Raw genomic sequence first — 57671 nt, forward strand, 5'->3', positions numbered from 1 at the left:
AAGAGCATACAAGGCCTTTGTGCTAATTTTTTTAAGAGGGAGGGATTATAGCAAAGCTTTGAATCTCACTGTATAGAGCATTTGTTAGTAAGGAAGCATTGGTATTTGATTCTTTGGAATCACATCTTAATGTATGTTCTTTTCTTTTTATTTTTTCTCATACACTACAACAAATCTCTTGCTTTATTGAAAGAGTAGTTCTTTGTAGACTCACTATTCCCAACTCCCTGAAAGATTCTCAAAAATCTTTTGCAGACTGACAAATACATAATCTATCTGCTCGTTATTGATAATAAAAGGTGGCATGAAGTAGATGGTATTGCCTAAAGGACGCAGGATGAGCCCGAGTTCCAATGCTTTGTTATAGATCTCTATGCCTTTGCGTGTGTTTATAGAATCAAGCTCAAAAGCACATACCATGCCCATCTGTCTGAGATTCTTGATAAAGGCGAATTTTTGCAGGCTTTGTGCGTTTTGCCAGATATAGCGGCTTTTGTGTTTGTTTGTCTCTAAGATATTTTGCGTCTCAAAAATATCGAGTACAGCGTTAGCACACGCGCATGCAAGGGCATTACCTGTGTAAGAATGTGAGTGTAAGAATGCCTTGTTTTCTTGGTAAGGCGCGTAGAAGAGTTCATAGATTTGATCATTTGTAAGCACGACTGAGAGCGGCAAGTAGCCACCTGTAATCCCCTTGCTTAGTGCTAAAAAATCAGGTGTGACGCTGCATTGCTCTAGTGCAAACATACTTCCACTACGACCAAAGCCTACTGCTATCTCATCAAAGATCACATATACATTATATTCATGGCAAAGCCTCAAAGCCTCTTTCACAAAATAAGGCGCATGTATTTGCATACCACCAGCACATTGGATGAGTGGCTCTAGGATAAGGGCTACAATCTGTGTACTGTGCTTGAGCGTGGATTCTAAGAAACTAAGGCTTTGTTCATAGTGTGCGATGAGTTTAGAATCTGGGGCAGTAGTACAAACTTCTTGGTAGTCACTAAGTGTATGTGGCATGGGAATTGTGAGATTTCGTAATAAAAGCGGCTCATAGGTTCTTTTATATAACCCCACATCACTTACACTTAGTGCGCCTAGACTCTCGCCATGGTAGGAATTTTGCAAAGACAAAAAAAATGTGCCGGATTCTTGGTTATGCTCAAGTGACTTGCTAAATGCAGAATCTCTGAGGAGTTTTGCATGGAATGCCATCTTTAGCGCAACTTCTATGGCGCTTGAGCCATTATCAGCATAAAAGCATTTATTCAGACTTTTTGGGAGCTTGGCACATAGCCTTTGACTTAAGGTTATAGCTTGCTTGTGGCTAAACCCAGCAAAAATGCAATGTTCAAGACTGCTTAGCTGCTCTTGGAGTTTTTGGTTTATGTATTCGTTGCAATGCCCAAAGAGGTTGACCCACCAGCTAGAAATGCAATCGATATATTGCTTTTCGTCAAAATCATACAGATACACACCCTTTGCTCGCTTAATAGGGATAAGGGGGAAGGTGGATTGGTGATCGTGCATTTGCGTGCAGGGATGCCATATATGCGCTAAATCCTGCTCAAGCAGTTGTTGTTTGGTCATTATGCTCTAGCAGAAAGTTTAGTAATGGCTTCGGTATTGAGATCATCCATATGCGAGCGCATTACCTTTTGGTACATATCTACAAGGCGATTTGTCTCTATAAGTGCGGTCATCTCACGCACTGCATTGACATTGCTTTTTTCTAAGAATCCCTGCAATACAATTGCGCGTGAGAGATTTTCTTTTTCATTTAACCTATCTTGCGGATATTCATAGAGATTATCGCCGACTTTTTTCAAATATCTGGGATTCTCAAATCCAACCACATCAAGCGTACCTATTGGCACAATCTCATCGGCGTTATTGCGCATATACAAATTGCCATTTTTGTCAGACTCTATATTCTGTCCTTGTGGGATTCTGATGATGCCTTCAGAAGTAATACCACCGCGACTAAGCACGCTAAAGCCGCTTTTATTCACAAGCACGCCATCACTATTGAGGCTAAAATTGCCATCTCGTGTGTAGCGCACGCCTTCAGGCGTGAGGATACTAAAGTATGCATTGCTTTCTTGTAGGGCGAAATCTAGCGTATTCTCGGTCTGCACTATATTGCCTATGCTCTTGTCTGTGTAATGCTCGCTAATAATTGGTACGCGATCAAGTGAGCGGTTGAGGAACTTTGCTGCTTCGCGTGTATGACCTTCGATTGGAAGCTCATGCTTATGTGTCTGGTAAAGCCGCAAATAATCGCCAATAACTACATCATCGCGTTTGAAGCCATTTGTATTGAGGTTAGCAAGATTGTTTGAGATCATCTCAAGACGGCTAAACTGCGTAACCATGCCACCTGTTGCATTATAGAATCCACTTTGCATACTCTATCCTTATGCGGAAAATCTTTTGGACAATGCAGGTAATGAAACAAAAAACATTCCTTCTAGACAATACCGAGCGCTTATAACCAAAGAAGTTATAGCGGTTTCTTAAAATCAATTATTTTGGTTGTTTTTCTTATGCCTCCTAATGGATGCTTTGGTAAGCCATTTTTTGTGGTTCCAAGACATTTTATTTTATGTCCATCAAATTTATGTTCATCAAAAAGCTTTAAAATATCTTTTAAGCAAGGTTCTTTCAAATATTTACGCATATTTAAAAGACCACCATAGCAAAGCAAAATATCACTTTTAAACTCAGCCAAAACTGCCTCGATTTTGGCTAAATTTTTTGCGTGTATTTTCTCATCAAAGTCCGGAGGAAGCTCATCTGGATTTGTAGCTATTAGTGGATAGAGATTTAGCATTACAAAACCATCATAGCCGTTATTTTGTAGAATTGAGCATAGACGATTCATTGTAGGATCGCATTTGTCATCACTTGCTACGCTAGGATTTGCGCCGATACAAATTAGCGTATTTTTACCCTTTTTACCAAGCACATATCTACATTGCTCGTCTTTATCGCAAATATCAGGCTTAAAGCCATCGTTCCATTTATACATTTTCTTGCCTTTTAATTTTAATTATCTTAGGAATTCTAGAATTCCACGCCTATAATGCCAATTGGTTTTAATCTCTGTCCAAAAAAATAGTATCCACTAAATACTGAGCCTAAAATTCCAATAACGCCCCAAATGGTATATGCTATAGGTAACTCGATACCAAGTGTATATGCGGAAAATCTTTTGGACAATGCAGGTAATGAAACAAAAAACATTCCTTCTAGACAATACCGAGCGCTTATTTGTAAAACCAAAGAAGTTATAGCAGTTTCTCTTTAGCGAGATACTTAGAGATTCAGTAAAATTAGGGCAATAGGCATAAGTACCACGCCTATAATGCCAATTGGTTTTAATCTCTGTCCAAAAAAATAGTATCCACTAAATACTGAGCCTAAAATTCCAATAACGCCCCAAATGGTATATGCTATAGGTAACTCGATACCAAGTGTAATTGCATAAGCTAAAAGTAAAAATGCTATATCTACAAGACCAAGTGCCAATAATCCCCAACTAAGCTTTTTAAAGCCACAAGATTTTTGCAAACAGATATTTGCCAATACATCTAAAATCCCAGAGCAAACAATCACCAAAAATCCCATCTTAATGCTCCTCTCCAGCTACAATACAAATAACACCAACAAACCCTATCAATATTCCAAGATATTGCTGCGTGCTTAAATGTGGTGTGAAAAACAAGAAGCTAATACCAAGCACACCCAAAAGTCCTACAATTTCCCATACCGAATACGCCACTCCAAGAGCTATATCTCTTAGAGCTAATGCCATAAAGATATAGGAAAGATTCACGAAAAAAATCATACTAAGTTTGGCATAGAGGGGATTGCTGATAATCTTTAGTATGCTCACTCCGCTTACTTCAAAGCAAATTGCTACCAAGAGAGAGATCCATGCAAGCAATCGACTTTTATCCAAGTTATAGTCCAAGACAGAGAATATCCCACAGACAGTCTATCTGGCTATCCTCGAATTCAAAAGTATTGGCATTTTGTAGAAACTCTAATATTGTGGTTTTCGCATAGGTCTTGCTATGTACGCATTTTGGATGTGCAAGTAAAAATGCGCGTCCAAGAGAAATCTGAGAATCTAGCTCTTCTTCGCATACAAAACATTTACTATCAAGTCTTAAGCGTCCTTCATGGGCTAAAAGTAAAGCATAGGATTCTAAAAGTACTCTTTTGGGGTTTTGTAATACAAGCTTTAAGGCACTTGATTCTAAAAGTTTGTAATAAAACTCCTCTATCTCATAGATTTCATTTAAGTGTCTTTCTAAAAGCTGGATAAATCTCTGCCAAATATACATGCGCTCATATTTTTTCTCCCAAATATGCGATAAATGCAAGATATTACGTGGCTGTGGGAGGAAGTGGGGATTTATCTTGTATTCAAAATCAATCTTATATCCAAGACCTATTGTGCTGTGGCGTGCACCATAGAATCTATAAAATGTGTCCAAACTCTGTGGAGTGAGAATCTTTAAGATGAGATCTTCGTTTTTTGTAGGTGTGATTTTGAGAATGTATCCTTGCATCCTGCCTTATCCGCTTGCAAATGTTTGAGAAATTTTACAATGCGTTTGGGGCTTACACAACCATTATAAGAGCGATTATATTTTTGGGTTTGATTCTTATTAGGAGGTTCTGGAAGCCTTGAGGACTTCCAAATCAATGTGCTTTGTAAGTGGTGAGATGGGAAGTTGTTTTATCAACTTCTTTGTAATTGTAGGGTTTTGTGTTTTTGTCAAGTTCTAGTAGTTCTTTTGGAGGCGCGCCGTTGACATTATGATGTTTGTAGTAGCGCTCGCCTGCTTTGTGGCCATTCATATCGACTTTGTAGGTGATCTCACCGGGATTGAGTTTCTGAATCTCTTTGAAGCCAACATTTGAGGTTTTGAAATTTTTGATTCCATTGGCATTAGCGATTTCCACAAGTTTGGTTTGCCCCATTCTAGCCATCTCTACTGCCTGTAAGAGCATTCTGCTGGCTTCTCTTGGATTATGGAATCCAGTGGAGTTTTCTGCTCCTACAAAGTCTCCTCTCATCTGTCCTTTGCGATGTAGCTCTAGTGGCTCTGCTAAGGTGTTGGAGATTTTTGCATCATCTGGCTTGCCATTGGTTTGGAATGTCGCAAGCTTGCCTAGCTCATTTCTTAATTTCGCAATATCTTGAATAAGGCTCACTGTGGCATATTCTGCACTCCTTAAATCATATGCGATTGAGCGCTGTATATCAGCAACTTGCGCCTTGAGATAGTCTTCACTTTGTGTGTGGCAAGTTTTGCAGGCTGCATTAATGTCTTGGAGTGGTGAGGTGATGTTATGCTGGGTAACTTTCTTGCCACCTGTACCTTTTGTATAAGGCATATGGCAGTCCGCGCAACTTACGCCATTTGCCGCATGCACCCCACCGCTAAAGAACTCTGTCTCTGGATGCTGAATCTTAATCATAGGCGCTTTTGTTATCTTATGTTCCCAGTCTTTGTCAAAAATACCTTTTGCGCGCGCTGTGTCATAGTGCTCATCAAACATCTCGATCCTAAAAGTCTCACCCTTTTTCCACGCGCTCCAAGGAAACACTAGCTCTATACCATCTACTTGTATCTCTGTAGGCTCATTGCCATTTCTCCAGAGATCGTACTCATCATAGGTTTTCTGCTCGCCATTCCACCATCTTTGGCTTGGGTCTTTGGCGATACTTTCTCCTGTGACAGTTACCTTAGAGCCTGTAGGGCGGAAGTAATACTCGACATGGCATTGCGCGCACACCAGAGTTCGCATCTCTTTTCTATCAGCCTTCACTCCTTGATATTCATCTATCTCATAGCCTCTAAAATTCACAAGTGCATTGATAAGTGCTTGGCGCGTGATTCTAAGACCCATACCATCAGGATTGTGACAATCTGCGCAAGTCACACCCATTCTAGTACCACCGTGAGGGCTTCTATGGGCTTCCGAGTTTGGTGTGATTCCATTGACTGCTGGAATGTTTTTAACCATAGTCCAGTATTTCGTGGAATTGAATCGCACAAAGTCACCTTTGGCTATGTTTTTGTAAAGCCAGGGAGTCCAGCCACTATGGCAGTTCATACAAGCAGCAGGCTGGCCGTCAAACTTTGGGAATCCATGTGCATTAAGAAAGTCTTTGTTATTCCTTGCGGTATCCATTTGATCGACTTGAATCCAAAAATGCCCCCTCTCTTCATTTGCATCAAGGCTAAATGGATAGCCAGCCCAAAGTATTGTAAGCTGTGGATAGCGGATGAGCTTAGAGTAGGCGAGATTCCCGCCAAAATTCGTGTATTGAGGCGATTGTGTCTCTACCTTCAGATACATATCGCGGTATTCTGGAAAATTTTTCCCCCAGTAGTCAAAAGTCGGGTTGTTGTCTGTGAGCTCGACCATATCGAGTGATTTTGTCGTTGTGGTGGCGGATTTTTTACTTATGTCATTATTGAGCCAAAAAATACCAGCGATGATGATAATGGCCAATATGACAAGAACAGGCATAACACTACTTTTGTTTTGCATTTTTTCTCCTTAGTTTGTGGTTTATTAGAATCCGCGTTTATGTCCTACATCCGCATGGCAGGATACACAGCTTAGACTTTGTATTTTTGCATCTGCATGTGTTGTAGGATTGACTGCATTGCTTGCATAATCTATATGGCAGTTTATGCAATTTTCTTGCACTATTGCTTTGCTCTTGTGGTTTGCTTCAAGATTCATGGGCAACTCATCTAGTTTGAAAGTGAAAGCATATGCGTGTCCTACACCACTTTGGGCTTTTGCAATCCATTTTGAGACAAAGCTATGTGGCAGGTGGCAATCACCACAGGTCGCCCTTTCTTTCCCAGCAATTTTTTGGGAATGAGGACCTGCAAGATAGTCGTTATATACATCATTCATTATGTGGCAATTATTACAAGCTGCTGGATCATTGCTAAGATATGAGAATCCTTTGGCGTTATAGAAAGTATATGCGCCACTGACGAGTATAATAACAACCAAGAGGCTAAAAATCTTGGACAGGCTTGATGAAGATCGATTGTTGTGTGAAACCAAAGTCCTTCCTTATATGTTGTCGTGCTTGAGAATTAGCTGCTGTGGTAACGTGGGATTGTAGTGTCAGTATTCTTAAAAATACATGAGTTTGTTTAGAATCTATTTACTTTTTTCTTACTAAAACATTATTCCAATGATGCAAACACAAGTTTTTCAAATTGTTGGGAATCCACAAAAGTGCTTTTGGTATTGATATATGTTTTAAAAATATGTGTGCATTTCCCACATAAAGGCAGTGGATAATCGCAAAAACTTCCAGTGAGCGTATGTCCTTGATAGACATTAAAAGCAAAGTTATTGCGGTTGGTGCGTATCAGAATAAGATGAGGATTTTTGGATTTCACAGCCATATCCAAATCATCGCAATAACAAAAATGCAATCTTGGTGCACCATAATCTTGGAAATATTGGTGTGAAATTTCTTGTATATATGCAAAGCATCGCAAAAGCTCGCCATTTGGCAGATGCAAAAAACTCAGCTTATTTTTGCTTTGTAACCCCGCAAGCTTTATGCTGATTCCATCATTTTTCACCAATGTTTTCAGTTCATCTGAAATATTAGTAAAGCTTTGAAGAGAACTGATAGTTTGTTCAAACAACTATTTGCTAGCCTCGCGCTCAAGAATATCGCATAGGATATGGATTACTAGTATGTGTATCTCTTGGATTCTGGCGGTATCATGGCTTGGAACAATCATATTTGTATCGCACAGACTTTTCATACTTCCCCCATCACGTCCGCTTAAAGCGATGGTTTTACAACCCTTAGTTTTAGCAGCATGAAATGCATTGATAACATTTTCAGAATTTCCACTCGTTGAGATTCCAAAAACAATGTCATTTTTTTGTGCTAGGGCTTCTACTTGTCTTGAGAAAATGAGCCCAAATCCATAATCATTGCCTATTGCTGTAAGAGCAGAAGTATCTACGCTAAGTGCGATTGCAGGGAGTGCTTGACGCTCTTTTTTGTACCTACCTGTAAGCTCTGCTGCGAAATGCTGTGAATCTGCCGCACTTCCACCATTCCCACAGATAAGTATTTTGCCCCCGTTTGCAAGGCAGTTTTTGAGCATATCTGCACTTGTTTGGATTCCATCTAGCATGAGCTTGAGTGAGTTTGAGGTAATATCAAGGTGGTTTAAAAATTCTGCTTGGATAAAGTCTTTCATCATTTCCCTTTAGGTATGGCTCTTTGCGATTTTTTCGATGGTTATACTGCTGGATCTGCCTTCGACAAAATCAAGCAATCGCACTTCTTTGGCATACAAACTGCCTGCAATCTGTTTGCCTTCGTAATCCTTGGCTTTGACCAAAATATCTGGGCTAAGGTATTTGATAAGCTCCTCTGGAGTATCCTCTGTAAAGATGATGACATAATCCACACATTCAAGACTTGCTAGCAAAAATGCCCTATCCTCTTGTGTGTTGATTGGGCGATTCTCTCCTTTTAATCTTGTAACTGAGTTATCAGAATTTAACCCTACTATAAGAATGTCCCCAAGCTCGCGAGCTTGGGCTAGGTATTGTGCATGCCCACGATGCAGAATATCAAAGCAACCATTAGTAAAGACAATTTTTGCATTCTCATTAGCAAGCTTTAAAGAATCTATAGCGTGTTTTACTTGCTGTTTGGTAGAAATTTTATGCGATTGGGCATGAGAGAGATGGGATATATTTGTATGCAGATGTCTGTCTATCTCAAGATGTGTAGCCACTGTGCTTCCTATTTTACCTACGACTATGGCCGCTGCGGCATTTGCAAATTTGCTTGCTTTATAAATATCAAGTCCACAGCTTAGTGCAAATCCAAGCGCAGCAATCACTGTATCACCTGCTCCTGTGACATCATAAACCTCTTTTGCAAAGGTCGGAATCTTCGTGAGAGATTTATCAATGACACCTATACCATCTTCACTGAGTGTGATAAGCGATATTTGGAGATTGCACATTTTTTTTAGTCGCAAACCTGCTACAAGCAGACTTGAATCATCCGTGATTGGTATGCCTGTAGCCTCTGCAGCTTCTTTTTTATTAGGTGTGAGAAGTGTGGCTTTGTTGTATTTTGTGTAATCATTTCCCTTCGGGTCGCATAGCACAAGCTTATTTTCGCTACGCGCAAGAGTTATGATGTACTGGGTGAATTCTGTATCCAACAAACCTTTGTTGTAGTCTGAGATAATCACACAATCAACTTCGGGCACCAAAAGCTCTAAATCTTGACGTACTTTTTGTAAAAATGTGTCTTTGACTTTTGTCTTACTTTCTCTATCTACGCGTAAAACCTGCTGGTGTGAGACAATCACGCGGCTTTTTTTGGTCGTGGGTCGAGAATCATCAACGAATATATGATCGACTTTTACATTCAAAGATTCTAAAGTGCTTACAAGCCACTTGCCATCTTTGTCATCGCCTATCACGCCACATACACTCACTTGTGCACCAAGTGCTATAAGGTTATTGACGACATTACAAGAACCACCGAGCCGATTGCTCTCACTTCTGACATTCACTACTTGCACAGGTGCCTCAGGCGAGATTCTATCGCAATCACCCCATATATAATGATCAATCATCAAATCGCCTACTACAAGTATCTTAGGGATTTTGTTCTCTAAACCAAACATTACAGTTCCTTACATACCATCTAGCAAAAGAGCTTTTGTTCAAAAATTCTGCGTATTTCTGGGATATAGGCTTTGATACCATCTCTTAGACTAAAGCGTGGCGTATAGGAGAGAAACTCCTGGCTTAAACTAATATCTGCTTGGGTGTGTGTCTGGAAAAAACTATAAGGATTCTTGATGTATTCCACTTCAAATCCACCAAGCTCATCTTTGAGTGCAGCAATCACATCATTAAAGCTAGAGCTTACGCCACTACCGACATTATATATACCACTTTTTTGTGCTTCTATGGCTTTGATATTTGCTTGTATCACATCTTTGATATAGACGAAATCTCGCCTTTGTTCGCCAAACTCAAACAAGCGAACTTTTTTATATTCTAGTGCTTGTAAGCCAAGCTGCAAAATCATTGAAGCAGTTTTGCCTTTGAAGGTTTCATGAGGTCCAAAGACATTGAAATAGCGCAAGCCAATAATTGGAATCTTGGAATCTTTTGCTAATTCTTTCTGCGTGAAAATATCCATATTGAGTTTTGAATACCCATAAACATTTTCAGGTACTTCGGCAATACCTATGCGATTTGGCGCTGGGGTATTGCCATAAGTGCCAGCAGAGCTTGCATAAATAAGCATTGCATTTTGTTCTTTGGCAAGTTCATAGAGTTGTAAAAAAGCTTCGAAATTTGTCTGCATTACAAGATTTTGGTCTGTAGTGGTTGTATCAGAAATGGCTGCTTGGTGGAATATGTAGTCAAAATTATGATTTTTGAGTTTGTGTAAATCCTTTGTGATGTCTCCTATGATAATCTCACCCCTAAAATCAAGTAGATTCTTAAAATGCCCTAAACTAGTAGGATTCCCACTTGGGAAAAGTGTGTTGTCTCGGAATTTATCAAACACATAAATATTGGCTAATGGATGGTGTTTTTGGAAATAAAGTGCGAGATTGCTACCAATAAAGCCTGCTCCACCTGTAATAAGAATATTTCTGTCTGCCAAATCATCATAGATATATTTCAAGGCTTGCTCCTTTAAAGTTGTAGGTTTCTAATTATAGCCCCGATTTGTCCTAAGTTTTGGACTTGGTGGAGATTGGTGATGTTTGGTAGTTGCAAAGAGCAATCTTGCTTTGTGATAAAAAATTTTTGCGCGACATTGCCCTCTTGTGCGCATTGTATATCTGTGGGTTTATCGCCAATAAGCAGTGAGCGTGAGAGATCGATACGAAAATCATGTAGCGCAGATTCAATCATCCCACTTTGTGGTTTTCTGCATCTGCAGTTTTCCTCTGGTACATGGGGACAAAAGTAGATCCTATCAAAGCAAAAACCAAGCTTGAGATATATCTGCTCTTGCATGAATTTATGCAGGAGCTCAACTTGCTCTTGTGTGTAATATCCTCTATTGATACCAGATTGGTTTGTAACCACAATAAGAAGGAATCCACGCTCTTTTAATAGCTCTAAGAGTGTGAAGATTCCCTCACAAAATAGAAAATCCTTTTTTTGATATACATAGCCTTTGTCAATGTTTATGACACCATCTCTGTCAAAAAATGCGCATTTTTGCATGGCTTAAGCTTGTTGAGGATTCTCAGATTCTAAGGGAGCAGTTTTTGTGATTTTGAGCTTATTTATTCGCGTATTATCCATTTCTAATATCTTGAATTCATACTCTTGCACTTGACAAGTATCATCGACTTCAGGCAAGCGTCCAAGTAGTCCAAGCACATAGCCACCGATTGTTATATGATCATTTGTGTCTGTAAACTCAATGCCTAAGAGATCTTGTACGCTTTCAATACCAAGCTTTCCATTCACTTCATAGCTGTTTTCAGAGAGTTGTTTGTATTCGGCGATTTTGAGATCGTGTTCATCGGAAATATCGCCCATAATCTCTTCGATAATATCCTCCATTGTGAGCAAGCCCGAAGTCCCGCCATACTCATCAATGACTAATGCCGTGTGGATTTGTTGGCGCTTCATAGTCGTGAGGATTTCAGAGATATGCGCAGATTCTGGGACGATAATCATCTTGCGTACAAGAGAGAGAAGATCGCATTCTTGATTCTTTGTAAAACTTCCAAGCAAGTCACGGATATGCAACATACCTAGAATATTGTCCTTAGAATCTTTGTAGTAGGGATAGCGGGTGTGGTTTGTCTCTAGGATAATCTTGAGATTCTCCTCATAGCTATTTTCGGCACACAGACAAATCATATCTTTTCGTGGGGTCATGATCTCTTTGGCAAGAATGTCTGAGAAATCCACAGCATTTTTGATAATTTCACCCTCAATCAAATCTATATATCCACCCTTGAGGCTCTCGCCTACAATGATTTTTAGCTCTTCATCAGAGTGCGCTAGTTCGCTTTCTTTTGTCTCCTTGATTTTAAGAAGTCGTAGGAAAAATGCCGCGAGCAAATCAAAAAAATGGATGAATGGATAGAAAGTAAGCCAAAAATAATACAGTGGCTTTGCGACAAAAAGCACCATAGATTCTGTCTTGGCAATCGCAATGGACTTTGGCACAAGCTCACCTAGCACAACATGCAAGAGTGTGACAAAGACAAAAGATATTGTGATAGAGATAATCTGTATAAGTGCATTATGCTCATCAAATAAGAATCCAAGCGAGTACGAAATAACGCGTCCCACGCCATCTTGACTGATCCAACCAAGTGCAAGTGAGGCCAGAGTGATGCCAAGCTGTGTAGCGCTAAGATAAGTATCAAGAGAGTTTGTGATTTTGAGGGCTAAAGTGGCGTTTTTCACACCATTTTTTGAAAGTTCTTCAAGTCTGGATTTTCTGACTTTGACAATTGCAAATTCACTGACGACAAAAAAAGCATTTACAAAAACCAAAAACAATGCTAGAAGGAATAAAAATCCCGAATGGTAGGGGTCCAAATACGCTCCTTAAGAATTTTATAAAACGCGCAATTGTAGCGAATCTTTTGGTGAGCGCTAAATTGACAGCTCAAAACTCATAGCGATGAAACAAGCGACTGCACCAAGAAGTGCTGATACAGGAACAGTAATAAGCCAAGAGGCGATGATTTTATTGATTGTGCTGCGTTTGACAAGCTCGTTTTTATAGACTTTTTTGAGATTCTTTTTTTCTTTTTTGCTGAACTGGAGAGTTTGGCTTGCCTTGTTGTGTTTGAGTGTTTTGAGAATCTCGCCTTTTTGTCTGATATCTGCCTTGTTAAAACGCGCTAGGAATTGTTCCACTTCTAGAGAATCTTTGCCTCTGTGAGCATCGATTATGGCTTGCTCCATCTCGTAGTACTTTTTCTTGAGATATTCTCGAAAGAAGCCAATGCCAAAAATTGCACCAATTGTAATATGCGTAGAGCTTACAGGCAAGCCGAGTTGCGAAGCGATAAGCACAGTGATTGCTGCGCTCATTGCTACACAAAATGCTCTTATCTTATCAAGCTCTGTGATCTCATTGCCTACCGTTTTGATTAACCTAGGTCCATAGAGCGCAAGCCCTATTGCAATCCCAAGTCCGCCAATAAGCAGTACCCAAAATGGAACCTCAGCTTTGTTCTGGAAAACAACCGCGCCTGCTGTGCTTAATTCTTGATTGATTGCAGCTAGTGGTCCTATAGCGTTTGAGACATCATTGGCACCATGCGCAAAGCTTAGCATTGCTGCGGCAAAAATGAGTGGCAAAGTAAAGAGTGTACCAATATCCTCTTTTGTGTTTGAGAGGGTCTGTATCTTTTTAGCAACCAATGGACGCGCGATAAGATAGACCAGCACACCTGTAAGAAGTGCGACAAAAAATGCTATTTCAAAGCTTATTGGCAATACGCGTTTCAATCCTTTCATACTCATATACAATACAAATGCCCATGACATAGTTGCTATAAGTATAGGGATCATAGTCTTTGCAGCCTTTTGTTTGTTGTCTTTGTAAGTAATTGTGTATTTGATAAGTACCAAAAAGCATACAGCTATAATCCCTCCTAGCACAGGCGATATTATCCAGCTTGATGCAATCTTGCCAAGCTCTATCCAGTTTATCACTTCAATCCCTCCAGCCACAATTCCTGCGCCCAAGATTCCGCCCACAAGCGAATGTGTCGTAGAAACAGGTGCACCAAGTAAAGTGGCCAAATGCAGCCAAAGTGCAGAAGCTAGAAGCGCGCCTAACATCACGCAGATAAATGTTTTGGAATCTTGTACGCTCTCAGGCGCGATGATTCCAGACTTGATAGTATCTACCACATCAGCTCCTGCGATGATTGCTCCAAGTGCTTCAAAAATCGCGGCAATTGCTATTGCACCAAGTAGCGTAATGGCTTTTGAGCCAACAGCTGGTCCTACATTGTTTGCTACATCATTTGCACCGACATTCATTGCCATATACGCACCAATGACTGCAGAAAATACCAGTACCAGTACATTTTCCCGCGCGCCAAATGCCACTGCTATGATTGAGACGACAATAAAAAACATCAAGACGATGCTAATTTTTGTGCTATCGCTAAGATTATTTTGGTTTGCTTTTTCTATGCGTTTGATAATTTTAATATCCATGTGGGCTGCCTCAGTAGAATGCTTTTATCATACCCTAACTTTCTAATGCCAATAAATCCTAGAAAAGAATTCTATCCCACGATACAGGCTCTTTAAGCCTTATGATATAAAGTCTTTGAGTACTCGTAGAAAGCCTGCAATATCATTTGGAGTAATAGCACCAATATTTGCTATGCGAAACATATGGAGTCCTGCAATTTTTCCCGGATATATCGTATAGCCGTATTTTTTACAGTGTGCGTGCAGGCAGTGAAAATCTATGGAATCAGGTAGTGCAATAGCAGTGATAATCACACCAAAAGAATCTTTGGGATAAATCTCAAAGCCAAGATCTTGCAAGCCTTGACGTAAAAGTGTATTGTTTGCCTTGTAGCGTTCAAATCGTCTCTTTAATCCCTCGTTTTTTAGCTCAATAATTGCTTGATTGAGTGCATAGAGTGTTTGCACAGGAGGGGTAAATCGCATTTGGAGGGTTGATTTGAAATACTCATATTCTGCTTTGAGATTGAGATAGAGGCTTTTTGCATTACCTGCTTCCAAGATATTTGCTTCATTGGCAATCACGAAGCTCACTCCCGGCATACCTTGGATGTTTTTGTTGCTCGAAGCGATGATGAAATCCACTTCATCTAGGCTTATTTCATAGCAGGCATAGCTACTCATACAATCAGCAATCACTTTTGCGCCTATTTCTTTGGCGATGCGACTGATAGCGCTTATATCATTCAAAAGCCCGCTGGTTGTCTCGCTATGGATGAGCGCTATAAAATCTGGCCTCTCTCTTAGAAGAAATTCTCTTATAGAGTTTATATCAAGTGGCTGCAAAAAGTCGGATTTGAAGCTTACAAAATTCAGCCCATGAACAGAGGCTATTTCCTCCATACGCTGACCATATGCACCATTGACTATAATGGCTAGCTTGTGGGTTTCTCTGAGCGCTGAGCTTATCGCGCATTCTACTGCCAAAGTCCCGCTTCCGCTCAAAAGCACGGCTTTTGGGTTTTCCCCTCCTTGCACAAACTCTAGCAGACCATTTGCTATAGATTCCATAACCTCGCCAAATTCTTTTTCTCTAGGGCAGATATCCTCTACTACTTGGGCAAGCTTCACGCTTAGAGTGGTGTTGGCAGGTCCGGGATTAAGCAGTGTCATTGTGATTCCTTATCTTGGGATGTGGGAGTGTTAAATCCTTGTCATCTAGCTTTGGGATAATGCTTTTCTGGGCGCGGATTTTATGCTCTAAGCAGTCTATTTCACACCACAGAAGATCTTTGGCTATAAGTACATAGAATCCTTTGAGTAGATATTCATAATCCAGAGCATTTTCAAACTCTAGGTTCTGGAAGCTTGTAAGTGATATTTTGCTTATACCTACAAGCTCAGCATCTAGAGAATCCAGCTGCTTTGGATTCTTAGAGAGGTTATAAAGTCTTGAGTTTCTTATCTCTAAAAACACTTCATCGCCGCTTTGGGTGAAAGTGCTTGCAAGAATCACATCAGATTCTTTGGAATTTAGCAGAAGTTCTAATGCCCTACTTTCATACAGCAAGTCAGATTCTAAAAGCAAGAAATCATCATCAATCATATTTTTGAGGCAAGAGAGTGTGTGGGAGCTTCCTGTTGATTGGAACTGCTCATTTTTGCAAGTGATGATGTGGTAGCCTTTTTTATTGAGCTTGGAAGCGAGATCTTGGTATGCCTTACTTTCAAAACCTGTGCCTATGATTATCTTTTGTATGCCAGCTTTTTGTAGTAGTGCAATACTTCGCTCTATAAGACTTGTCTTTAGTCCTTCAGGTTGTAAGAATCCCTTGGGCAGATTTCCATTTAGTCCTTTCAGTCTGCTTCCAAGTCCGGCAGCTAGAATCACGGCTATCATTTATCTTTCCACATCACGCAGTTAAATCGAAAATGGGAGTTGTGATAGCCTGCAATGTTTTGGTCTTGTATCTCGCACTTAAGATTGTGCATTTTTGCAATCTCTTGGAAAAAGGATTTCTCATAATACAAATGCGCCAGTTGGCCATAGAGCCTTTTGTATTCAGATTCTCCGTAAGCTTCAATCTTATAGGCTATATCTTGCTCTTGTTTCTTTGAATCTAAAATGTCCAAAAACAGCACTTTCTTTCTTGCTTTCTCTATCATCTTCGTAATGACCCTTCTTGCATACGCAAGATTCTCAAAATAGTGGAACACCGAAAAAGAAGCCACACAATCATATTGTGGTGCCGTGGGTAAGTCTTGGGCTTGGAGCTTAGTAATATCTGCATTTGGCAAAAGGCTTTGCGCAATAGCGCAGAGATTTTTTGCATAGTCGATTCCACCAATGTGTAATATCCCCCCCCATTTTTTGTGTTTTTCTCCAAACTCATCGCATACAAAAACGCCCCAGCACCACATCCCACCTCATATAAGCTCTCACAATCCTCCAGTTTGGCCCACTCAAATACTCTGCGGATAAAGTCGCGATAGTTTTGCACATTTAAGCCACTAGAATCAAAGCCTGCGAGCACAAAGAGCTGCTTTAAGATTCCATCTGGTGCTAAGTGTGTGTCAAGCTGCGAGCTTTTGTTCTCCCAAATCTGCTTCCAAGTGCAAATCTGCTTTGAAATCTTTGTAGTGTCTTGCATTTTTACTCCTTATTAATCTTTGCTAAGAAAGTTTTGTAGCCTCAGTGCCACTTCTTGTGGCGTGATTTTTGGCCTGCCAAGATTTGGCTTGCTACCTTTTGCAATGCGCAAATACACGAAACTTGCCCCGCCGCTTTTGCGCGTTAAAAATTCTTTGAGTGCTGCTTCAAACGCCTCTAGATTCTGCGCATAGCTTACAAACTCATAGCCACAAGACTTGGCGATATGATAAAACTCCACAAATGGCGAAAGATTGAACTGTCCGCCTGTGCTATCGTGGCTTTGGTTGTCTAAGAGTATGTGGCAGAAATTTCCTAGATTGCGCTCTTTTGCATAGTAGGCATTCGTGCTTAAAGTGCCAAGCCGCATAAGCAGTGCAGAATCTCCATCGACACAAAGGACTTTCTTTTGGCTTTTTAAAGCGATACCAAGACCTAGCGCACTTACACAGCCCATAGACCCTACCATATAAAGTTGGTTTGCTGTATCGCCTATCTCATACAGCTCACGTCCGCATTTGCCCGTAGTAGCAAGCAAAAGAGCAGAGTGGCTGAATGCAAGAGAATGGAGAATCTCTAGCGCATTTATTCTTGTGGGCAGGCCTGATTCTATCTTGTGCGCTTGAGTTAGCTCTACTTTTGAGAAAGTCTGGGATTTGACGACAAAGAAGAAGCTTTTCCCACTTTGGAGAATCTTTTTTGCCTTTAATATCTGCTCTTTTGCGCCTTGCATTTGGGAATCTAATACTTCACAAGCAATCTCACATACAGTAAGGAGCTTGTTTGTGATCACGCCTAGCAATTCATGCTGTGGCTCATCAGTATTTTTCCCATTTTCATCTCTTTGCCCTCTGAGTGAGACAAAGCCAAGAATAGGAATCTTAAAGGTGTGGTTGAGCGAAGTGAGTGGAGAGAGGGCATTGCTTAGTCCGGAGTTTTGCATAAGCACGACGCCAAAGCGAGAATCTACCTTAGAGGCATTGACAAGAGTTATTCCAGATGCTATGGCTACTGCTTCACCTTCATTGTTTGCCATGATAAAGCGCTTGGCATTTATTGCGTAGTTGATAAGTGGTGCGAGATAAGAGCAAGGTACGCCACTAAAGTCTTTAAAGCCAGATTCTGCTAAAAGTACTCCAAAGGTATTAGTATCAAGCATAGGATTCCTTAGTTAGATAGTCCCGGGGATAAGAGAGAGTATCTCTTTGACACTCATACATTCTTTTTCTATCTCTAGGCTTCTGTCATGCTCTAGTATCCCGTTTGCGACTTTTTGCATGGATATGAAACTTGCTCTTAGGGCATGGTTTGCATAGATGATGATGTTTGCTCCCGCTCTTGCAAGCTCGCTAGCCGTGATGGCATTAAAGCTTGTAGGCACAAGCACAATGGGCGTGGTTTTATCTTGGCTTCGGAAGGCTTGAAGGAAGCTAAGAATCTCGCTAGGCTCTTTTTGTCGAGAATGTATCATGATTCCATCAGCACCTGATTCTACATAGGCAAAGGCTCTAGTGAGCGCGTCTTGCTCACCTTTATCCAAAATAAGAGATTCAATACGTGCGATAATCATAAAGTCATTTGTTACCTGCGCTTTTTTGCCGGCTCTGATTTTGTTAGAAAACTCTTGTATGCTCTCTTGAGTCTGCTCTACATCATTGCCTAAGAGTGAGTTTTTCTTCAATCCTGTCTTATCCTCTATAACCACTGCACTCACTCCAAGCCGCTCTAATGTCTTGACAGTAAAGACAAAATGCTCTATCTTGCCTCCTGTATCTGCGTCATAGATAAGTGGCTTTGTGGTTACTTCAAAGATTTCATTAATAGTCTGCAATCGGTTTGTCAAATCAAGCGCTTCTATATCTGGCTTGCCACGCAAAGTGGAATCTGTAAGGCTAGAGCTCCAGAATCCATCAAACTCTATCTTTGCTCCATCTTTGAATACAGAGGCATTCTGTGCGATAAGCGCACTAAGAGCAGAATGTGATTCTAAGATCCGTAAGGGGGATTTGAGGCTTAAGAGCTTTCTTAGGCGGGATTGTCTTAGGGCTGTGCTTATACCAAGAGAGTTTATTGCCTTTTTGATACCAAGTGCATTAATCTGTGAGCTGTATGGAATCTCTATAAGGTTTGGGTGTGAGCTTTTATCTCCACTAGTTTGCGGATAGGCTGTGTGTAGAAACTCTAAAACTTCTTGTCGGTATTTGCTCAAATGCCCGCTTTGCCAATCATCGCCATGTACGACAAAGCGGGGTTTGAGAGTATTGAGATTGTGGATGTAGCTAAATGTATCCTGTGGCAGTACGGAATCTACAAATGAGAGACTTTCTATCACAATTTTACGTTGTTCATAGTCTAGGAATGGCGCTTCATCGACTTGTGCGATAGCGCTATCTGTGAGTAGCCCTACGACGACTTGCAGCTTTTGGGAGTGTGCTGTGCTGTGGGAATCTGCAAGCTCTCTTGCGGCTTTGAGGATATTGATATGCCCTGCGTGTAATAAATCCGCCGCCATAGCGACATAAATCATAGGATTATTCATTGGGGCTGCTTTGGGGTGGATTGCGTTATATCAATCCAATTTTCAAGGTCAAATACGCTGTTTTTCACTTTGTATTCTAGAAGAATATTAAAGCTTGTATTGCTCTGTCTGCCTGTGCCACCATCAACAAGACTAAAGATGAGCTCCCTTTCTTTGAAGGGTTTTTTTAAAAAACTTGGTGGGATATTTGGGCAACCTATCTCATCGCATGCTATGCTCATAGCGTCTGCATTTGTTACAAAGGTTTGTCTATCGATTTTTAGCTTACCTCTGGTATCAAAATCTTTAGCGATAAAAAAGATATGAGAATTCCTTAATTCTCGTCTTGGAAACTCTATGAGTGGTGCTCCGACGCCGCCATTGCCGTGGTCGCTTACAATGACAATCTTTGTCTTATCATAGATTTGAGAATCCTTGAGCCACTGCAGCCACATACCAAGATTTTTGATAAAGCAGAGGTGATTAGAGTAGGCTAACTCATCTTTTGCGCCCATCATCTTTTCGCGATACAGAGCCGTAGAATCTATTGGCTTACAAGAATTTCTAAAGTCAAGAACCCAAGGAAAATGGTCGGTATTTTCTTGGAAAAACTTGAAAGTAGGCTTTTGTGCATTTGTGTTTGATAGATACGCCATTGCTATAAACTTTGAAGCGTTGGTAATAGCATATTTGTAATGTGTATTTAAGAGTGTTCCGCCAAAAATCCATGCATCCGCCACATAGATTCTTGAGCGAAAGATATAAGGAGAAGCACGAAAGAGTCCTATTGAAAACAAATCACCAAGTGGCAGTTCGTCTGCACTTTCTAAATCTTTGATAGCAAGTTTCTTTTTATAGAAGTCAACCCATGCACTTCCTTCGTTGTCTGGTACTAAGAAAACATCTTTGTTAAGTTTTGGGCGGATATATTTTTCATCACCCGGAAATATAGTGCCAAAGCTTACTGCATAACCTGCATTTGAAAAGGTATTAGAAATATCCACAATCGCCTTTGAGTTTTCTTCTGCAAGTGTGTGTTTGAGATTGAGCTTGTTGATATTATGTGGAGTGTAGGTCATACCACCGATGATTGCAGGAAGAGAGGAAAAAGTTATATTTGAAACCGAGAGAGCATTTGGATAGTAGGTAAAGCCTTCAAACATATCAAAAAACTCTGGATAGTCTTTGAGGGCTTGAGTGAAATTATCACTCTGGACTGTATCGCTCATAATCACGACAATATTTTTCTCTTTTGAAAAACTCAAATACGGGTCTATATAATCAGGCAAAATAGGCGTGTTGTCATGTATTTGAGAATCTTTCTTGACGGTGTGATTTTTTAGCAAATTATTGTTGTTGTATGTGATTTTTACAATATCTATAAAACTCGAAATACAAAAGATGCAAAAAAATCCAACAAGCCCTATAAGCAGAAAGTTTTTTGCAAAATATAAAAGCAAAAACGCAACCACACAAAGTCCTATGCAATATCCTATATCAAAATATTTCGCCCAAATACTTGAGATATTTGCACCACCATCTTTAAAAAGCAAGCCATCAAGGGGCGCATAAGGTCGTCCATTAAAGATATTGCCTGTGAAAATAAGCGTATAACTAAGCACAATCAATACAAGCACTACGCAAGCAAAAGTTCCAAGCTTTAGCAGCCTTGTGTTATAAAAAAAGCTTGTGAGATAGATACATACAAAGCTTGTAAGCAAGAAGATTCCAAAAAGCGCAGATAAAGTAGCTTTAGTCTGTGTAGGGTCGAACTGGCTTACATCCGAGCTATACACTGCAAAAGGACTAAAGACACATATAAGAATACAAATATTGAGAATGGCAAACATAGAGATGTTTTTGTATATCTGTGAAGTCTTGCCAATAATGGTCTTGTCCATTTTTGGTGCTTGCAATCTTTCAGAGTGTGCTTGTGTGGATTCTTGGGGCTTTGTCACTATGCTTTTTAGCAAATATACAAGAGTATTAATACTCCAGTACAGCACAAGTGCACTAGGCATATCATAGAGCAAGACCAAAAACACAAGTGCGATAAATATGCCTTGTATTCTCTGAGCTTTTTGTTTGCTTGCAAGAAAGACATTAAGTAATGTAAAAAATGTCATAGCAAATGGCAGGATATGTATACCAAATACAGAATCTGGCTTACTTAAATCTGTTATCCACAAAAACTGGGCATTTTCAAAAATAGTGCTTTTGCTGATAACTAGTCCCATAGCGATAAAAAACGGAATCTGCAGCGCAAGTCCGCCAAGACCGATGAGCGCATAGAGTGGGTGGTAGTGATTCTGGCGATAGAGGGTTTTGGTAAAAGCATGGAGTTTGGCGCCTTTATACACGCTTTTCCAGGCTTTGATACGAGAATCAAGCTTTTGTTTGGTGTCATTATAAGAGTGTGCCTTTTTGTCGGTGAAAACAAAGAGCTTGAAAAGAAAGACATTGATTAGTATGCTGATAGCAACGATGCTTAACGCAGGACTATGCAAGTACTTTATAAGGCTTTGCAAAGTAAAATCCAAGCTTTGCTCCAGCGGAAATACAAAAATAAAATACAAGATTTCAGACATACACATTCCTCTCTTGTTTTAGAATCTCTTGTATGCGTAGAACTTCTGAGAAGATTTGGGAATCAAGCTGGGAGCCTAAAAGTGCTTGTTGTAGTTTGAGAAGTGCCTTCCCACAGGTCTCACCCGCATGCCCTTGAAAGGTCCAAAGAGAGCTTTTGAGTGCCTGGATATTTGCCTGGATCTCTTGCGAGGCTTGGGAATGCAAGATTTCATGAGCGATATGGTCAATCCTGTGGATTTGCTCTGCCTTGATGTTTTTACCTATAAGCCTTAAGACACCACAGACCCAAGGTTCTGTAAAGCTTGTATCCTCTAAGTCATAGCCTGTGGTATTAAAATCCGTTTCTATAGTGATGATAGGTTTAGCAAATAAGCAAAGAAAGTCAAATATCACACCTGAGAAATCCCCCACCATCAAGTCTGCCTTATGCAATGCATAGATATTACATGTGTGCGTATCCCAGCAGATATTAGGATAGGTTTGCGTGAGGGTTTGTAAAGAAGTGATGAGCTTGGATTCAGAGATAAAGCTTTGGGGATGTGGGCGGATAATCACCTCAAACCCTGCTTTTGCTAAAGGCGCAATAAGCTGCATGCCATACTTGCTAAGAAGTGCTTCTCGTCCCCAAGATGGCGATATAAGAATAGTTTTGGGTTGGCTGGAATCTTTAGTGGGTTGGGGGGTTTGGGCGTAGAAATCTTGGAGTTTTTTATGCAATACATCAAGATATGTGCAGCCTGAAACAATGATTTCTTTGGCTTTCAGATTGCGCACTCTTTCTACTTCGCGTATGAATGGCTCGTGTATGGTGGAATTTACCAATACAGAATCAAAATAATCTAGTGCAAAAACCTCATAAGTATCAACACTTGCAGGTGAATGTACTATATGGCAGTAATGTTTCACGCCTTTAGAGCGATGTATTTGCAGGACATCAAGTGCGGGCGTGGTCATCACTACGATGTTTGCTACGAGCGAATTGAGCTTCACCCATGCTCTATTAGGATCGCCTATAAACTCAAAATGTGCTAGTTTGGAAGTATTTGCTCGCAAAAGCAGAGGGTCATCATGGCTTGAAGTGTAGTAAATGTAAGGATAAGAGAGTGAATCAAAATATTCCAAAATCGGTAGGAAAACATTTGCATACTGTTTCCCTTCGCAATAAAAAATAATGCCTGTATCAGTATCTTGAGAATCTAGACCTTTGGATTTTATAGATCGCTTGCTTCTAAAAGTAAGGTTTCGCCCCCCCCCCCCCAATGAGAGAATTAAACTTATAAATGATACTTTTAAAGAAAAATATGCCAGAGATGAGAATTGCTACAACCGATGAAAGTAAAAGTGAGCCGCTACCGGGATCAAGATAAGCAAAACATGGGGAGTACAAACAAGCAAAAATTATAAGAATCCTCGTGAGACTTGCCATTGAAGTTACCTTTGAGACATCTGAGACATCGATAGTGTTTGGTGCTTTGTAGCGTTGTAAATTTTTGAAAGCAAAGTCCGCGGATTGTATTTTTTTGTTAATTAATCAGAGCTTAAGGGTATGGTTTTAGTGTTATAATTCCTAGGTTTTTGGTCCATACTTTCCGCGTGATTAAGGAGTTTGCAGTGAGTTACAAACGATACAAAAGAGGTTATTTTATGCCTCCAGAACAATGCCTTGAATGGAGTAAAAAAGAATATATTGCAAAGCCACCGATTTGGTGCAGCGTTGATTTGCGCGATGGGAATCAGGCGCTTATTACCCCCATGAGTTTGGAAGAAAAGATCGAATTTTTCAAACTCTTGGTGCGAATTGGCTTCAAAGAGATTGAAGTAGGATTCCCAGCAGCAAGCCAAACTGAATACAAATTCCTGCGTATCTTGATTGAGCAGAATCTCATTCCTGAGGATGTGAGTGTGCAAGTGCTTACCCAAGCACGAGAGCATATTATCAAGAAAACTTATGAAGCGCTATCAGGGTGCAAGAATGCTATTGTGCATGTTTATAATTCCACTTCTTTTGCCCAAAGACAACAGGTATTTAAAAAATCTCGTCAGGAAGTCAAAGAGATAGCAATACAGGGCGCGAGATATTTGGTGGAATTCGCCAAAAACACAGAAGGGAATTTTAGGTTTGAGTATTCTCCAGAATCTTTTAGCGGTACAGAGATGGAGTATGCCTTAGAAGTTTCTAATGCAGTCATTGATGTATTCCAGCCAACACAAGACAGAAAGCTTATACTAAATCTTCCAGCGACTGTTGAGATGAGCCTGCCACATGTATATGCAAGTCAGGTCGAGTATATGTCCAAAAACATCCATGAGCGTGAGAATGTATTGATTTCATTGCATCCACATAATGATAGGGGCTGTGCTGTGGCTGATGCAGAGCTTGGTATCCTTGCAGGAGCAGATAGAATCGAAGGCACACTTTTTGGGAATGGCGAGCGTACAGGGAATGTTGATATTGTGGCGCTTGCGCTAAATATGCATACACACGGTGTAGATAGCGGACTTGATTTTAGTAATATCCCAAAGATTTGTGAAGTCTATGAGAGAGTTACAAAGATGAATGTCTATGAGCGTGCGCCTTATGCTGGTAAGCTTGTTTTTGCGGCATTTTCGGGCTCACATCAAGATGCTATCGCTAAGGGCATGGCATACCATAAAGAGCAAAATCTCAGTACCTGGAGCGTGCCATATCTGCCAATAGATCCTCAAGATGTAGGACGCGAGTATGAAAGCGATGTGATTAGGATCAATTCCCAAAGTGGCAAAGGCGGAATAGCTTACATATTGCATACATATTTTGGTATTGACCTGCCTGCAAGTTTCAAAGAGGCATTTTCTTATCATGTCAAAGATCTCTCTGACAAGGCACATAAAGAGCTTTGCGCAAGCGAAATTTGTGAGATTTTCCAAAGAGATTTTGTGAATCTGAAAACACCGCTTGAAATTTTGGACTACTCTTTTAATAAATCTCAAGATTCTATGAGTGTAGAGCTGGAAGTGCGCCTTGATTCTAAATATAAAAATCTCTGTGCGCGAGGCAATGGACGTCTTGATAGCATAGCAAATGCTTTGAGAGATAACCTTGGATTAGAATTTGAGATATTGGACTACAGCGAGCATTCTTTGAAAGAAGGTTCATCATCGCAGGCAATCTCTTATGTACAGATCAAAAATAGCCAAGGCAAATTTTTTGGCGCAGGACTTGATACAGATATTGTTACAGCATCAATACTAGGGCTACTTAGCGCGATAAATCAAAGTTTGCGTTCTAACAATGCCCAGTTTGAAAAAGCTTGTGACAATGCGCTAGAAATCTAGCGCTTCATAAGTAACTATATGACATACAAGGAAGGTGATATGAGTATGACAATGTCGCAAAAAATCTTAGCTCATCGTGCAGGGTTAGAAAGTGTGGAAGTGGGTGATTTGATTATGGCAAGTCTGGATATGGTTTTAGGTAATGATATTACCACGCCAGTAGCGATTAATGCTTTTAAAAATGCAAAATTTCAGAAAGTATTTGATAAAGATAAAATCTCTCTTGTTATGGACCATTTTGCTCCAAATAAAGATATTAAAGCCGCTACACAAACCCAACAATGCAGGCATTTCGCGCAAGAATTCAATATTTCTCATTACTATGATGTAGGAAATATGGGGGTAGAGCATGCACTTTTACCTGAACAGGGGATTGTTACTATTGGGGATTTAGTGATTGGTGCAGATTCTCATACTTGCACTTATGGTGCACTAGGAGCGTTTTCTACTGGGGTTGGATCGACTGATATGGCTGTAGGTATGGCGACAGGCAAGGCATGGTTTAAGGTACCTAGCGCGCTTAGGTTTAATCTGACAGGCAAGCTCAAGCCTTATGTGAGCGGTAAGGATGTGATTTTGCACATTATTGGGCTTATAGGTGTTGATGGTGCACTGTATAAGAGTATGGAATTTGGCGGTGAGGGGTTAAAAAACCTCAGTATTGATGACAGATTGTGTATTGCCAATATGGCAATTGAAGCAGGCGCAAAAAATGGGATTTTTGAGGTTGATGAAATCACAATGGCCTATGCTAAAGGCAGAACGAGCAGAGATTTTAGAATCTATGCGCCAGATAAGGATGCAAAATACGAAAAAGTCTTTGATATTGACTTGAGTATGATTGATCATACAGTGGCTTTTCCGCACTTACCAGAAAATGCACGTACTACTGAGCAATGGGGAGAGATAAAAATTGATCAGGTTGTGATTGGATCTTGCACTAATGGGCGTTTGAGCGATATGGAAGCAGCAGCAAAAATCATACAAGGGAAAAAAGTAGCAAAAAATACGCGCTGTATCGTAATTCCTGCTACACAAAATATCTACTTAGAATGTATTGCAAAAGGTTATTTGAAAACCTTTATCGAGGCGGGCTGCGTGGTTTCAACTCCTACTTGCGGTCCTTGTCTTGGCGGGCACATGGGGATTTTGGCAGCGAATGAAAAATGCGTTTCTACCACAAATCGCAACTTTGTAGGTCGTATGGGACATACAACTAGCGAAGTCTATCTTGCCTCGCCTGAAGTAGCTGCAGCAAGTGCAATCACAGGATTTCTAAGCACACCAGAATCTGTTCTGTAATCCGTGAACTTGGAACAATACAGATTCTGTGTTTCTCTGTGGTGTTGAGATTTTGTGTGATTGACTCTTTTGTTTGTACTTTTTATAAGTCTTTGTGTATTGGAGAAATTCCAAGAACTTTGAGTTTTCTAAAACGCCATCTCAAAGATTTATACCATACAGACAATGGCTGTTTTTGGTTTAAGTAAACTTTGTTTTTCTGCGATAGAATCCTCAGACAAAACTTTGTGTTTTGAATCTAATCTTTTAAGGAAAGGAAATCAGATGTTTAAATTACGCTCACTACCGTTTACAGAGATTGCAGGGCTTATTAGTAAAGAGACTTGTGAATTTCATTATGGAAAGCACCATCAAACTTACATCAACAATCTCAATAATCTTGTAAAAAATACAGAATTCGAAGGTAAGGGATTGTTTGATATTATCACAAAAGCACAAGGTGGATTATTTAATAATGCAGCACAAGTGTATAACCATGATTTTTATTGGGATTGTGTTAGTCCAACGCCAAGCACAAGAAGTGCTGAATTAGACGAAGCTATAACTACTGCTTTTGGAAGTTTTGAAAAATTTAAAGAAACTTTTTTGAATTCTGCAACAACACTTTTTGGTTCTGGTTGGTGCTGGCTTGTGTATAACCCAAGCGCGAAACAAATAGAAATCAAACAAACAAGCAATGCGCAAACTCCTGTTACAGAGGGCTTAATTCCCATTTTAGTTGTCGATGTGTGGGAGCATGCTTATTATATTGACCATAGAAATGCCCGCCCAGCGTATTTAGAAAAATTCTTTAGCCATATTAATTGGAAATTTGTCTCTGACGCATTAGAATGGGCAAAAAAAGAGGGATTAAATTCTGTTAATTTCTATATAAATTCACTCCATGTATAAGTACTTAATGCTTATACACTTATTCTTTCAAATTATTCTGCTGTCTGAGTAACTTTACTCTTGGTGATTGTCTTGTAGTTTTGAGATTATCTTTAAAAATGGTTTCATTTGTCTGATAATCTCCTTGAGATAGTAGCTTCAAAGACTTAAGAGCCTCTTGCAACTAATTTTTACCAAGTATTTAATGACATTTCTCATAATCCCATCTCTCAGTAAGTTTGCTGGTTGTATAGGGAAAGATTTATGAAAGAAGCGGATTTTTATATCGATGGCATGAGTTGCTCTGCTTGTAGTAGCGGTATCGAAAGAGCATTAGGACGTAAGGATTTCTGCCAAAAAATCGAAGTCAATCTTGTGACAAACAAAGCCCATCTTGTCTATGATGAGAGCAAGGCAAATTTGGAGCAGATTTTTACTTTTATCACAAAGCTAGGCTACACACCGAGCTTAGAAAGACTAGAGAAGTCTTTGTCCCCAAAACCTAGAGCAAATAATTTCTTACCCAAAGCCCTTGTATGTTTTTATGAATTAGATTCCAAACTCTCTGCTAAATCTCGACTTTTTTTAAGCATCGCTTTTAGTATTCCTGTACTCATGTTTTCTGTTGGTTTTATGTTTGGTTTTCATATATTTTCGCCCAAGATAGAATCTCTGATTTCTCTTATTGCTACATTGGTTGTAATGCATTTGGGGAGAATGTTTTATTTTAAGGGTTTTAAGGCGCTTTATAGACTTTATCCTACAATGGATTCTCTTATAGCTCTTGGCACAAGCGCAGCATTTATTTATAGTCTTAAGGGTGTTTGGGATACTTTTATGCTTGATACCCATGTGCATTTGTATTTTGAGAGTGTGTGTGTGATTTTGTGCTTTGTGATGATTGGCAAGGCGATAGAAACTACATTCAAAGAAAACGCCAAGAAAAGCGCAAATGCATTGCTAGAGCTCTACCAAAAAAAAGTACAAAAAAGAATTGATTCCAAATGGTGCGAAGTGGCTTTGGGCGAGGTGACAGTAAATGATGAGATAAAGATTTTGCCCGGTGATATTGTTCCGCTTGATGGAGTTGTCATCGATGGAATAAGTAGTATTGATACCTCAAGTATTAGTGGCGAGAATATTCCTGTGCTCAAGAGAGCAGGGGATTTTATAGAATCTGGAAGTATCAATCTTGAGAGTGTGCTTATCTTGCGTGTAGAAAAAACAGGCAAGCAAACCTTATTGAGCCAAATCATCACACTTATACAAAATGCTGATAACTCCAAAGCCCCTTTGGGCATGCTTGCTGATAAGGTTGCTGGAGTATTTGTGCCTGTGGTGATGGTTATTGCGTTATTAGCTGGGATCTTTTGGTGGATTGTGCGGGATTTTGGTATGGGGGTAGATATTTTTGTCTCTGTGCTTGTTATCTCTTGTCCTTGTGCGCTTGGGCTTGCTACTCCTATGGCATTTTTGCATGCTCGTGGTGTGGCAAACAAAATGGGAGTGTTTTTTAAAAATTCTGCTTCTCTGCAGGCTTTAAGCAATACCACACATATTGTCTTTGATAAGACAGGCACTCTCTCTGATGGGCTAAAAATCTCACATATTAAGGTCGCGCAATCGCTGCAAGAAAAGGAGTTTTTGGCCATTGTTTTGGCGCTAGAACAAAACAGCGGGCATGTCATTAGCAAAGCGATACAATCTTTTATCAAAGCAAATGCCCCAGAGCTTTTTGCCCAGCCTTTGAAAGTGAGTGATTTCCAGAGTCTTATAGGTTTTGGGATCAAGGGCCAGATCAATGATAAAAGCTACATTTTAGGGAATTTGCAGGCATTAGAGGGACTAAACTTTCTAGATTTTCAGTTCGAAGAATATAGCGAGATAGATCCAAAGCTTATCGTCTATCTTGCGGATGATAAGCAGATTCTAGGTGCTTTGTATTTGCAAGATCTCTTGCGCAAAGATTGTGAGATGATGATCGCAGGGTTTTGCAAGCATAATATCGCTACAGCTATGCTCAGTGGCGATATAGCGCAAAATGCTGAGGTTATAGCCAAAACTCTTGGTATCAATGAGGTGTTTGCGGGAGCAAAGCCTGCTGACAAACTCAATATCATCAATCAATACAAAGCAACTGGTGTTGTGGCAATGGTAGGTGATGGCGTGAATGATGCCGCTGCGCTTAAGGCAGCAGATGTGAGTATGGCATATGCAAGCGGCAATGATATAGCACAAAACTGCGCTGATATAATCCTATACAACCAAAATGCCAAGGCTATCTTGAATGCTTATCGCCTGGCTTGCTTGAGTATTAAGAATGTAAAGCAGAATCTTTATTGGGCTTTTGGATATAATGTTGCCTTTATTCCTGTTGCCTGCGGCATTTTGGGCGGATTTGGGATTTTTTTGAATCCTATGTTTTGCGCGTTTGCTATGAGCTTGAGTTCTATTAGCGTTGTCTTCAATGCCATGAGAATCCAAAGATTTAAAACCATATGAGGAGTCCTAGATGAAAGCAGTATTTAGCGTAGAAGGTATGCGATGCCAAAAATGTGTCGATAAAATCGAGAAATTTGTTGGCGAGATTGATGGCGTAGAATATATTGGAGTGGATTTAGAGCATAAAAAAGTCGAGGTAGAGTTTTCTACACCTGCAAGCCAAGCGACGATAAAAGAGGCGATTTTAGATTCTGGTTTTGAAGTTTTAGATTCGTCAAATTAATGAAGATTCTTATAAGTTTTTTTCGATCTTATATGCCCTATATGGTTGGGCATAAATGGTCGTTTTTTCTCGCTGTATGTGGGACATTGCTTACTGCTGCCTGCACTGCTGGAATCGCGTATCTGGTAGAGCCACTGCTTGGCACATTGAATGGCAAGACCCCCAAAAACCTTCCATTTATAAGCTTACAAGATATGGCAGATAATCACTTTCTGGCCATACTTATGCCTGCTCTGATTGTTTTGGTGTATTTGGGTAAGGCTGGGGGCAATTATGTGCGCGTGTATTTTATGAACTATATTGGGCAGGACATAGTCCGTCAGATGCGCGATAGGATGCTTTCTCATCTGCTCAATCTCGAATTGGAGTTTTTTAACAAAATGCGCGGTGGTGAGCTTATGAGTCGCATCACAAATGATATTGGCATTATCCGGAATGCTGTATCAAACTTCATTACAGAAATCATACGAGAAGTCACAACTATCATAGGACTTGTTGTGATTGTGTTTTATCAGAGTCCAAAGCTTGCATTTATTGGCTTAATCATCATACCTTTGGCGATTGTGCCTATAAATATGATCATCAATAAGATCAAAAAGTATGCAAGAAATTTGCAAGAAAAAAACGCGGATATAACTTCCAAATTGACAGAGATTTTCAACAATATCGAGATTATCAAAGCTAGCAATGGTGAAAAGCTTGAATCCAAGCATTTCCAAGAGCAAAACAAGCAGTTTCTCAAAATAAGCATGAAGGTTGTGCGCGTAGGTGAGCTTACTACGCCGCTTATGGAGGCTTTGGGCGCATTTGCGCTTGCTGGCATTATTTATATCGCTACGATTGATATACAAGCTGGTAAATTCAGCGCAGAGGAGTTTGCATCTTTTACTGCCGCGCTCGTGCTGATTTATACTCCATTAAAACGCCTTGTAAATCTTTGGGGCGGCATGCAAAATGCGCTTGTGGCAAATGACAGAATCTTTGAAGTGCTCAACAAAAAGCCACAGATTAAAGATGGCACCAAAGAATTGCACAAGCCAATAGAATCTATTGTATTCCGTAACGCAAGCTTTGGCTATGAGGATGGAATCTATGTCTTAAAAGATGTCAATCTTGTTTTTAAGCGCAACGAAGTAAGTGCGCTTGTGGGCAAGAGTGGGAGTGGAAAAAGCACTTTGGTCAATCTCATCTTGCGACTTTATGAATGTCAGAGCGGGGAGATTCTCATTAATGGCGAGGATATTAGGAGCTTCACACAAAAGAGCTTGCGAGAGAACATCGCTATCGTTACACAAAGGATCTTTATCTTCAACGATACGATCGCAAACAATATTGCCTACGGACAGGATATGGATGAAGCGCGTGTGATGGAGGCGCTCAAAGCAGCGCAAATGGAGGAGTATATCCACAAAATGCCACAGGGAATCCATACTGTCTTGGATGAGTTTGGCACAAATCTCAGTGGCGGACAAAGACAGAGGATAGCCATCGCCAGAGCATTGTATAAGAATCCAGATATTTTGATTTTAGATGAGGTAACAAGCGCGCTAGATTCTAAGACCGAAGATCTGATCAAAGAATCCATAAATCTCATCCGCAAAGATAAAATTGTCATTCTCATCGCGCACCGACCAAGTACTATTGAGCTCGCAAACAATATCATAGAAATCAGTGAAGGTGAGGTAACTAAAATACACAAAAACTGCTCTGCTTTACGATAAGTTTTAGTTTTTCTTAACCTTTCAAACTCTTTTAAAGCATTTTTGCTCTACAATCAATCCGCTTCTGATGAAAAAAAACATATCTATAGCTTAAGGAGGAGATATGCGTGAGGAAAAGGTGATTGAGAGTTATACAGGTGTTAGCACACAGCGTAAGAAAAGCAAGATCCCAGCTAAACTTGATTTTTGGCAAAGTATTACAGGGTTGTTTTTAGCATTGTTTATGATTGCGCATCTGCTTTTGGTTTCAAGTATTTTACTTGGCAAAGAGGCCATGTATGCTGTTACAAAGTTTTTCGAAGGCAGTTTTATTTTCAACGAGGGTAAGCCAATTATTGTTTCTTGTGTTGCGGTATTTGTGATTGTAACACTTGTTGTGCATGCTTTTTTGGCTTTAAGAAAATTCCCTATCAATTACAAACAATTTCTTAATCTACGCGTACATAAAGAATTGATGAAGCATGGAGATACGAGCTATTGGGTGATACAGGCAGCTACAGGCTTTGCTATGTTTTTTTTAGCAGCACCTCATCTTTTTGTGATGTTGACACAACCAGAGAATATTGGACCACATGCATCATCCTTTAGGTTTGTGCATCAAGATTTTTGGCTGCTTTATATTTTGCTGTTGTTTGCAGTGGAGTTTCATGGATCAATTGGGCTTTATAGGCTTTGTATCAAGTGGGGTTGGTTCGAGGGGCTAGGAATCAAAACTTTGCGTACTATCAAGCTTGGAATCACTATATTTTGTCTTGCACTTGGCATTTGCTCCTATATAGCGTATATGAAGATTGGATTTGGATTAGATTCAAAAGCCAACATTCAAGATTACAGAATCCTTGATGAAAAAACACATGGAAAAGGAGAGTAAATGAAAATATCTTATTGTGATGCTTTGGTGATCGGCGGAGGATTGGCAGGACTTAGGGCATCTATTGCTGCCAAACAAAGTGGCTTAAATACAGTTGTGCTATCGCTTGTGCCCGTAAAAAGGAGCCATTCGGCAGCGGCACAAGGTGGCATGCAAGCAAGTCTTGGAAATTCTAAGATGAGTGATGGGGATAACGAGGACTTGCATTTTGCTGACACTGTGAAAGGAAGCGATTGGGGATGCGATCAAGAAGTAGCCAGGATGTTTGTAACCACTGCACCAAAAGCGATACGAGAGCTTGCAAGCTGGGGTGTGCCTTGGACGAGAATTCAAAAGGGTGATAGGACTGCCATTATAAATGCCCAAAAAACCACGATTACAGAGGAGGAGTTTCGGCATGGCTACATCCACTCGCGTGACTTTGGCGGCACTAAGAAATGGCGCACTTGCTATACCGCTGATGCAACTGGTCATACTATGCTTTATGCAGTGGCTAATGAAGCATACAAAAATGGAGTGGATATACAAGACAGAAAAGAGGCTTTGAGCTTAATACACAAGGATGGCAGGTGCTATGGCGCGATTGTACGAGATTTGGTAAGTGGGGAACTTTGTGCATATGTGGCTAAGGGGACATTGATTGCTACTGGTGGGTATGGGAGAATCTATAAAAACACCACAAATGCTGTGATTTGCGAAGGTATAGGATTGGCCATTGCGATGGAGACAGGCATAGCAAAGCTTGGCAATATGGAGGCAGTGCAATTCCACCCAACACCACTTTTCCCTTCTGGAATCTTACTTACAGAAGGCTGTCGTGGGGATGGCGGGATATTACGCGATGTTGATGGGTATCGTTTCATGCCAGACTATGAACCTGAAAAAAAGGAGCTTGCAAGTCGCGATGTCGTCTCTCGTAGAATGATTCAGAGAATCCGCGAAGGAAAAGGTGTCAAATCCCCTTATGGTGAGCATTTGTGGCTTGACATTTCCATTCTAGGACGTGAGCATATTGAGCGTAATCTACGTGATGTGCAAGATATTTGCAAAGTGTTTGCGGGAATTGACCCTGCTGATGAGGGCAGAAAGGGTTGGGCGCCTGTAAAACCAATGCAACACTATTCTATGGGAGGTATCCGTACTAATCACCAAGGACACACTTCTTTACAAGGACTCTTTGCTGCAGGTGAAGCGGCATGTTGGGATCTTCATGGATTCAATCGGCTTGGTGGTAATTCTGTGAGCGAAGCGGTTGTAAGCGGTATGATTATTGGGGATTACTTCGCGCAGTTTTGCTTGCAAGCCCAAGTTGATATAGGAACTCATACCATAGAGTCTTTCCTCCAAAAACAACAAAGCTATCTTGAATCTCTCTTGAATAATTCTGGCAGTGAAGATGTGTATGTTATTAAGAATGCTATGAAAAGCATTATGGAAGATGGCGTGGGAATTTTCCGCACAGGAGAATCGCTACAAGCTGCAGTTACGCAATTAGAAGAGCTTTATAAGCGTTCGAGAAATATCCATGTCAAAAACAAAAAGCTCCATGATAATCCTGAACTAGAAGATGCCTATCGTGTGCCAAGAATGCTAAAAGTAGCGCTTTGCGTAGCATTAGGAGCATTGCAACGTACAGAATCTAGAGGTGCGCATACAAGAGAGGATTATCCTAAGCGCGATGATCTTAATTGGCTGAAGCGTACACTTAGCAGTTGGGAAAATCCAGAGCAAACTCTTCCTACCATAAGCTATGAGGAGTTGGATATTGCCAAGATGGAGATTGCTCCGGGATTCCGTGGATATGGGGCTAAGGGTAATATTATTGAGCATCCACAGAGTGCATTAAGGTTAGCAGAGATTGAAAAGATTACAAATGAGGTAACCCAACAAGGTGGCGATAGATATACCTTACAGGAGGCATTGATGCCTTTTAATCTACAAGAACGCTTCAAAGCAAAAAACCAACGATTAGGAGAATAGTATGAGTAATACACAAGAGAAAGGAAGAATCCTAACCATCAAGGCGTTGAAATTTGACCCACAGAGCGCTGTGTCTAAACCACATTTTCGAGAATATAAGATAGAGGAAACAGCCTCTATGACAATATTTATCGTGCTTAATCTTATAAGAGAGCACCAAGATCCTGATTTGAGCTTTGATTTTGTATGTCGTGCAGGGATTTGTGGGAGCTGCGGAATGATGATTAATGGACGTCCGCGCCTTGCATGCCGAACGCTTACCAAAGACTTACCAGAAGTTATCACACTTATGCCTTTGCCTGCTTTTAAACTTATCAAAGATTTGAGTGTGAATACAGGTGTGTGGTTTGAGGGCATGACAAAACGCGTGGAGGGTTGGATACATTCCCAAAAAGAAGTGGATATTTCTAAGCTTGAGGAAAGAGTAGAGCCTGAAGTAGCACAAGAAGTCTTTGAACTTGACAGATGTATTGAGTGTGGTTGCTGTATTGCAGGATGTGCCACAAAGGTTATGCGTGAAGATTTCTTAGGAGCAGCTGGGATGAATCGTGTAATGCGCTTTATGATAGATCCTCACGATGAACGCACTGATGAGGATTATTATGAGCTTGTGGGTAATGATGATGGTGTGTTTGGCTGCATGAGTCTTATTGCTTGCCATGATGTCTGTCCTAAAGAGCTTCCTTTGCAGAGTAAAATCGCTTACTTGCGTCGCAAAATGGTGAGTGTTGGGATGAAGTAGCCTGCAAATACTCATCCCACGAAATATCTACCTCTGTAATGCTTCTAAGTAAATCAAGAAATTCCTGCCAAGGCTTGAAGTTTGGAATAATCAGAAAGAAAGCTTAAAAAAAGTTATTTATCAAGAAGATTTAATGGAGCAGGGTAGTGGTTTTGGTGCTGGTTTAAAAGACCTCTATATTAAGAAAAATTACAGGAGCATATTAGTTTAATCTTTTAGCTCCTACAACATTAGGGATTTACCAAGCTTTTGCCATACGCTAAGTTTAGTGTTATATGCTAAGAGAAGTTTTAGTATGTCCTTGCGTCTAAACATAATGGCTGTATTAATCGGGCTTAAGATGGAATCGCCATGAGGATTCGCTCCTTTTTCTAAAAGCTTTTTAGCTACCTCCACATAGCCTTTAAAGCATACACCCGCTAAAGGTGTATGCCCTTTGTCATTGACTTTATCTACTTCTGCGCCATATTCTAAAAGCAAATCCACCACACTTAAGGCGTTGTGATAGCTTGCTAGCATAAGAAGTGTATCGCCCTTATGATTAGCTAGGTTTGGATTTAATCCATTCTCAAGCATAATTTTGAGTGAATGGGAATCATCACTCCTAGCAAAGTCAAATGCCATTTTTACAAACTCTTCTAGCTTTTTGTATTCTTGTTCTGTAAGTTTCATAGGACTTCCTTCTTCTTGCTTGTAAATACTTATTTAGGCAAACATCGCATATTTAAAATGCTCCATATCATAGCTAGAGAGCCTTGTGCCATCCACTTCACCATAGATTGCATCAAGGGTGGCTAAATGTTTTGAATCCACCACAATATCGCGTGAAAAATTGAGTAGCACCCATTTATTATCCCAACTTTTAAAAGCAGAATCTACTAAGCTAGGGTTATGAGATTCTCTAGCTTGTATGGCTTTTAAAACATCATTTGCCACCCATTTGTCTGCTATTTTTACCACACTGCGGACATACTGGTGTTTGCTGTATTCATCTCTATGGACTTTTAACAGATTTGATTGTGAGTGCAAGCTTATACCAAAAGCTTCTCTAGCCTCTAAACCTGAAAGTCTGCATAGCTCTACAAATACTGATGATGCACTGATATTCTCTCCGCGCAAAAGTAGCTCATTATCTTTTGAAGTAATCGTGCGGATACCTGAAATATATTGCCCTTGATAAGAATCTAGATTTTTACTTACCCATTCAAAGGCTTCCAAAGCTTTTTGCTCTTGGGTCAAACTCGCTTTTTTCAACGAATGCGCCTTATTCTGGAGTGCATCTCCTAGAAGCAGATTCTTACCTGATTGGTGTGAATCTTTAAGATCTAAGCCCGCGGTAGAGTGCTTTAGCTCCACACTCACAATAACATCAAGATTTTTAGATGCAATGCTTTCCTCCCACCTTGCCTTAAGGACTTTTAGCCAATCAGAAGTGATAATCTCATAATCTTTGTGATTGCCCTCTATTTTTATAGAGGCAATATTTTGTCCTGCTAAACTTAGTGGCAAAGGCATATAGAGCGCAAGGCTTGAGCTTGTAGCAAAATCTACATTGTATGAAAAGTAGAGTTGTGCTTTATGAGTGCTGCCAGATTCAAAAAGCTCATAGCCAAAGGCTGGGGTGCTAGCAAGCACACCCGCGGCAGTGCAACTTTTTTGTAAGAAATTCCTTCTTTGCAGATTGATTGCTCCCATTTGCTTCTCCTTATCTTAAAGAGATTTTATTTGAGCAGCTCAGATACTCTTTTGCCATAGCCGGGGTCAGCTTTAGTGAAATGCTCTAATTGCAACTTGATAATCCTCTTATCAATGCCCTTCATTGTGCCAGCGATTGTTTGGCATAGGCGCTCTTTTTCATCACTTTTCATCAAGCGATACAAATCCCCTGCTTGTGTGTAGTAGTCATTATCCTCAGCTCTATAATCCCATTGCGCCAATTTAGTTTCAGATTCAAAATGCATAGGATCCAAGATAGGCTCTTTTTGCTTCCAGTCATCTGTGTAGCCATCTAGCATACTTGGCTGGTAGTTACGCATCGAGCCATACGCACCATTTGTCATATAGCCATCACGCACTGTGCTAGAGATTGGGAATTTTGGTGCGTTGATTGGAAGCTGGTGGTGATTAACCCCTAAGCGATAGCGGTGCGTATCTCCATAAGCGAACAATCGCCCTTGTAGTAATCTATCTGGACTATACCCAATCCCGGGCACTATGCTTGCAGGATTAAATGCTGCTTGCTCGACTTCTGCAAAGTAATTTTCTGGATTCTTATTAAGCGTCATAATGCCTATTTCAATAAGCGGATAGTCCTTATGACTCCATACTTTTGTAACATCAAACGGATGGAATCTGTATGTTTTTGCATCAGATTCTGGCATCACTTGGATTGACACTCTCCATTTTGGATAGTCTTTTCTCGCAATAGAATCATAGAGGTCGCGTTGGTGAGAATCCATATCTTTAGAACGTAACTCTGCAGCTTGCTCGTTGGTGAGATTCTTAATGCCTTGTAATGTATGGAAGTGGAACTTCACCCAAAATCTTTGATTTTTCGCATTGATAAGGCTAAATGTGTGGCTACCATAGCCATTCATATGTCTGTAACTCGCTGGAATTCCTCTATCACCCATAAGATAGGTTACTTGATGCAAAGATTCTGGAGTTTGCGCCCAAAAATCCCACCAAGATTCTGTGCTTTGGATATGCGTTTTTGGGTCTCTCTTTTGGGAATGGATAAAATCAGGGAATTTATAAGGGTCGCGGATAAAAAATATAGGTGTGTTGTTTCCTACCAAATCCCAGTTTCCTTCTGTCGTATAAAACTTCACTGCAAATCCTCGTGGGTCTCTTACTGCATCAGCAGAGCCAGATTCTGGAGCGACGGTTGAAAATCGTATAAACATAGGCGTTTTTGTGCCTTTTTTAAACACTGCTGCTTTTGAATACTGACTAATATCTCTTGTGGCTTCAAATACTCCATGTGCCCCACTACCTCTAGCATGCACCACACGCTCTGGAATCCTCTCCCTATCAAATGCAGCAAGCTTTTCTAAATACCAAGTATCTTGCAAGAGAAGCGGTCCTCTAGGTCCTACGCTCATTACATTTTGATTGTCTGCTACGGCTCTACCTGTGGTAGTTGTCAATTGTTTAAATGCCATTTGAGTCTCCTTATGATTTATTGTTTAAAGGCTCGGTAATTATTAATAATTTTTATTAATTGATATTAAATATCTTAAGATTTTTTGGAGGTATTTTTGAGACAGATAGAGATTTTATTTTGTGATTGGGGGTTGCAGAAATTTGGTGGTATCCTTGTGAGGATACGGATGTAGATTCCCAAGTGCTAGAAATAGAATCCTAGGCTAAGCATTCCATTTACTATTGTATAGCTTTTGGTGTTCTCTATGCTTGCACTAACGTGGGTGAAATAATCTCTGTATTGCCAACGAACATTGGCACCAGCATAGACACTAGAGGTATTAAGCGAGGCAGTTTGCACAAAGTGCTGTGAATTAACGAAGTCTTTAAAGCTTGCACGTGATTGGATACTATCAAGAAATCGGATTGTATAGAATCCAAATACAGAGAGATCTAGCTCATTTAATCCGATAGGCAATGTGTATATTATATGTGCGCCTAGCGATGCACCCATTGCGTTGTATGTGGCTGCCTCTCTCTTGATGGCAAATATTTCTCCGCTTTCCTTGTATCCGCTTTGGCTTACCCCGCTGGCATTGGTAAGTACCATAGGCTTTAGTGTGAAGTTCTTGGTCAAAGCGATGTCCTTGCTTAGGCCTAGCTGTGCAAAGTAACTAGTTGTATTGTATTTTGCGCTAGCATTGCCTGCGCCTATGATGGTGCGTGTAGCAGTGTTATTTCTTAAGCCTATACTAGTGCTTCCTAGAAGTGAGAAGCTTCCTAGGTTATATATTATGCTCGCACCAAGTGAGTAGGTATTTCCACCGCGTTCAGTGTAAGTATGGCTAGCCGTATTTTTTGCATAGTCGCCAAACATTCCTAAAATGATGTTGTTTTGCACACGAGCTTTGTATTGTAGTCGCGTAGAAAGCGTGCTTGCAGTGTAGTTCTTATGATTCATTTTGGAATAGCTGGTATCAAGCGTCATTTGCTGATTCTTTGGAGTGCGGAATGCATTAGCTAAGACATTTTGCATATAACCCGCACTAGCTAGCCGTATAGGTGAATTCTTGCTAGCGCGAAAGGTATTATCCATAGGCGTTAAGATAAAGCCTAATGAGGTGAAATTATGGTTTTGCTGGGCATTTAACTCATCAGCAATGGTGTCTAGAGATGCATTTTCAGCGATAGAATCTAGTGTGTTGGAAAATGTTTGCCAATCTACGAAATCCAGTCGTTTGAAAAACTCATCATAGACAGTATTGCCCTGCGTGTCCTTATAAATAGAAGAGAGTGCGTGAGATATTTCACTTGACATAGTAGTTTTGAGTGCATCAGTTTTGAGTTCAGCAGTTAGTGTCTGTGTGGTCTGGTCAAATTTGATACTAAGTGTGCGTGTATCAGTAACCTCTATATTTGAGAAATTTGCGTTATTTGCATTGGTATTCAGAAATGCCAGATTGAATTTTAGTGAATCCCCAGATTTTATGCGTTCGCCGTCTTTATTATATACAGGGAGAAGCTCAAGCGTCCCGCCTTTGATGTCGTAGTTTGTAGCTTTCATATCAGTATGCATAGTATTGCCATCTTTGCCTTTAATGAACCCTATGACAAGCTTGCCTTGATTATCCTGAGTGTATTTGCCTTGAATATCTAGTGTTTGTTGTTCTTTAGAGTCTTTGAGCGAAGTGGTATCAGGGGTGAATCCTGCATAGACAATACCACTATTGTTATTGACTTCACCTTCTAATTTACCATTACCTCCTAGCATACCGCTATCTTTGAGAGTAACATTTGTGATTTTTACTGGATTATTAGCAGTAAGAAGCGTATTGAGATTCTGTGTGGAGTTGGCTTGGTTTGCAGTGAGATAGGCGCTTGTAGAATCTGCTAGTGTGCTTTGGACAAGGAGCAAACCTTGATTGCTAATTTCTGCACTCTCTGCACTGCCTTGTAGAGCATGGATAACACCACCATCTTTAGCGTAAAGATTCTGTACTTTGACATTGTTATGTAATATCACAGAGCCACCATTGATTGCTACGACATTTTTGACTAGGACATCATTTGCAGCTTGTGAAGTTTGAGGCTGAGCAGCTTGGGTTTGAGTAATCTGAGTATTTTGAGCTTTATTATCCTTGCCTGTGAGTTTAAGCACACCCTTATCTTCAGCATAGGCATTACTTTCTTTTAGCCAAGCTTTGATTTCTAACACACCTTCTTGCACTCTTGTTGCACCTTTATAAGTGGTATCACCCTCTAGCACAAGCATGCCACTACCCTTTTTGATAAGGCCGATTTTCTGTATGTCTTTGATTGCTTCTGAGGGTGAATTGAGTGCGTTTTTGAGATGATACTTATCGTTGTATTCCTTTTGTCCTATAGTATTTGTGAAAGTATAGGTGACATTTGAATTATCTGTTTTATAGCCTGTGTCTATAGTATAAAACGCTTGTTTTTCCAACTTTTTATCAGCGACATCATAGAAGTTTGCCACATCTTCTTTATTCATTCTATTAGCATCAAGAGTTGCGATTCCACCCAGTGCTTTATTGGCATCCACTATGCCTTGACCGATAATTTCTTCTTTTTCCATATAGACCACTGAAACTGGATATGTTGTATCTTGTTTTGCTACATCTAAATCATTTTTTAGCACCTCTTTTGTGATAACTTCTACAACCCCCTCATCATTATCATCTCTTTTATAGCCCATTTCTTTGAGATCTTTTTTTAAAACATCAAGTTTTATTTTATCGCCATCTTTAGCAGCTTTATAATCATTTTCTTTTGTATAAATCACAGTCCAAAAAGTATGTCTTAAATTTGGTGTTACATTTTTCATTATTATCATTTTTGGAAGCTCGACATTCTTATTAGCTGTTGTGAGAAGTGTATCAGCTACTTGCTTGGCTTTTAAGAAAGGGTATTTTTGCTGTATTAGTGCGGCTACGCCTGTTACATAAGGTGTAGCAAAGCTTGTTCCTGCAGAATTTCTCTCTACTAATTCTTGATCTATTTGATTGTTGTTAGAAGTATCAGCATATCCATATCTCCCATTTGCTGTGATCAAATGCTGACTGGGAGCAAGTAAAGCATACAAAGATGACCCACCTCTAAAAAGATTACTATGAGCAAAAATTCCTTGTTTTTCGGTCAGGATAAATGCCATTTTCTCGCTTATAGTCTTTTTATGCTTATCGGTGGTTATATTTGCATTCTTGTATTGTTCTATAAAATGTTTTCTTTCCTCTTCGGTAAAAGAATCAAATTTCAGTGACCCATCATTATTTTTGGTAACTTTCTCAGGGTTAAACCCACCTACAACAATAAGTTCTCTATAGCTTTCATCATAGGTTGGCAAGGTTGAATTTGCTCGGTTTGAAATGATTCCATCGTTTCCAGAACCAACAATATTTAATACATCATATTGCTTTGCAAGGTCTGCTAGAATCTGTGCGTGCATCATACTTTGCTCTGTTTTTAGCAGCTTTTGGAAGTCATCTACGCTTATATTATCTGCACTACTATAATCCCCGTTTATAGATTCAAATCCATTGCCCCATTTGCGATTGATAAGTGGAAAGCCAACATCACTTGCATAGCTGTGATTGATAATCCTTGCACCAGCTTTAATCATCGTTTCTGTATCACTTTTGAGATGTTCAAATCTGTAGGCAGGAGATGGATTAAGATAGGCTAGTCCAAAGTATTTTGTATCATATGCTACGCCTTTGAGGCTTTCGTGATTACCAGTGATAATGGATGCCACTTGTGAACCATGCTGTGTCCTCCCTTTATCAATTGTGAATCTAAAAATCTCATTGGGGTCTAAAACACTATTGATCAATCCAACGTCTTTGCCTGTTAGTATAGGGTTAAGAGGGTTAAACACACCATCTATGATACCTACGACTACGCCTTTGCCTGTAATGGTTGGATTATTCCTATAAGCATCATACAGATTTATAAGTTCGTTTGGTTTAGTATTTGAGTTACCTACTGCATCTGCAGCGTTTGAAGCCAGCATGGAAACAAAGACTAACGAAAGCGAGAAAACAGTAAGTTTAGTCATTTTACTCATCCTTTCGTTTTTGTTGAGATCTTCTTTTAGGGAAGATTGTACTTTGATAACGATGTAATTTAATAAATTTCGAAATCAAAAATAGAATCTTGGATAAGAGAATTTTCAAAAATTTACACTCCCAATCTCGCTTTAAAGCCTTCTTGTTCTATGAGACATTTTTGCTCTGATAAAGCTTACCTAGCCTATAGCCTACATAGCTCCACACTATACTAAGCCAACTACCGCATAAAAGTGCTATGTGTATGCTGATACTAGAGAGAAAACCTTCAATCTGCGCACTTAGAGCATCTCCTCCACGATACACAACAGAGTCTAAAAAATTTTTCACTTTATATTTCTCGCTTACACTTAATGGAACAAAAAGCATTTCTCTGCCGGGTTTTATAAACGCATATTCCCCTATGCGGCGGATACACATCACAATGACAAAAGGCATAAAGCTAGGATGTGTACAGACTAAGAGTAAAAAGCCAATCCCCACAACACAACCAAGCACAGATAAAAGTGCTTTGATTCCAAAAAGTTTAGCAATCTTAGCGGTGAGGAAAAGTTGGATAAATAGACTTGAGAGCTGTACAATTAATTCAATCCTAGCAAATATCTGCGTCCTTGTTTCTATACTGAAAAATTGTGCTTTAATCACGCGGGCTTGCTCCATATACAGAAATGTACTAATACTTGTTAGCAGAATAATAAAGCATACCAATAACATGAGATAGCGAGATTTTGCAATAAGAAAGATTGCTTCAAGTGGATTCTTAGAGCCTATGGGAAGAGAGAAATTCTCGTTATTTTTTATAAGCTGATATTTGCACCCAAAGGCTAAAAGGAGACAAAGAGTAGAAAGCACAAGAAAATTTCCAATACCAAGGAAAGTCACAAGCAGCCCAACCAAAAATGACCCGCAAATACTACCTAAGCTTGCTCCTGCAGCCAGAATACCAAAAAGCCTTCTGCTAGAATCTACTCCAAAAACATCTGCTAACACACTCCAAGCAATAGATATAATAAATACATTAAACACGCTCACCCACACAAAAAACACCCTACATAGCCACAAAAACATGTCGCTTTCTCTGTCAATAAAATTAATAGCGATATAAAAACCTATAAGATTTGAAATAAAGAAGGCAAAAAGACCTGTCGTGTAATGTCGTTTTTTGATATATGAACTAAGAGTTATAGCAAGAAAAGAGAATAGACAAATAGTGATAAATGTCGCCAAAAAGAGCCATTTAAGCTCATTATGATGCCCAGTGAGTGCTAGTGCATCGCGTAGAGGGCGCAAGATGGCATAAGACAAAAAGACCAAAAATACAAGCGAAAAACCAAAGATGAGATGTTTTCTTTCGCTTGATTTGAGAGAAAGTATATTGCTGATTTGTCTCATTGTGTGCCTTGAAGCATTTGGATATAAAAAATAGTAGTAGATATTAATTAATAAAAATTATTGATTAGTTAAGATCAAAGATTGTTGGGTGTGGAGTTAATTGAGAAGTTTTTGTATGTGCCCATTGCTTGGACTGACAATACTAAAAAATGCACTTTCAATCAAGAGTTTGCTAGCAGCTGCACCATGTAAATATCCATTAGCACCGCAGTGCATTACACAAAGATTTGCTAACTCATTGACAAGAGGTATAAGGTCAAATTTGACACGCAATACAGAATCTAATGCGTCTGTATCGTGTATTTTGTCTGCTAAGTAGAGTATTTGCTCGCGTAAAGATTGCAATCTTGATTGCAGAGATTGCAGATATTCTTTTTGCAAATAGCTTTTGGCTATCTCTTTGATTGCGCATTCACCTAGTCCTAGTCCCATGCCACATTGCATTAACACAAATCCAGCAGTTATCTTTGGCAGAATATCGCTTGCAGCATTACTTAAAATATTTTCCTCACTGACAAAATAGTCTTTAAATATTGTTGCAAAAGTACCAGAGCCTTCGTAGGCAGAAAATGGTGGTGTGGGTTTGAGTTTGAGAGCTTCATTACAATGTATAAGCGCAAAAACGCAGTTTTGTGCGCAAAATGTAGAATCTTCAATCTGCGCAATGACAGCAAAATAATGTCCCACTTGTAAATTTGACACCCACGAAAGCGTGCCATTGATTATGATTCCATTTTCCACATATCTTGCTTTAAGGCGTATTTTTTCTAGACCCGCAAATGCTTTGAGTGGGTTTGATAAACCAGTGCCGCCTAGAATCTCCCCGCTTGATAGTTTGGCAAAAAGCTCCTTTTGGCTTGGTTTAGGATTACAAGAATTCAGCAAATACCATATAAGACTTGCCTGCGCCCATACACAAAAGCCTGTGTTGCCACAGACTTTTGACACCTTAGCTATATTCATAGTCATTTCAGCTAATCCAGAAATGCCTCCGCGCATAAACGCACTATAAAAACCATTTTCGCCAAGTTTGCGCAAGATTTCACCAGGATACATACCTGAGTGGATTTGCGCGCGTAATGGTTTGAGTAGAGCAAGTGTAGATTCTATGGGCGCATGCTGCATTCTAAGCCTTTACTTCCAAATCTACTGCGCGTAAGATTGTGTTTGCCACCGGAGAATATTTTGTCGCATGTGCGATCAGTTTGTCTTGGACTTCTTTTGAAGCATCAGATTCAAGATTGACTTTTACACGCACTGATGTAAAACCTAATGGTTTATCTTTTGAAAGATCACCTGTGCCCCAAACAGCAGTAATGTTTAAATCGCCCTCTAGCTCTAGTTCTAGCTTTGTGATCACAATATTTTGTGCGATTGCATTGGCGTGGATTCCCACCGCCAGACAACTTCCAAGTGCTGCAAGCACTGCTTCGCTAGGATTTGGTGCAGTATCATCACCAAGCAAGGTTGGTGGCTCATCCACAATATATGCTGGTAGGTTACGGATATAGTTTGCATGGCGGAATTTACCTTCTGCAACGGTTTTGCATTTAAGTGTTTTGATCACCTCCGGATTTGCCTTACCATCTTTTATGAGCTGTTCTAAGCCTGCCTTATCGATTGGATCTAAACGTGTGCAACTTGTAGCTACGACTTTTTCCATAATTCATCCTTTTATTTGGTTTGTTAGTTGCTCAAAAAGCAACTAGAGATATAAAATCTCTAGAATCAATGGAGGACTTCCACAGATTCTAGAGACTTCTTAAGTCTTAAATCACATATTCTAAAGAGAAACGGTGTGATTTTAACAAATGGGCAATTTCGCGTTTGAGATTCAAGAACTCCAAGCTATTACGGTCATTTTTATCGATATTAATAGCAATATCTGCAATGATATTTTTATGGATTGGAGAGAGGATAATCACGCGAGAACCCAAATAGATTGCCTCCTCAATATCATGGGTTACAAAGACAAAGGTTGCGCCAAGTTTTGTTGCGATTTTGAGCAATTCCTCTTGCAGACTATTACGCGTAAAGTTATCAAGCGCGCTGAAAGGCTCATCTAAGAGCAAGATTTTTGGCTGAACACTCAATGCACGCGCTAAGCTTACGCGCTGTTTTTGTCCTCCGCTTAGGTGTCTAGGATAGCGATTTTCAAAGCCATATAGATGTGTGAGCTTAAGATATTCTTGCGCCTTTGACTTGGCAGTCTTTTTATCCAAGCCTTTGGCAAGTAGCGCAAACATCACATTCTCTAGCGCACTTTTCCACTCTATAAGCGCATATTCTTGGAATATTTTCACGCAATCCTTTGTTTTGCAGCATTTGTCAAACTTTTCTCCATCAATGACAATTTCCCCATAATCAAAATTTTCAAATCCGCCAATGAGATTAAGCAGTGTGCTTTTACCGCAACCACTCGCCCCAAGAAGAGTAATAAATTCACCCTTTTGGATACCAAGATTTATAGAATCTAAGACTTTTTGTGCACCATAGCTTTTTGAGCAATTATTGATCTGTATTATGTTCATTATTTCACCCCTAGAGCTTTGAGGCTGAGATTTTCGATTCCTGTGAAAAGCAAGTGCAAACAATAGCCAAGTAGTCCTATCCAAATCATGGCTACAATCACCATATCAGTCTCTAGCAAGTTGCGTCCATCAGCTACCAGATAGCCTAGTCCGCTTTGAATCCCAAGCATTTCTGCAGCTACAAGCTGTATCCATGCTACAGAAGCTGCGAGTTTAAGGCCACTTGCGATATGTACAAATGCTCCGGGTAAGACAATTCCTTTTGTGATTTGCCATTCGCTCGCGCCAAAGTTCTTTGCCATCGCAAGTAAAGTGGGGTCAATCGACCTCACACCTGCGATTGAAAGCGCAAGTGTCGGGAAAAACACTGCATATCCTATGATAAAAATCGCACCCGGATTTCCTATACCAAGCCATAGTACGATGATAGGAAGCCACGCAATTGGCGAGATTGGGCGAAAAAGTTGGATGAAAGGCTCTAAGAGGATTTCAAGTGGGTGCAATCTTCCTAGGAGTAACCCCAGCACACTTCCTAAGATTCCACCAATGCAAAGCCCGGCAAAAAACCTCCATAAAGAATCAATGATCGCTTGGAATAAAATGCCGCTTTCACAGAGTTCTAGGAATTTATAAAATACTACGCTAGGAGGCGGAATACTATGCTCGGGGTTTGCTTGGAAAGCTCTTTGAGCTACTATCTCCCAAAAAATCAAAAACGCTATAAAAAGCACAACAGAGAGAATTCTCCATTTGCCAAAAACTCCTTGCATACCATTCCTTTGGTGATAAAACATTCGTAGATTCTAACTCAAGAGGGCTTAAACTCACCTAACCTAGATTATTTTAATGCTTGATCGATAAAACGAGAATCTACAAAATCCTCAAAGCTTGTTTTGAAATCGCCAATATTAAACTGCTTGGAATCTTGTATCGTTCGGTTTAAATCATCTTGTGTCAATTTCAGATTCTCATACACTACGCGCCTGTTTTCGTGCAATAGTTTTGTGATAAGTTCAGGTTTTTGTCCTAAAAATTTTCTACTCACAGCTGCTGCTTGCTCTGGCTTTGTTTGAATCAAATAAGAGGTTTGCAAGAATGCTTGCACTAATGAAAAAACAGCGCTCTCTTGTGTGTTTAAAAGATTGTTAGATAGAGCAAGCACACAGCAGATGTGATTATTTACAATATCTTTTGAGAGGATGAATACATCTGCGAGATTGCGTGTTTGCGCAGAGATACAAAATGGCTCTGCCACGATAAAGCCATCAATACTGCCATTACTAAGAGCAGATAGCATCTCAGGTGGCGCCATATCAATGAGTTTGAGGTCTTTTGGCTCTAGGCTGGCTTGTGCTAAAAGCTCACCAAGCAGGAGATAGTGTGTAGAGAATCTACTAGGAATGGCTATCTTGCGTCCTTTAAGCAAGTTTGGATCATGCTTTGGTAATGATGGATTGTCTAGGAGTCCTTTTTTTACAACAAGAGCCGAGCCATTTCTGTGGGCTGCTAGAATCGCTTTAAACTTTGCACCCTGTTCTTGGAGTTTGAGTGCTAATGGGGTAAGGATAAAGGCTCCATCGATTGCTCCTGCGCGCAGTGCTTCGCTCAAGTCCGCCCAAGAAGAAAACTTCAAAGGAGTGAAATTAGCACCTTTGAGTTCTTTGGCGATTATAAGCAAATGATCTGTAATGGGCAAATAGCCAATTTTTGGTACTTTCAGAGTGCTTGCATTTAGTAAACTAAATCCTCCAAGTGCGCTTGCACCACCTAATGAGCGTAATCCCAGACTTGAAATAAGTGCTCCTGAATGATAAAAAAACGTTCTTCTGTCCATAAAGATCCTTTTTTAAAAAACCAAAATTACTAGAGTTTGTAAGGTGTACTTTGATACACATAAAAATTCAGCCAATTAGCAAACAATACGCTTGCGCTGCTACGCCATGACAGAATCGGTGTGCCATTTTTGAGATAGTTTTTAGGTGTAGCGATTGCTAATCCTTTGTCTAAATCGCGTTGGTATTCATTGAGCAGAGTATCTCTTGCATACTCTGGATGTCCGAGTATAAAAATATTCTTTTTGTCTTTTATGACGCTAGCACCGCTGGATCTGCCTTTTAAAAGAGTTGTGAGCGCTTTGTTGTTGCTTAACTGTGATTGGTTTATATGGCAGTGTCTTGAATGCGGAATCTTTACTAGCTCATCAAGCCCATTGAGTAATGCATCCTCACAGACTTTGGTATGAGGAAAAATTCCAAAAAGCTTTTGTTTCAGCGGGGTTTTATTGATTCCGTAAAAATAATAAAGCCCTGCCATAGCACCCCAGCACAGATACATTGTGCTTGTGCAATTTGTATCTAGGAATTGCATAATACTCACAAGTTCTTTCCAGTACTTCACTTCTTCGAATTTGAGATGCTCTATGGGTGCTCCTGTAACGATTGCTCCATCAAATCGTTGCTTTTGCACATCTTCGAAATTGACATAAAAACGTCTAAGATGACTTAAGGGTGTATTTTTGCCTACATAGCTTTTGGTTGCAAGTAAAGTTATCTCTACTTGTAATGGCGAGTTAGCAAGCAAGCTAAGAATCTGATTCTCTGTTTCTATCTTGGTTGGCATAAGATTGCATACCAGTACGCGTAATGGACGAATGTCTTGTGTCTGCGCACGTTTATTGGCCATCACAAAAGCAGATTTTGCAAGAATCTCAAAAGCTGGAATATCATCAGGAATAATCAAAGGCATGCTTCCTCCTTATGTCTTATTTTCGATCAAAGCTCTATATCTTTTGCTCGCTGGATTCTCTATCCTAAATTCAGAGATAGGGGCGTAAGTAAAAAGTGTTTCTTAAGGCACTATTGCAAACGCTCTTACAGGAAAGCCTGGATAGCCCTCAAATTTTGGCACACCAATGATGATAATCCCACCAACTTCTGGCAATAAAGTGAGATTATTGAGAAGTTCGATCTGGTATTTGTCTTGGTCTAACACAAATTTTTCACTCTCAAAAAATTTATTTTTTATCACATCAGAGCTTGCATCAGTGTCAAATGTCTCATGTCCTATAGCAGTAGCACCTCTTTCATTTAACACAAAATCTAGTGCCTCAATGCTCCAGCCAGGAGTATGGGCTACACCTTTAGAATCTTTATTGTTAAAATCCTCTTTGCCCCATTTTTTGCTCCACCCACTTGCAAAAGCTACAAAGCTTCCTTGTGGGATCTTTCCATTGACTTTCTCCCAAGCCAAGATGTCATTTTTCTTGAGGATAAAATCTGGATTCTTTTTGACTTCTTTTTCTTTATTTATAACTACAAGTGGCAAGATAAGCTCTTTGAGCTCGATTTGCTCTAGAGTTCTTTTGCCATCTACAAAATGCACAGGCACATCTATATGTGTTCCATATTGGGTAACAAAGGAGTTTTTATAGACGAAAAACCCATCATCTTTGACTTTATAGAGTGCCTCTTTCTCTAAGCTAGGGAACGAACCAAATCGTGGGATAGATTCATTAACAGTATGAGTGAGGTCTATCCACTTACCTTTTTGTAAAGTCGCTAGAGCTTTTTGAATCTCACTCACTTTAGCCTCCTTGCCCATGCTTAACGTAACAAATCCAGTAAGCAGTATTGCTATTAAAAATATTTTTTTCATAAGTTCTCCTTATTTTTTGATGACACAATCAAAGTACTCGTTTCAAATCTGCTATCAAATCGCTTACAGATTCTAACCCTACACTTATGCGCACTGTATTTGGTGTGATGCCTGCTGATTTGAATTCAGCCTCGCTTAGCTGCGAGTGTGTCGTAGAGTGTGGGTGGATAATAAGCGATTTGGAATCCCCGATGTTTGCGACAATGGAAAATAACTCTAATGAATTACAGATTTTGAGTGCGTGCTCGTGGCTTTTGGCTTCAAAGCTAAGCAGCCCACTTGCTCGCCCATTTTTAAAGTATTTCTGCAAGAGAGTATGGTAAGGACTATTTTTGAGTCCTGGATAGCTTACTTCGCTCACATTTGGATGGGATTGCAAAAATTCTGCAATCTCTAGTGCGCTATCACTATGGCGATTGATACGCAATTCTAAGGTTTCTAATCCTTGTAAGTGATTCCAAGCATTTTGTGGACTTAGAGTCGCACCAAGATTTCTTAGCCATTCGATAATAAGGCGAATACAAAAGATAGGCAATGGAAGATCAGCATATATAAGTCCGTGGTAGCTTGCATCTGGCGTGTTGAAGGCTGGGTATCTTGGATTGCCTTTGATGAGGTCATTTAACCCATTGCGCTCTATTACCACGCCACCAAGCCCGCTCCCGTGTCCGTTGATGTATTTTGTAAGGCTATGTATGCTTATATCTATTCCATAATCAAATGGTCGAAACAAAAAAGGCGTTGCCACGGTGTTATCACATATATTCACGATTTTGTATTTTTTTGCAATATGTGTGATGGCTTCCACATCGGCAATAGCAATCTGTGGATTTGAAAGAGATTCAAAAAAGATAGCCTTGGTTTTAGAATCTATGACCTTTTCTAACGTGCTGATATCATCTATATCAAAAACCCTCGCTTCAATACCAAAACGTTTTAGAGTATGCACGAAAAGCGTTTGTGTTCCACCATAGAGTTTGTTTGAATACACGATGTTATCACCTGTCTGGGCGAGGTTTACGATACTGTAAAAAATCGCGCTACTCCCACTTGCAGTACCTACAGCAAATGCACCATCCTCCACTGCTGCTAGTCGTCTTGCAAGCACATCTACACTAGGATTTGTCAAGCGAGAGTAGATGTTGCCTAGTTCCTGTAAGCCAAAGCGTGCTGCTGCTTGTTCTAAGCTTTCAAAACTATATGCTGTGCTTTGATAGATTGGCACGCTGAGTGTGCGCTGTGTATCGTATTCATAACCTGCATGTAATGAAAGCGTGTTTGAAGTGAAGTTATTGCCACTAAAATTTGCCATTTTTTATCCTTTAGAATTGGTTTTGTTAAAATCCTTTAACGACAGAGATAATATACATATTTTTAAAAATACGATATGTGTTTATTAAAAATTTGCAAAATATTTAGTAAATTTGTTACGAATATACTCATAAATGGAATGGGCATTTTTTTTGCTTTGACCATTTAGTATAGAGTTCTTAAAATTTTGTGATACTTCATAAACAATCTGCACATCCTGAAGGGGAAGACCATGCCGACGTTGAAATATATTTTTGTCTTTTGCACAATGATACTGCTTACATCATGTGAGGATGAGCTAGTACCTCCGCAACAACCCACACCCAAACAAGAAGTTCCACAAAGTATCCCTGAGCAGATTCCAGCACCTGTGCAAACTCCGCCTCCACCTCCAGAACCAGTTACGCCACCTCCAGCACCTGAGACACCACCACCTGCGGCGCAAACTCCACCAGCACAACCACAAGAACCTCCAAAAGAGGTTGTAAGCTTTAATCCCCATAAAAATCCATTTACTAAAGGAACGCAAGAATGGATTGCTTACAACAACAATAGTTATGTCAGATTCTATAAATCCTATTTTTCTAAAAAAGCTTTGCAAGAATGTTACGCGACTGTTCCTGATGTGTTTTTGGCTAAGGGTGAAGAGCCAGAATTGATCAGAATAGATTCTTTGGATGATGCGAGATTGAGAAACTTCCAAGAAAGTTATTTGCTCATGATTATGGGGGGATCGGCTTTCTCTGCGGCTTTCATTCCAGATCCAGAGGAGGCGCTGGTGCTTGCCCGCGTTTTGAGGGCAAAGTATGTGCTGTTAGAAGAAAAATTGCTTGATGAATATGCTATCTTTCAAGAGCAGCAAATCCAACTCAAACGCATGGAAGCGTCATTTTGGATAGGTGGTGACAGGGAAGATCCATACAATTTCACGGGTTGCACAAAACTCAATCGGGAGTTCAAATATATCAAGGAAGATATTCGATAATTTGTCCTGAAACTGCTTATTGATCAAGCTTTGAATGAGTAAAAAGCAGAGTATTTTGATTACTAGAAAGTTTGAATTCTTCTATTCCATCAGCAAAAGGAGCAGTAAATGGTATTGGGCATAGTTGGCACTGGTGAGCTAAGGCAAGAGGTTTTGGATTTGGCATTGGAAATATTTGAGACTTCTTTAAGTTATAAGACTTGCGATAAGAGTGCCTTGAGTGATGTTATTCGAATAGGAGGGGGGGGGGTAATTTAGATTATTCCTTGCAAGAGAAACCACAAGATAATCTTACAAGAGAGAATTGCAAACTTCTCGCCGAGCATCACTATCCTACTACACCACAAGTACTATTTATAGACGGTGTTGCCTCAGAAAGAAGCATACAAGGCTATAAATCCATCACACTATCACAGGCGATTGCACGCTATACTCCTAGAGAAATACATTTTGTTATCGCTGAGACTGATTTAAGCGCGAGGGAAAGAATCTATGAAGAGATAAAATCTAGTGGCTACAATCTTGCTACACTCATCCACCCCAGTATCATCTTAGGGCGAGATTCTCTTGTGGGTGAAGGCTGTGTGATAAATAAATTCTGTCATATCTCATCTTATGTTACATTAGAATCAAATGTCTTTCTCAGCCCATTTGTCATAGCACAATCCCATTGTGTAATCACTCAACACAGCGTGATAAAGCCATATTCAATAATCCAAGATAAAAACCCAGAGAGTCTTTACGTCATTGGTACAGGAGGCTTTGCAGCAGAGGTAAGCGAATATATCCAGCAAGAGAATGCTTTTGGAATCTCAGGATATTTTGATTCTATAAACGCAAGTAACCACCAAAAATATGGCTTTAAAGCTCCCTTTTTAGGAAATGAGAAAGAATATGCGTTTGACAATGCAAATGTTCTTATCGCAATAGGGAATCAAAATGTCCGTGAGAGGATTTATAAATCACTCAAAGACAAAGGTGCTAGGTTTCCAAGTTTTATTTCCCAGAAAGCTAATGTCTCAAGGCATGCGTTTATTGGTGAAGGTGCAGTGATTTGCCCCTTTGTCTGTATCACCTCTAATGTGATTATTGGTAACAATTTCCAAGCAAATATTTATTCTTATGTCGCGCATGATTGTGTTTTGGGCGAGAATATAACGTTATGTCCGGGCGTGAAGATAAACGGAAATGTCCATATTGGAAATAATGTCTTTATAGGTGCTGGGGCGATAATCCATCCTGGAAAAAATACGCGCCCGTTGGTTATAGGTAATAATGTAACTATTGCAGCGGGTTCTGTGGTGACCAAAAGCATACAACCAAATCTCACTGTATTTGGCTCTCCTGCGGTAGAAATGACCTTAGAAAACATAAAAAGGCGGATGCGATGAAAATAAATGAGATTAAGATTGGCATGAGAGAATCGTATTCTCAGACTATCACTGATTCTGATATTAAGGCATTTGCAGGGATTTCAGGTGATAGGAATCCGCTTCATGTCGATGAAAAATACGCAAAAGATTCAAGATACAAAAATAGAATAGCTCATGGGCTTTTGAGCGCATCATTTTTTTCGGCGATATTTGGGACAAAATTGCCAGGTGAAGGTTGTGTATATGCCTCACAGGATCTAGTCTTTAAGTATCCTGTGTATTTAGGTGATACGGTGGTAGCAGAGGTAGAAGTGATAGAGATTGATGAAAAAGCGAAAAAAGTCAAATTCAGAACAACTTGCAGAGTAGAAAATAGAATCGCAACTGACGGCTATGCAGTGATATTTGTTCCCTGAAAGCTACTCTGGTTTTTAGGTGCTTCAATAAATGAGGAGCTGAGGATGTATGAAGTAAGGCCGTAGTACCAAAATAGGATTTACATACCCGAGTAAAGTATATTTCGCTTAGTATGCAATGATTTTGTGGTGTGACATGTGGGAGTGTGAGATTCTGCCATACTCAATACAGCCCGGTATGGGTTGGTTAATCAAGATTTTGGATTTGGATTTCATAGCCAGTTTGCTTCGGTTTATCCAGAATGATAGGCAATTATCAGTTATTGGCCTAAGAGTTCAAATTAATCAATCAATCATAGAAATTAGATTTGGGAAGAAATCACTGTTGTATGTCTTTGTGTGAGGTGAAGGCGATATATTCATATTTTTAAAGAGTTGAAGTTAGCAAAGAACTTTCATGTGATAATACAGATAGGTAATATCTTTGGCTATCAGAGCATAAGTAGAACACGAACAGATGGTATTTATCACTTTCTGTATGCCCACTATGCGTAGCGGGGATTTTATAGAATGTCTGCTACTTGAGTAATCGTGTTTGGATACAACAAATTATATTCACACAGAGAGTGTTTTTTTTTTTTTTTTTTTGCATTGCAGAGATTGTGGTGTGGGATTAACCTATATGATTAAGAAAGATTAAAATTGTGTTGTTTGTGTGTATGGCATATGCAGTTTTTAGGCAACAGGTGGAAATCGAGAATACCAATGTAGTTTTTTAAGAAGCCTAATACACGGATGGTGTTTTCTTGGAGTATTGGTTGCGGGAGATGGATTTGAACCACCGACCTTTGGGTTATGAGCCCAACGAGCTACCGGACTGCTCTACCCCGCGATGAAACCAAGAGATTATAGAAGTGGCTGGGGTAAAAGGATTCGAACCTCTGAATGCCTGGACCAAAACCAGGTGCCTTACCGCTTGGCGATACCCCAACGAAGGCCCGCATTATAGTTGCTCTGGTATGAAAAGTCAATAAACGCCTAGTTGATTCTATAGTGCGCGCCAAGGCTCTTTTTTCTCTTGAGGGCGGATTGGATGATGTTGCGACAAACAAGCAAACGTAGCTTCAGCATGCGTCCGATATTTGATTCCAGCATAACCTCTATTCCTCCAAGTGCTGTATTAAGACTGTCTTTACTTCTGATGATTCCTACTTTCTCCCACATAATCTTTCTTATAATACCTTTCAGCTTAGAATCCCCTTCTTTTTCAAGCACCATCTCCTGTTTGAGAAAATGTCTTGCGGGTTTTTTTCTCATATTGTGAGCAATCTCAAGTGCTGCACTCTTGCCAAATACAAGTCCTTCTAGCAGAGAATTTGAAGCAAGGCGGTTTGCTCCATGCACGCCATTGCAGGCACATTCGCCAATGGCATAAAGGTTTTGCATTCCTCGCACTTTTGTATTATCTGTCAGAATCCCTCCCATGCAATAATGGAATGCTGGTGAAATGGGAACCAATGCCTCAGGGATCTGTAGCTTACAAGCACTCAATTCACGAAAGACATTAGGGAAACGTTTTGCAAAAGAATCTTTTGTAAAAGTGCGTAAATCCAAAAATGCACGTTCTTTGTGTTTGGCACAATAATCAACAATAGCGCGTGCAACAATATCTCGTGGAGCTAATTCGCCTCTTTTGTCGTATTCGAACAAAAAACGTCTGCCGCAAGAATCAATCACCATCCCACCTTCACCGCGCACAGCCTCACTAATCAAGTGCTTTCTCGCGCTTTTTGCTCCGATATAAACTGTTGGGTGGAATTGCAGCATCTCCATATTTGCAAGTTCTAAACCATGTTCAAGGATAATACCTTGCATGTCACTACTTATAGTGGAGGCATTTGTATGGTATTGGAACAACCCACCAATGCCTCCACTTGCAATTACAATATGATTGCTATAAATCTGCACCATCCCTTTTTTTGTCTGCACATTCACGCCATAGCACACATCATCTTCTATAAGTAGATCTACCACACAAGCACTTTTCCAAAGTGTGTGCTGCAAGGAATCAATCAAAAATGTATGCAAGATTCTGCCTGTAGCATCGCCTCCAGCATGTACGATTCTAGGCAAGGAATGACCACCTTCTTGCGTGTAGCTAAGATTATTGTGTGTATCTCTATCAAAATCTAATCCACTCGATAAAAGTTCATCTAAGACGATAAGACTATCTCTGCTGAGTTTTTCGACACTCTGGGGTGTATTATGCTTAGCACCAGCAAGAATCGTATCTTTTACATGCAAGGCAATATCTCTCTTATCCCTTGCTACGCTTATCCCACCTTGGGCATAAAAAGTATTGCACTCCCAAGGTTCATTTTTGCATAAAACCAATACTTTCAAGGATTTAGGGAGATGTCTAGCGCAATATAATCCTGCAACACCTGCACCAATGATGACAACATCATAATAAAGCTTTTCGTATTCCTGCACTTTGTAGTTGTCCTTAAACAATGACTAAGAATCGCATCAAAAGTCGTAAGTTTCTTTATTTTCTGGGATTATTTCGAACTGGATGTCTTGCATGGGAGAAGAATCTGTTGTGCCATTGTCATTTGTATAAAATGGTTTATTTTTGTAACCACAGCCTCCTAGCAAAAAAGACACTAGCAGGAGTGTTATAATCACACTATGAAAAGTTCGAGGCATATCATATCCCTTCTAAAACGTCAATCAGAATTTTTGCAACTCGGAATTTTTGCTGAAATCAATCTTTTTAAATCCGCTTTTCTTACGCCACACTTAAACAAACAATTAAGTTTTATTTATTTTAAGAATCAGACATTATTTTTTGTTGCTAAACATCCTGCTTTTTGTCAAGAGTTCGATTATACCCGCAAAGGCATAATCCAAACTTTAAGGATCTACCCTGACAAATTCCCCAATCTCAGCACATTAAAAGATGCTAAGACTTTTCTTTCGCGCAATACACAATTTTCAAGACCCCAAGAAACCATGCTATTACATCACCAGAAAATCCAAACTTTTAAAGAACGCTCCGAGGGTGAATTTACTAATTATTGTACAGATCCTGAACTCTATGAAATCTTTGAACATATAAGAACAAATATCAAAAAACTCTCATAGAATCTGGCATAAAAATTGCTAAGAACTCGATAAGAATTAATATAGTTAAGGATTCTTGTACAAATATGCAGGGTTTTAAGCGCAAAGTCTTGGCACTTTTTATTTTGTTACTTTTAGAACTAGTAGTGTTTATGGTATTTCATAT

General features: G+C 39.8%; 54 protein-coding genes and 2 tRNA genes (1 of these 56 running past the window's edge). 15 read left to right on the forward strand and 41 right to left on the reverse strand.

Features of this window, described 5'->3' with window-relative positions; genetic code table 11:
* Positions 1–213: 213 nt before the first annotated feature.
* The 24 genes from CCY97_RS01900 to CCY97_RS02015 all read right to left on the reverse strand — a co-directional run bounded on the left by CCY97_RS01900 (position 214) and on the right by CCY97_RS02015 (position 23282).
* A complete protein-coding gene (locus tag CCY97_RS01900; protein WP_112063805.1) occupies positions 214–1593 on the reverse strand; it encodes an adenosylmethionine--8-amino-7-oxononanoate transaminase in 1380 nt (459 codons plus the stop codon).
* Complete coding sequence (locus CCY97_RS01905) at positions 1593–2411, reverse strand: flagellar hook-basal body protein (protein ID WP_112063806.1); 819 nt, start codon at positions 2409–2411, stop codon at positions 1593–1595. Before CCY97_RS01905 ends, CCY97_RS01900 begins: the two co-directional genes overlap by 1 nt.
* Positions 2412–2506: 95 nt before the next feature.
* Positions 2507–3034 (reverse strand): DUF1643 domain-containing protein, encoded by a 528-nt coding sequence (locus CCY97_RS01910; RefSeq protein WP_112063807.1) that lies wholly within the window; start codon positions 3032–3034, stop codon positions 2507–2509.
* A 35-nt stretch (positions 3035–3069) separates the two neighbouring features.
* On the reverse strand, positions 3070–3249 hold the full coding sequence (locus CCY97_RS01915; RefSeq protein WP_112063891.1) for an SMR family transporter: 180 nt from the start codon (positions 3247–3249) through the stop codon (positions 3070–3072).
* Positions 3250–3321: 72 nt separating this feature from the next.
* Complete coding sequence (locus CCY97_RS01920) at positions 3322–3633, reverse strand: SMR family transporter (RefSeq protein ID WP_112063808.1); 312 nt, start codon at positions 3631–3633, stop codon at positions 3322–3324.
* Between the two features lies 1 nt (position 3634).
* Positions 3635–3979 carry an SMR family transporter gene (locus CCY97_RS01925; RefSeq protein ID WP_346435139.1) on the reverse strand — a complete coding sequence of 115 codons (345 nt, stop codon included), beginning with the start codon at positions 3977–3979 and terminating at the stop codon, positions 3635–3637.
* Entirely contained in the window at positions 3969–4583 is a 615-nt protein-coding gene (gene recO, locus CCY97_RS01930; protein ID WP_112063810.1) for a recombination protein RecO, read from the reverse strand. Before recO ends, CCY97_RS01925 begins: the two co-directional genes overlap by 11 nt.
* A gap of 133 nt (positions 4584–4716) precedes the next feature.
* Positions 4717–6579, reverse strand: coding sequence for an ammonia-forming cytochrome c nitrite reductase subunit c552 (locus tag CCY97_RS01935; RefSeq protein WP_112063811.1), 1863 nt, complete (start codon positions 6577–6579; stop codon positions 4717–4719).
* Between the two features lie 24 nt (positions 6580–6603).
* Positions 6604–7113 (reverse strand): cytochrome c nitrite reductase small subunit, encoded by a 510-nt coding sequence (nrfH, locus tag CCY97_RS01940; protein WP_258456843.1) that lies wholly within the window; start codon positions 7111–7113, stop codon positions 6604–6606.
* 125 nt (positions 7114–7238) lie between these two features.
* Complete coding sequence (locus tag CCY97_RS01945; RefSeq protein ID WP_112063812.1) at positions 7239–7712, reverse strand: hypothetical protein; 474 nt, start codon at positions 7710–7712, stop codon at positions 7239–7241.
* Positions 7713–8282, reverse strand: a complete 570-nt coding sequence (gmhA, locus tag CCY97_RS01950; protein ID WP_112063813.1) for a D-sedoheptulose 7-phosphate isomerase — start codon at positions 8280–8282, stop codon at positions 7713–7715.
* A gap of 9 nt (positions 8283–8291) precedes the next feature.
* Positions 8292–9737, reverse strand: a complete 1446-nt coding sequence (gene rfaE1 / locus CCY97_RS01955) for a D-glycero-beta-D-manno-heptose-7-phosphate kinase (protein ID WP_112063814.1) — start codon at positions 9735–9737, stop codon at positions 8292–8294.
* A gap of 20 nt (positions 9738–9757) precedes the next feature.
* Positions 9758–10756 (reverse strand): ADP-glyceromanno-heptose 6-epimerase, encoded by a 999-nt coding sequence (gene rfaD, locus CCY97_RS01960; protein ID WP_112063815.1) that lies wholly within the window; start codon positions 10754–10756, stop codon positions 9758–9760.
* Between the two features lie 11 nt (positions 10757–10767).
* Positions 10768–11307 carry an HAD family hydrolase gene (locus CCY97_RS01965; protein WP_112063816.1) on the reverse strand — a complete coding sequence of 180 codons (540 nt, stop codon included), beginning with the start codon at positions 11305–11307 and terminating at the stop codon, positions 10768–10770.
* Between the two features lie 3 nt (positions 11308–11310).
* Complete coding sequence (locus tag CCY97_RS01970; protein WP_112063817.1) at positions 11311–12645, reverse strand: hemolysin family protein; 1335 nt, start codon at positions 12643–12645, stop codon at positions 11311–11313.
* 57 nt (positions 12646–12702) lie between these two features.
* Positions 12703–14286: an inorganic phosphate transporter gene (locus CCY97_RS01975; RefSeq protein WP_112063818.1), complete on the reverse strand. Its 1584-nt coding sequence runs from the start codon at positions 14284–14286 to the stop codon at positions 12703–12705.
* A 99-nt stretch (positions 14287–14385) separates the two neighbouring features.
* The gene (locus CCY97_RS01980) at positions 14386–15438 is read right to left on the reverse strand and encodes an aminotransferase class V-fold PLP-dependent enzyme (RefSeq protein WP_258456845.1); all 1053 of its coding nucleotides are present in this window, start codon (positions 15436–15438) and stop codon (positions 14386–14388) included.
* Positions 15425–16165 carry a phosphocholine cytidylyltransferase family protein gene (locus CCY97_RS01985; protein ID WP_112063820.1) on the reverse strand — a complete coding sequence of 247 codons (741 nt, stop codon included), beginning with the start codon at positions 16163–16165 and terminating at the stop codon, positions 15425–15427. Before CCY97_RS01985 ends, CCY97_RS01980 begins: the two co-directional genes overlap by 14 nt.
* Positions 16162–16431: a hypothetical protein gene (locus CCY97_RS01990; RefSeq protein ID WP_112063821.1), complete on the reverse strand. Its 270-nt coding sequence runs from the start codon at positions 16429–16431 to the stop codon at positions 16162–16164. Before CCY97_RS01990 ends, CCY97_RS01985 begins: the two co-directional genes overlap by 4 nt.
* The gene (locus CCY97_RS01995; RefSeq protein ID WP_112063822.1) at positions 16428–16916 is read right to left on the reverse strand and encodes a hypothetical protein; all 489 of its coding nucleotides are present in this window, start codon (positions 16914–16916) and stop codon (positions 16428–16430) included. Before CCY97_RS01995 ends, CCY97_RS01990 begins: the two co-directional genes overlap by 4 nt.
* 12 nt (positions 16917–16928) lie before the next feature.
* On the reverse strand, positions 16929–18074 hold the full coding sequence (aepY, locus tag CCY97_RS02000) for a phosphonopyruvate decarboxylase (RefSeq protein WP_112063823.1): 1146 nt from the start codon (positions 18072–18074) through the stop codon (positions 16929–16931).
* 12 nt (positions 18075–18086) lie between these two features.
* The gene (gene aepX / locus CCY97_RS02005; protein WP_258456846.1) at positions 18087–19454 is read right to left on the reverse strand and encodes a phosphoenolpyruvate mutase; all 1368 of its coding nucleotides are present in this window, start codon (positions 19452–19454) and stop codon (positions 18087–18089) included.
* A complete protein-coding gene (locus CCY97_RS02010; protein WP_181562787.1) occupies positions 19451–22021 on the reverse strand; it encodes a YidC/Oxa1 family membrane protein insertase in 2571 nt (856 codons plus the stop codon). The genes aepX and CCY97_RS02010 overlap by 4 nt, the downstream gene beginning before the upstream one ends.
* Complete coding sequence (locus CCY97_RS02015; RefSeq protein WP_112063825.1) at positions 22014–23282, reverse strand: CDP-glycerol glycerophosphotransferase family protein; 1269 nt, start codon at positions 23280–23282, stop codon at positions 22014–22016. The genes CCY97_RS02010 and CCY97_RS02015 overlap by 8 nt, the downstream gene beginning before the upstream one ends.
* A gap of 351 nt (positions 23283–23633) precedes the next feature.
* Between CCY97_RS02015 and CCY97_RS02020 the strand changes: the two genes are divergently transcribed.
* From CCY97_RS02020 to CCY97_RS02060, 9 genes are all read left to right on the forward strand, one after another.
* Complete coding sequence (locus CCY97_RS02020) at positions 23634–25337, forward strand: 2-isopropylmalate synthase (RefSeq protein ID WP_112063826.1); 1704 nt, start codon at positions 23634–23636, stop codon at positions 25335–25337.
* A 39-nt stretch (positions 25338–25376) separates the two neighbouring features.
* Positions 25377–26639: a 3-isopropylmalate dehydratase large subunit gene (gene leuC, locus CCY97_RS02025; protein ID WP_112063827.1), complete on the forward strand. Its 1263-nt coding sequence runs from the start codon at positions 25377–25379 to the stop codon at positions 26637–26639.
* 264 nt (positions 26640–26903) lie between these two features.
* Positions 26904–27530 carry a superoxide dismutase gene (locus CCY97_RS02030; protein ID WP_112063828.1) on the forward strand — a complete coding sequence of 209 codons (627 nt, stop codon included), beginning with the start codon at positions 26904–26906 and terminating at the stop codon, positions 27528–27530.
* A gap of 243 nt (positions 27531–27773) precedes the next feature.
* Entirely contained in the window at positions 27774–30011 is a 2238-nt protein-coding gene (locus tag CCY97_RS02035; protein WP_112063829.1) for a heavy metal translocating P-type ATPase, read from the forward strand.
* A gap of 10 nt (positions 30012–30021) precedes the next feature.
* Positions 30022–30234, forward strand: a complete 213-nt coding sequence (gene copP / locus CCY97_RS02040; protein ID WP_112063830.1) for a copper-binding metallochaperone CopP — start codon at positions 30022–30024, stop codon at positions 30232–30234.
* A complete protein-coding gene (locus tag CCY97_RS02045) occupies positions 30234–31955 on the forward strand; it encodes an ABC transporter ATP-binding protein (protein ID WP_112063831.1) in 1722 nt (573 codons plus the stop codon). The genes copP and CCY97_RS02045 overlap by 1 nt, the downstream gene beginning before the upstream one ends.
* A gap of 103 nt (positions 31956–32058) precedes the next feature.
* A complete protein-coding gene (locus CCY97_RS02050; protein ID WP_112063832.1) occupies positions 32059–32826 on the forward strand; it encodes a fumarate reductase cytochrome b subunit in 768 nt (255 codons plus the stop codon).
* Positions 32827–34806: a fumarate reductase flavoprotein subunit gene (locus CCY97_RS02055; RefSeq protein ID WP_112063833.1), complete on the forward strand. Its 1980-nt coding sequence runs from the start codon at positions 32827–32829 to the stop codon at positions 34804–34806.
* 1 nt (position 34807) lies between these two features.
* Positions 34808–35548, forward strand: coding sequence for a fumarate reductase iron-sulfur subunit (locus tag CCY97_RS02060; RefSeq protein WP_112063834.1), 741 nt, complete (start codon positions 34808–34810; stop codon positions 35546–35548).
* A 222-nt stretch (positions 35549–35770) separates the two neighbouring features.
* Here CCY97_RS02060 and CCY97_RS02065 read toward each other — a convergent pair whose 3' ends face one another.
* The 13 genes from CCY97_RS02065 to CCY97_RS02125 form a co-directional block, all read right to left on the reverse strand.
* A complete protein-coding gene (locus CCY97_RS02065) occupies positions 35771–36220 on the reverse strand; it encodes an ankyrin repeat domain-containing protein (protein ID WP_112063835.1) in 450 nt (149 codons plus the stop codon).
* A gap of 33 nt (positions 36221–36253) precedes the next feature.
* Entirely contained in the window at positions 36254–37243 is a 990-nt protein-coding gene (locus CCY97_RS02070) for a transglutaminase domain-containing protein (protein ID WP_112063836.1), read from the reverse strand.
* A 26-nt stretch (positions 37244–37269) separates the two neighbouring features.
* On the reverse strand, positions 37270–38712 hold the full coding sequence (locus tag CCY97_RS02075) for a catalase (RefSeq protein ID WP_112063837.1): 1443 nt from the start codon (positions 38710–38712) through the stop codon (positions 37270–37272).
* A gap of 185 nt (positions 38713–38897) precedes the next feature.
* Positions 38898–42767, reverse strand: a complete 3870-nt coding sequence (locus CCY97_RS02080) for a S8 family serine peptidase (protein WP_181562788.1) — start codon at positions 42765–42767, stop codon at positions 38898–38900.
* A gap of 157 nt (positions 42768–42924) precedes the next feature.
* Positions 42925–44169 carry an MFS transporter gene (locus tag CCY97_RS02085; RefSeq protein WP_112063839.1) on the reverse strand — a complete coding sequence of 415 codons (1245 nt, stop codon included), beginning with the start codon at positions 44167–44169 and terminating at the stop codon, positions 42925–42927.
* Positions 44170–44265: 96 nt separating this feature from the next.
* Positions 44266–45294, reverse strand: a complete 1029-nt coding sequence (locus tag CCY97_RS02090) for an acyl-CoA dehydrogenase family protein (protein WP_112063840.1) — start codon at positions 45292–45294, stop codon at positions 44266–44268.
* A 1-nt stretch (position 45295) separates the two neighbouring features.
* A complete protein-coding gene (locus CCY97_RS02095; RefSeq protein WP_112063841.1) occupies positions 45296–45832 on the reverse strand; it encodes an OsmC family protein in 537 nt (178 codons plus the stop codon).
* Positions 45833–45938: 106 nt separating this feature from the next.
* Positions 45939–46700: an ABC transporter ATP-binding protein gene (locus CCY97_RS02100; RefSeq protein WP_112063842.1), complete on the reverse strand. Its 762-nt coding sequence runs from the start codon at positions 46698–46700 to the stop codon at positions 45939–45941.
* Positions 46700–47470, reverse strand: a complete 771-nt coding sequence (locus CCY97_RS02105) for an ABC transporter permease (RefSeq protein ID WP_181562789.1) — start codon at positions 47468–47470, stop codon at positions 46700–46702. The genes CCY97_RS02100 and CCY97_RS02105 overlap by 1 nt, the downstream gene beginning before the upstream one ends.
* Before the next feature lie 68 nt (positions 47471–47538).
* The gene (locus CCY97_RS02110; protein ID WP_112063844.1) at positions 47539–48534 is read right to left on the reverse strand and encodes an ABC transporter substrate-binding protein; all 996 of its coding nucleotides are present in this window, start codon (positions 48532–48534) and stop codon (positions 47539–47541) included.
* Between the two features lie 29 nt (positions 48535–48563).
* The gene (metA, locus tag CCY97_RS02115) at positions 48564–49445 is read right to left on the reverse strand and encodes a homoserine O-succinyltransferase (RefSeq protein WP_112063845.1); all 882 of its coding nucleotides are present in this window, start codon (positions 49443–49445) and stop codon (positions 48564–48566) included.
* A gap of 102 nt (positions 49446–49547) precedes the next feature.
* Positions 49548–50354, reverse strand: a complete 807-nt coding sequence (locus CCY97_RS02120; protein ID WP_258456861.1) for a cyclase family protein — start codon at positions 50352–50354, stop codon at positions 49548–49550.
* 28 nt (positions 50355–50382) lie between these two features.
* The gene (locus CCY97_RS02125) at positions 50383–51666 is read right to left on the reverse strand and encodes an aminotransferase class V-fold PLP-dependent enzyme (RefSeq protein ID WP_112063846.1); all 1284 of its coding nucleotides are present in this window, start codon (positions 51664–51666) and stop codon (positions 50383–50385) included.
* Between the two features lie 231 nt (positions 51667–51897).
* Here CCY97_RS02125 and CCY97_RS02130 point away from each other — a divergent pair, with 231 nt between their 5' ends.
* From CCY97_RS02130 to CCY97_RS02140, 4 genes are all read left to right on the forward strand, one after another.
* The gene (locus CCY97_RS02130; RefSeq protein ID WP_112063847.1) at positions 51898–52650 is read left to right on the forward strand and encodes a hypothetical protein; all 753 of its coding nucleotides are present in this window, start codon (positions 51898–51900) and stop codon (positions 52648–52650) included.
* A 108-nt stretch (positions 52651–52758) separates the two neighbouring features.
* Positions 52759–52908, forward strand: coding sequence for a hypothetical protein (locus CCY97_RS08190; protein WP_181562790.1), 150 nt, complete (start codon positions 52759–52761; stop codon positions 52906–52908).
* Between the two features lie 8 nt (positions 52909–52916).
* On the forward strand, positions 52917–54041 hold the full coding sequence (locus CCY97_RS08375) for an acetyltransferase (RefSeq protein ID WP_220091883.1): 1125 nt from the start codon (positions 52917–52919) through the stop codon (positions 54039–54041).
* Entirely contained in the window at positions 54038–54439 is a 402-nt protein-coding gene (locus tag CCY97_RS02140) for a MaoC family dehydratase (protein ID WP_112063848.1), read from the forward strand. The genes CCY97_RS08375 and CCY97_RS02140 overlap by 4 nt, the downstream gene beginning before the upstream one ends.
* Before the next feature lie 755 nt (positions 54440–55194).
* Here the strand turns inward: CCY97_RS02140 and CCY97_RS02145 are convergent.
* The 4 genes from CCY97_RS02145 to CCY97_RS02160 form a co-directional block, all read right to left on the reverse strand.
* A tRNA-Met gene (locus CCY97_RS02145) sits at positions 55195–55271 on the reverse strand.
* Positions 55272–55294: 23 nt separating this feature from the next.
* Positions 55295–55369: transfer RNA gene (locus tag CCY97_RS02150), tRNA-Gln, on the reverse strand.
* A gap of 48 nt (positions 55370–55417) precedes the next feature.
* Positions 55418–56872 carry an FAD-dependent oxidoreductase gene (locus tag CCY97_RS02155; protein ID WP_112063849.1) on the reverse strand — a complete coding sequence of 485 codons (1455 nt, stop codon included), beginning with the start codon at positions 56870–56872 and terminating at the stop codon, positions 55418–55420.
* A 36-nt stretch (positions 56873–56908) separates the two neighbouring features.
* Positions 56909–57088 (reverse strand): hypothetical protein, encoded by a 180-nt coding sequence (locus CCY97_RS02160; protein ID WP_112063850.1) that lies wholly within the window; start codon positions 57086–57088, stop codon positions 56909–56911.
* A 33-nt stretch (positions 57089–57121) separates the two neighbouring features.
* Between CCY97_RS02160 and CCY97_RS02165 the strand changes: the two genes are divergently transcribed.
* Entirely contained in the window at positions 57122–57526 is a 405-nt protein-coding gene (locus CCY97_RS02165; protein WP_146744489.1) for a hypothetical protein, read from the forward strand.
* 65 nt (positions 57527–57591) lie between these two features.
* Positions 57592–57671 carry the beginning of a methyl-accepting chemotaxis protein gene (locus tag CCY97_RS08550; protein ID WP_112063852.1) on the forward strand. It continues 1450 nt past the right edge of the window, so the window shows 80 of its 1530 coding nt (coding positions 1–80); the start codon lies at positions 57592–57594; its stop codon lies beyond the right edge, outside the window.

It is taken from the genome of Helicobacter sp. 10-6591, assembly GCF_003288805.1.
Classification (GTDB): domain Bacteria; phylum Campylobacterota; class Campylobacteria; order Campylobacterales; family Helicobacteraceae; genus Helicobacter_F.

Bases quoted from the DNA above. Each gene is read 5' to 3' on its own strand.
- CCY97_RS01980 (WP_258456845.1), bottom strand. From the start codon at position 15,438: ATGACACTGCTTAATCCCGGACCTGCCAACACCACTCTAAGCGTGAAG.
- CCY97_RS02125 (WP_112063846.1), bottom strand. From the start codon at position 51,666: ATGGCAAATTTTAGTGGCAATAACTTCACTTCAAACACGCTTTCATTA.
- CCY97_RS01905 (WP_112063806.1), bottom strand. From the start codon at position 2,411: ATGCAAAGTGGATTCTATAATGCAACAGGTGGCATGGTTACGCAGTTT.
- CCY97_RS01990 (WP_112063821.1), bottom strand. From the start codon at position 16,431: ATGATAGAGAAAGCAAGAAAGAAAGTGCTGTTTTTGGACATTTTAGAT.
- gmhA (WP_112063813.1), bottom strand. From the start codon at position 8,282: ATGAAAGACTTTATCCAAGCAGAATTTTTAAACCACCTTGATATTACC.
- CCY97_RS01965 (WP_112063816.1), bottom strand. From the start codon at position 11,307: ATGCAAAAATGCGCATTTTTTGACAGAGATGGTGTCATAAACATTGAC.
- metA (WP_112063845.1), bottom strand. From the start codon at position 49,445: ATGCCTTTGATTATTCCTGATGATATTCCAGCTTTTGAGATTCTTGCA.
- CCY97_RS02140 (WP_112063848.1), top strand. From the start codon at position 54,038: ATGAAAATAAATGAGATTAAGATTGGCATGAGAGAATCGTATTCTCAG.
- CCY97_RS02160 (WP_112063850.1), bottom strand. From the start codon at position 57,088: ATGCCTCGAACTTTTCATAGTGTGATTATAACACTCCTGCTAGTGTCT.
- CCY97_RS02060 (WP_112063834.1), top strand. From the start codon at position 34,808: ATGAGTAATACACAAGAGAAAGGAAGAATCCTAACCATCAAGGCGTTG.
- CCY97_RS02120 (WP_258456861.1), bottom strand. From the start codon at position 50,354: ATGAAAAAAATATTTTTAATAGCAATACTGCTTACTGGATTTGTTACG.
- CCY97_RS02030 (WP_112063828.1), top strand. From the start codon at position 26,904: ATGTTTAAATTACGCTCACTACCGTTTACAGAGATTGCAGGGCTTATT.
- CCY97_RS02010 (WP_181562787.1), bottom strand. From the start codon at position 22,021: ATGTCTGAAATCTTGTATTTTATTTTTGTATTTCCGCTGGAGCAAAGC.
- CCY97_RS02100 (WP_112063842.1), bottom strand. From the start codon at position 46,700: ATGAACATAATACAGATCAATAATTGCTCAAAAAGCTATGGTGCACAA.
- CCY97_RS02055 (WP_112063833.1), top strand. From the start codon at position 32,827: ATGAAAATATCTTATTGTGATGCTTTGGTGATCGGCGGAGGATTGGCA.
- CCY97_RS01910 (WP_112063807.1), bottom strand. From the start codon at position 3,034: ATGTATAAATGGAACGATGGCTTTAAGCCTGATATTTGCGATAAAGAC.
- CCY97_RS02050 (WP_112063832.1), top strand. From the start codon at position 32,059: ATGCGTGAGGAAAAGGTGATTGAGAGTTATACAGGTGTTAGCACACAG.
- aepY (WP_112063823.1), bottom strand. From the start codon at position 18,074: ATGCTTGATACTAATACCTTTGGAGTACTTTTAGCAGAATCTGGCTTT.
- CCY97_RS02070 (WP_112063836.1), bottom strand. From the start codon at position 37,243: ATGGGAGCAATCAATCTGCAAAGAAGGAATTTCTTACAAAAAAGTTGC.
- CCY97_RS01995 (WP_112063822.1), bottom strand. From the start codon at position 16,916: ATGCAAGACACTACAAAGATTTCAAAGCAGATTTGCACTTGGAAGCAG.
- copP (WP_112063830.1), top strand. From the start codon at position 30,022: ATGAAAGCAGTATTTAGCGTAGAAGGTATGCGATGCCAAAAATGTGTC.
- CCY97_RS01915 (WP_112063891.1), bottom strand. From the start codon at position 3,249: ATGTTTTTTGTTTCATTACCTGCATTGTCCAAAAGATTTTCCGCATAT.
- recO (WP_112063810.1), bottom strand. From the start codon at position 4,583: ATGCAAGGATACATTCTCAAAATCACACCTACAAAAAACGAAGATCTC.
- CCY97_RS08190 (WP_181562790.1), top strand. From the start codon at position 52,759: ATGGTATTGGGCATAGTTGGCACTGGTGAGCTAAGGCAAGAGGTTTTG.
- CCY97_RS01985 (WP_112063820.1), bottom strand. From the start codon at position 16,165: ATGATAGCCGTGATTCTAGCTGCCGGACTTGGAAGCAGACTGAAAGGA.
- CCY97_RS02075 (WP_112063837.1), bottom strand. From the start codon at position 38,712: ATGGCATTTAAACAATTGACAACTACCACAGGTAGAGCCGTAGCAGAC.
- rfaE1 (WP_112063814.1), bottom strand. From the start codon at position 9,737: ATGTTTGGTTTAGAGAACAAAATCCCTAAGATACTTGTAGTAGGCGAT.
- CCY97_RS02080 (WP_181562788.1), bottom strand. From the start codon at position 42,767: ATGACTAAACTTACTGTTTTCTCGCTTTCGTTAGTCTTTGTTTCCATG.
- CCY97_RS01975 (WP_112063818.1), bottom strand. From the start codon at position 14,286: ATGGATATTAAAATTATCAAACGCATAGAAAAAGCAAACCAAAATAAT.
- CCY97_RS02095 (WP_112063841.1), bottom strand. From the start codon at position 45,832: ATGGAAAAAGTCGTAGCTACAAGTTGCACACGTTTAGATCCAATCGAT.
- CCY97_RS02130 (WP_112063847.1), top strand. From the start codon at position 51,898: ATGCCGACGTTGAAATATATTTTTGTCTTTTGCACAATGATACTGCTT.
- CCY97_RS02090 (WP_112063840.1), bottom strand. From the start codon at position 45,294: ATGCAGCATGCGCCCATAGAATCTACACTTGCTCTACTCAAACCATTA.
- CCY97_RS02035 (WP_112063829.1), top strand. From the start codon at position 27,774: ATGAAAGAAGCGGATTTTTATATCGATGGCATGAGTTGCTCTGCTTGT.
- CCY97_RS02045 (WP_112063831.1), top strand. From the start codon at position 30,234: ATGAAGATTCTTATAAGTTTTTTTCGATCTTATATGCCCTATATGGTT.
- CCY97_RS02105 (WP_181562789.1), bottom strand. From the start codon at position 47,470: ATGCAAGGAGTTTTTGGCAAATGGAGAATTCTCTCTGTTGTGCTTTTT.
- CCY97_RS01920 (WP_112063808.1), bottom strand. From the start codon at position 3,633: ATGGGATTTTTGGTGATTGTTTGCTCTGGGATTTTAGATGTATTGGCA.
- leuC (WP_112063827.1), top strand. From the start codon at position 25,377: ATGAGTATGACAATGTCGCAAAAAATCTTAGCTCATCGTGCAGGGTTA.
- aepX (WP_258456846.1), bottom strand. From the start codon at position 19,454: ATGAATAATCCTATGATTTATGTCGCTATGGCGGCGGATTTATTACAC.
- CCY97_RS02065 (WP_112063835.1), bottom strand. From the start codon at position 36,220: ATGAAACTTACAGAACAAGAATACAAAAAGCTAGAAGAGTTTGTAAAA.
- CCY97_RS01900 (WP_112063805.1), bottom strand. From the start codon at position 1,593: ATGACCAAACAACAACTGCTTGAGCAGGATTTAGCGCATATATGGCAT.
- CCY97_RS01935 (WP_112063811.1), bottom strand. From the start codon at position 6,579: ATGCAAAACAAAAGTAGTGTTATGCCTGTTCTTGTCATATTGGCCATT.
- CCY97_RS02085 (WP_112063839.1), bottom strand. From the start codon at position 44,169: ATGAGACAAATCAGCAATATACTTTCTCTCAAATCAAGCGAAAGAAAA.
- CCY97_RS02110 (WP_112063844.1), bottom strand. From the start codon at position 48,534: ATGGACAGAAGAACGTTTTTTTATCATTCAGGAGCACTTATTTCAAGT.